The sequence below is a fragment of the Streptomyces sp. NRRL S-378 genome, from assembly GCF_000720645.1.
Classification (GTDB): Bacteria; Actinomycetota; Actinomycetes; order Streptomycetales; family Streptomycetaceae; genus Streptomyces.
In genome coordinates, this window is record NZ_JOBX01000001.1 from 55,258 (window position 1) to 110,841 (window position 55,584).

Genomic DNA, 55,584 nt, shown 5'->3' on the forward strand with positions numbered 1-55,584 from the left:
TCATCGACCACCTCGGCGAGGGCACGCCCGTCACCCTGCGGATCAGCGGAAGGGCAGCCCGTACGCGGGTCGAGCTCACCGACCCCGCACCCGGGGCCCGGCCCGTACGGCGGGAGGCGGAGCCGACCGACGAGTCCGGGCGCGGGCTCGCGCTGCTCGAAGCCCTGGCCGCACGGTGGGGGGTCACGCAGGGCCACGCCACCAAGACGGTGTGGTGCGAGCTTGACCCTGGTCACAGTCGGCGCGGAAGGGTTGCCGTTATTACCGGCGGGTAGCATCATGTTGTTACCGATTGGTATGTACGAGGAACCTGTCTCCCCGAGCCTTAACGGAGCCGTCGCCATGGGGCACTACAAGTCGAATCTCCGCGACATCGAGTTCAACCTCTTCGAGGTGCTCGGCCGCGACAAGCACTACGGCACCGGTCCGTTCGAGGAGATGGACACCGAGACCGCCAAGAGCGTCCTGTCCGAGATAGCCCGCCTCGCCGAGAACGAGCTGGCCGAGTCCTTCGCGGACGCCGACCGCAACCCGCCCGTCTTCGACCCGGAGACCAACACGGCGCCGGTCCCGGCCTCCTTCAAGAAGAGCTACAAGGCCTTCATGGACTCCGAGTACTGGCGTCTGGGCATCCCGGAGGAGATCGGCGGCACCGTCTCCCCGCGCTCCCTCGTCTGGGCCTACGCGGAGCTCCTGCTCGGCTCGAACCCGGCCGTGTGGATGTACTCCTCCGGCCCGGCCTTCGCCGGCGTCCTCCACGAGGAGGGCAACGAGGCGCAGAAGAAGATCGCCCAGATCGCCGTCGAGAAGCGCTGGGGCTCCACCATGGTCCTCACCGAGCCGGACGCCGGCTCGGACGTGGGCGCCGGCCGCACCAAGGCCATCCAGCAGGAGGACGGCTCCTGGCACATCGAGGGCGTGAAGCGCTTCATCACCTCCGGTGAGCACGACATGGAGGAGAACATCCTCCACTACGTCCTCGCCCGCCCCGAGGGCCACGGCCCGGGCACCAAGGGCCTGTCCCTCTTCCTCGTGCCGAAGTTCCACTTCGACTGGGAGACCGGCGAGCTGGGCGAGCGCAACGGCGTGTACGCCACGAACGTCGAGCACAAGATGGGGCTCAAGGCCTCCAACACCTGCGAGATGACCTTCGGCGACCAGCACCCCGCCAAGGGCTGGCTGATCGGCGACAAGCACGACGGCATCCGCCAGATGTTCATGATCATCGAGTTCGCCCGCATGATGGTCGGTACGAAGGCCATCGCCACCCTCTCCACCGGCTACCTCAACGCGCTGGAGTACGCCAAGGAGCGCGTGCAGGGTCCGGACCTGGCGAACTTCATGGACAAGACCGCGCCCAAGGTCACCATCACGCACCACCCCGACGTGCGCCGCTCGCTGATGACGCAGAAGGCGTACGCCGAGGGCATGCGCGCCCTCGTCCTCTACACCGCGACCGTCCAGGACGAGATCCAGGTCAAGCAGGCCGCGGGCGAGGACGCCTCCTCCCTCATCGGCCTGAACGACCTGCTCCTGCCGATCGTGAAGGGCTACGGCTCGGAGAAGTCCTACGAGCAGCTCGCGCAGTCCCTGCAGACCTTCGGCGGCTCCGGCTACCTGCAGGAGTACCCGATCGAGCAGTACATCCGCGACGCCAAGATCGACACCCTCTACGAGGGCACCACGGCCATCCAGGGCCAGGACTTCTTCTTCCGGAAGATCGTCCGCGACCAGGGCGCCTCGCTGAACATCGTCTCCGAGACGATCAAGAAGTTCCTGGCCGAGGCCGTCGGCGGCGAGGAGCTGGCCGGCGCCCGCGACGCGCTCGCCAAGGCCGCCGTGGACCTGGAGGCCATCGTCGGCCAGATGATCGTCGACCTCACCGCCACCGGCGAGGACGTCAAGAACATCTACAAGGTCGGCCAGAACACCACCCGCCTGCTGATGGCCTCCGGTGACGTGGTCGTCGGATACCTGCTGCTCAAGGGTGCCGCCGTGGCCGCCGAGAAGCTGGCGACGGCCTCCGCCAAGGACGTCCCCTTCTACACCGGCAAGATCGCCGCCGCGAAGTTCTTCGCCGCCGAGGTCCTCCCGGGCGTCTCGGTCCAGCGCCAGCTGGCCGAGGCCGTCGACAACTCCCTCATGGAGCTCGACGAGGCCGCCTTCTAAGGACGCGCCACCCCGCCCGCAGCACCGCTGCGCCGCACCTCACAGCGGCCGGGTCCCCCGCACAGGGACCCGGCCGCTGCCGCGTACCCGGACTCCCCACCAGGACCCTGTACTGCGGCTTTCCCCCGATGTCAGTCGTTCATGGGACGCTCGTAGGCATGAGTCCACAGGATCAGCACGGCAGCAGGGGGTACTCCGTCCCCACCGGGCGCCCGTACGCCCTCAAGGAGCTGCAGGCGAGCCTGGGCAGCCTCGGCGACCACCTGCGCGAGCTCTACGACGGCGCCCACCCCGCCGAGTACGACACCATCGCCGACGCGCTGTACGTGGCCTTCCAGACGGCCGCCGGACTGGCCCCCGCCAAGAGCTACACCGGCTGCCCCGAGCACCCCAACGGCGCCCTCGACCCCGAGGCCCCCGACGGCTGGGGCCGCTGCCTCATCTGCAACGACCGCCGACGCCTCGGACAGCGCCGCCACGGCCGCCCCGCCGCCCCCGCACCCGCCGGCGAGCAGCGGCGCCTGGGCTACCCGGTCCCGGACGGCCCGTACACCCTGCACGCCCTGCGCACCCACCTGCGCATCGTCGAGGACCAGCGGTTCCACCTGGGCCTGTCGTCCCCCGCCGAGGACTTCGTCCGCATCGCCGACGACCTCCACCGCGCCTTCATCGTGGCCCGCGAGCTGTCCCGCCCGCGCAACGCCTCGGGCTGTTCCGAGCACCCCGGCGCCCCCATCGACCCCGACGCGCCCCCCGGCGAGGCCTGCATCTTCTGCGCCGGACGCAGGCGGCGCGCGCAGCGCTCCCCCCAGACCCCCGAGATGCTCCCGCGCATCCGCCGGGGCGAGCGCAGGCAACTGCAGCGCAGGTTCGAGCGCCCCCCGGGCTGAGCCGGGACGAGCCGATCCGAGATGAACCGATCCGGGTCGAGCTGCCCGTAACGCGCCCGGTCCGGCCATGACGAACACGCACCCGCCGCTCGTTAAGGTGAACCACTCGGCTTCCGCCCCTCCCGAGCGGGAGGGATTCCCACACTCACGCGTGAGGGTCCCGTTCCGCCACGGACCACCCCCGACCGAGAGGAGGACTCCCGATGAGGTCCCGCACCCGCCCCACCCGCAGCAGCATCCGGCCCGGCGGCCGGCGGACCGGCCGCGGCGGTCCCGTCCCGGCCGTCGGCGGTCCTGCGGGCCGAGCGCACCGACCGCGGCTGTCCGAAGGTCCGCGACCGTTCCACGGCCCGCGCGTCCGTCGGATAGAAACGGTATGTGAACGACCGCTGCGCGGAAGGAACACCCACACCGCAGCCGCCACGATCGGTCACGATCCGCACACCAGCACAGGTCACAGCCTCACGCCGCGGCACACCGCCGCAGCGAGGCTCCGAGCCGGAAATGCGTTTCCTCACCCGGCTGAAGCCGGGGGCTTCCACACAAGGGAAATACGATGAGCTCTCCCGCCCGCTTCGATCGCGGCCACACCGACGATCTGATGACCTTCCTGACGGCCAGTCCGTCGCCGTACCACGCCGTGGCCAACGCGGCCGAGCGGCTGGAGAAGGCAGGCTTCCGGCAGTTGTCGGAGACGGACGCCTGGGACGCGGGCACCGGGGGCAGGTTCGTGCTCCGCGGCGGCGCGCTCATCGCCTGGTACGTCCCCGAAGGCGCCTCGGCACACACCCCGTTCCGCATCATCGGCGCCCACACCGACTCGCCGAACCTGCGGGTCAAGCCGCTCCCCGACACGGGCTCGCAGGGCTGGCGGCAGATCGCGGTCGAGATCTACGGCGGCACCCTGCTCAACACCTGGCTGGACCGGGACCTGGGCCTGGCCGGGCGGCTGACCCTGCGCGACGGCACCGAACGCCTCGTCAACATCGACCGGGCGCTGCTGCGCGTGCCCCAACTGGCCGTGCACCTGGACCGGTCGGTGAACACCGACGGCCTCAAGCTCGACAAGCAGCGCCACATGCAGCCGATCTGGGGTCTGGGCGAGGCGCACGAGGGCGACCTCATCGCGTTCCTGGAGGAGGAAGAGGGCCTGGAACACGGCTCGGTAGCCGGCTGGGACCTGATGGTCCACTCGATCGAGCCGCCCTCCTACCTGGGCCGCGACCGCGAGCTCGTGGTGGGCCCCCGGATGGACAACCTGCTGTCCGTGCACGCCGGGGTCGCGGCGCTGGCGGCCGTGTCCGGCGCCGAGAAGCTCGACCACATCCCCGTGCTGGCCGCCTTCGACCACGAGGAGAACGGCTCGCAGTCGGACACCGGCGCCGACGGCCCGCTGCTGGGGAACGTGCTGGAACGTTCAGTCTTCGCACGCGGCGGTTCCTACGAGGACCGGGCGCGGGCCTTCGCCGGCACCATCTGCCTGTCCTCCGACACCGGGCACGCCGTCCACCCCAACTACGGCGAGCGCCACGACCCCACGCACCACCCGCGGGTCAACGCCGGCCCGATCCTGAAGGTCAACGTCAACCAGCGGTACGCCACCGACGGCAGCGGCCGCGCGGTGTTCGCCGCCGCGTGCGAACGGGCGGGCGTCCCGTGGCAGACGTTCGTCTCCAACAACTCGATGCCGTGCGGCACGACGATCGGCCCGATCACGGCCGCCCGCCACGGCATCCAGACCGTGGACATCGGCGTCGCGATCCTCTCCATGCACAGCGCGCGCGAACTGTGCGGCGCGGACGACCCGTACCTCCTCGCCAACTCCCTGGTGGCCTTCCTGGAGGGCTGACCCCCCAGGAAGGCGGACCGCCTCAGTCCTGGTCGTCGTCCATCCCGGCCAGGACGAGGGGCAGCCGGGCGGCGCCGTCGGCGGTGACCCGGACCGGTACGCCCCAGTCCTGCTGGTGGACGTGGCAGGCCGGGTACTCGTTGGCCGGGTCGTCGTCGCAGGACGCGGCCATCGCCGAGACGTGCAGCACGCCCTCGGTGACGGCCGGGTTCAGCTCCAGCTCCCGGAACAGGTCGGTCCCGGCGCCCTCACCGCCCGTCAGCAGCTCCGGCGGGGTCGAGGAGACCAGCAGGCGGGTGGAGGGACCGTAGCGGGTGTCGAGCTTCTGCCCGCTCGGGGCCCGGAAGACCACGTCCAGGCGCAGCGTGCCGGGCGCCACCTCGGTGGCGGCCCGCCGGGTGCGGTGGGCGACCGCGTCCACCCGTACCGCCTCCTGCGGGAGCCGCAGCCGCGTCAGGCGGTGCCGGGCGGACTCGACGACCACGATGTCCTCGCCGACCAGCACGGCGTCGCTGGGCTCGCGCAGGTCGGTCGCCAGCGTCGAGACCTGCCCGGTGGCGGGGTCGTAGCGGCGCAGCGCGTGGTTGTACGTGTCGCACACCGCGACCGAGCCGTCGGGCAGGGCGGTCACCCCGAGCGGATGCTGGAGCAGGGCCTGGGCCGCGTCCCCGTCCCGGTGCCCGAAGTCGAACAGGCCGGTGCCGACGGCGGAGGTGACGGCGTACCCGGTGTCGGTGGGCCGGACGTACCGGAGGGCGCTGGTCTCGGAGTCGGCGATCCACAGCCGGTCCCCGGCGGCGGCGAGCCCGGACGGCTGGGCGAACCAGGCCTCGGCGGCCGGCCCGTCGTGCAGCCCCTCGTTGGTGGTGCCGGCGGCGACCTCGACGGTCCCCGCCTCCGGGTCCCAGGTCCACAGCTGGTGGACACCGGCCATGGCGATCCACACCTTGCCCTGCCACCAGGCCACGTCCCACGGCGAGGACAGGTCCACCTCGAGGGCCGGGCCGGAGGTCGGCGAGCCCTGCCACCACTGCCGCCCGGTCCCGGCGACCGTCTCGACGGCCCCGCTCTCCAGGTCGAGGACGCGCAGCGCGTGGTTGACGGTGTCGGCGACGACCACCCTTCCGTCGGGCAGCAACGCCAGCCCCTGCGGCTCGCTGAAGCTGTCACCGCCGAAACCGCGCTCGCCACTGCCGATGCGGCGTACGACGCTCTCCCCGTCGGCGGCCAGCTCCACCAGCTGGTGCCGCGTCGAGTCCGAGACGAGGAAGTTCCCGCTGGGCAGGAGCAGCGCCTTGCCGGGGAAGCGCAGGTCGCTCGCGACGGGCTCGGGCGCCACGTACGGGCCGTCGCCGCGCCGCAGGGTGCCCTTCGCCTCGTGCTCGGCCTCCAGCTCCTCGACCAGCTTCGCGATGGCGTGCGCGTGCCCCTCGCCGGCGTGCTGGGCGACGACGTACCCCTCGGGGTCGATCACGACGAGCGTGGGCCACGCACGCACGGCGTACTGCTTCCAGGTGGCGAGCTCGGGGTCGTCGAGAACGGGGTGGTGCACCTCGTAGCGCTCGACGGCGTCCACGACGGCCGCGTGCTCGGCCTCGTGCACGAACTTGGGCGAGTGCACCCCGACGATCACGACGGTGTCGCGGTGCTTCTCCTCCAGCTCGCGCAGCTCGTCGAGGACGTGCAGGCAGTTGATGCAGCAGAAGGTCCAAAAATCGAGGATCGTGATACGTCCCCGCAGGTCGGCGAGGGTAAGGTCCTTCCCACCGGTGTTGAGCCAGCCGCCCTTGCCGATCAGCTCGGGGGCACGGACACGGGCACGGCGGGGCGCGGGCGCGGGGGTGGGCGCCGGGGCGGCATCGTTCATGCTTCAAGCTTGCCATTCCTTCGCCACCACCCCCACGGGTGACCGGCCCCCGACACACGGCCGCAACGATCGCCGAGCCCGGGAGCCCGGGGTGCACGAAGGTGGACGGGCCGCATCCGTTCGGAACGGTCGTGCGGTTGCCGGATCCGTTCGCGGTCGACCTCGACACCGGTGGGCTCTAGGGCCGCAGGGGCAGGCGGGCCAGCCGGCCCGTTTCCAGGGCCACGTACAGGGCTCCGTCCGGGCCGAAGGTGAGGCCGTGGGGTTCCGCGCCGGTGGCCGGGAGCGGGTGTTCCTCGATGCGGCCGTCGGGGGTGATCGCGCCCACCCGGTTCGTGCCCCACTCGGTGAACCAGCACCGGCCGTCCGGGCCCGCCGCGATGGCGTGCGGCCGGCAGGCGGGGTCGGGCAGCGGGTACTCGGTGACCTCGCCGGCGGTGGTGATCCGGGCGATCCGCCCGACGCCGATCTCCGCGCACCACAGCGCACCGTCGCCGCCCGCCGTGATGCCGACGGGGCCGGCGTCCGGGGTGGGCAGCGGGTGGAGGGTGATCCGGCCGCCGGTGGTGATGCGGCCGACGGCGTTCGCCCGGTTGAGGGTGAACCACAGTGCCCCGTCCGGGCCGGGCGTGATGAAGGAGGCGAAGGCGTCCCGCACCGGCAGCGGGTATTCGGTGACCTCGCCGGCCGGGGTGATGCGGCCGATGAGGTCGGCGTGCATGGCGGTGTACCAGAGCGCGCCGTCGGGGCCCGCGGCGATGCCGAACGGGCCGCTGCCGGGGGTCGGCAGGTCGTACGCGCCGAGCTCCCCCGACACCGTGACGCGGCCGATGCGGTGGTCCCGGGCGCGGGTGAACCACAGTGCGCCGTCGGGGCCCGCGGTGATGACGGAGGGCCCGCAGCCGGCGGCTCCCGTGTCGTACCGGGTCACCTCCCCGGCGGTGGTGACCCGGGCGAGCGCACCCGCGTGCACGAGGGTGGTCCACAGGGCGCCGTCGGGTCCGGCGGTGATCGCGTAGGGGCCTTCGCCGGGTGCGGCCACGGGGAAGGCGGTGGGGGTGTCCGTCACAGGGCTCCTCGGAGGGGTGCGGGGGCGGTGAGGTCGAGGCGGGCGCCGCGCCAGCGGTCGAGCAGGCGCCGGTCGTGGCTGACGACGACCAGGGCCCCCGGGTAGTGGTCGAGGGCGGCTTCCAGGTCCTCCGCCAGTGCGAGGGACAGGTGGTTCGTCGGCTCGTCGAGCAGCAGGACGTCGGCCGGCCGGGCCACGAGGCGGGCCAGCGCGAGCCGTTGGCGCTGTCCGGTGGAGAGCTTCCCGACGGGGGTGTCGAGCCGGTCGGCCGCGAACAGCCCCAGGGAGAGCAGCCGTTCGGTGCCCTCGGGGCCGAAGGCCTCGCGGACGGTGCGGCCGGCCGGGCCGGGGTCGGGTTGCTGCGGCAGGTGACCGGTGCGGCCGCGGCGGGTGATCCGGCCGCTGTCGGGGGCGAGTTCACCGGCGAGGACCCGCAACAGGGTGCTCTTGCCCGCCCCGTTCGGTCCGGCGACCAGGAGCCGGTCGCCCGCCGAGAGGGCGAGGTCGAGCGGGTGCAGGCGGCCGTGGACGGAGACGTCCCGGGCGTCGAGCACCGGGCCGGCGGCTCCGGACGCGGTGCCGGTGGTGCGCGGCACCGTGGTGAAGCGCAGCGGGGCCGCGGGGGCGGGGACCGGGGCCGCCAGCAGACGGCGCAGCCGTTCCTCGGCGTTGCGGACCCGGCCGGCCAGGGACTGCTGGACGCGTCCGGCGGCCCGGTCGTACGCCATCTTGTTGCCGTCCTTCATGGCCCGGCCGGGGGCCACGCGCCGGGCGGTGGTGGCGGCGGTCTCGCGCAGCCGCTCGGTCTCGGCGCGCCAGTCGTCGTGGGCCTGGGTGCGGCGGGCGCGTTCGGCGGCCTTCTCCGCGAGGTAGCCGGTGTAGCCGCCGCCGTAGCGGGTGAGGGTGCGGGTGTCGGCGTCGGCCTCGACGAGGGTGGTGGTCACGCGGTCGAGGAAGGTCCGGTCGTGGGAGACGGCGACGGTGGTGCCGGCCCGGCCGCACAGGTGCTCCTCCAGCCAGGTCAGGGCGGTGTCGTCGAGGTGGTTGGTGGGCTCGTCGAGCAGCAGGACCTGGGGGGAGGCCGCCAGCAGGGCCGCGAGGCGCAGCCGGACGCGTTCGCCGCCGGAGAGGCCGCCGACGCGGCGGTCGCGGTCGAGCGTGACCAGGCCAAGGCCGTGCAGGGCGCGTTCCAGCCGGGCGTCGGCCTCGTAGCCGCCGCGCAGTTCGAAGGTGCTGAGGAGGTCGCCGTATTCCGGCAGGCCGCTCTCGTCGCCCTCGGTCATGGCCCGTTCCAGTGCGCGCATGCGGGCCTCGATGGTGCGCAGGTCCGTGAGGCCGCGGTCGATGACGTCCTGGACGGTGAGGTGGCCGGGGAGGTGTTCCTCCTGGGCCAGGTGGCCGAGGCCGCCGGCGGTCCGGACGGTGACGGTGCCCTGGTCGGGGGTTTCGAGGCCGGCCAGGAGGCGGAGCAGGGTGGACTTGCCCGAGCCGTTCTCGCCGATGATCCCGGTGCGCTCGCCGGGTGGGAGGGAGCAGGTGACGGCGTCGAGGACGAGGCGGCCGTCGTAGGACTTGGTGACGGTGCGGAGGCTGAGCTGGGTGAGGCGGGTAGGCCGGGTGGTTCCTGTGGTGGGGTGCGAGACAACTCCCTAAAGCGACGACTGTTGCGTTAGAATGCTGACATGCCAACCACCACCTCCGCAAGCGGCTCTCGTCCGGGAGGCCGCAGCGCCCGGGTCCGCGCCCAGGTCCTCGAAGCCACCGGGGCGCAGCTGGTCGAGCACGGGTACGACGGGCTGACCGTCGACGCCGTGGCCGAGCGGGCCGGAGTGCACCGCACCACCGTCTACCGCCGCTGGCGGGACGTCGGCGGGCTGCTGGCCGACCTCCTGGACGCGGCGGCCGACGACGGCTGGGAACCGGCGGACACCGGAACGCTGGAGGGCGATCTGACGGCGCTGAACGAGGAGATCCTGGCCGGGGTCGCCGCCGATCCCCCGCTGACCACGGCACTGATCGCCGCGTCGTTCCGCTCGGCCCAGGCGGCGCGGGCGCTGCGGGCCTTCTGGGAGGACCGGTACGACCGCTGCGCGGTGGTCGCGGTACGCGCCGAGGAGCGGGGCGAACTCCCGCCGGGCACCCGGTCCCGGGAGCTGCTCGTCGCGGCGACCGCGCCGATGTACCACGAACTGGTCCTGCTGGGCACGCCGCCCGACCCGCACCTCCCGGCCGCCGCCGCCCGCACCGCCGCCCTGGCGGCCCGGGCCGGCGCCTTCACCGCGCCCTAGAGGGTGCCCTGCCGGTCAGGGCCGGATCAGGGAGCGGTTCCGGCGCCGTGGAGCGCACGGCGGACGAGGGAGGCGACGCGGAACGTCGCCACCGAGGACGACGCGGCGAGGCGCGGAGCCAGAACCCGCGGGCCCGGCATGACCGGCAAGACACCCCCAGGGCCCGAGCGGCCGGTAGCGTGCGGGAACGTGACGGACAGCACGCCGCCGAACGGGCGGACATTCGAGGCCCTGAACGCCGACGCCATACGCAGCACCGGGCAGTTGCGCGAGCTGTACGAGGATCCGGGGGAGATGGCCCGCCGCAAGACCGTCGACCGGATCCACGACGCCGCCCGTGCGGTCATCGGGCGGTCCTCGCTGGTGTTCGTCGCGAGCGCCGGGGCCGAGGGGACGTGCGACGTGACGCCCCGGGGCGGGCCGCCCGGATTCGTCGCCGTCCTCGACGAGTTCACCCTCGCGATCCCCGACGCCACCGGCAACAAGCGGCTCGACACCGCCCACAACATCGTGGAGACGGGCCGGGCCGGGCTGATCTTCGTCATCCCGGGCCGGGCCACCACGCTGCGCGTGAACGGACGGGCCTGCATCAGCGCCGATCCGCGGCTGCTGGAGCAGCTGACCGCCGTCGGCAAACCGCCGCGCAGCGCGATCGTCGTCGGGGTCGAGGAGGCGTACCAGCACTGCCCGAAGGCGTTCCTGCGCAGCGGCGCGTGGAAGCCCGGGCAGTGGCTCGCCGAGGACGCCGCCCCGAGCTCCGCCGAGGTCACGCTCTCCCACCTGGACATGCCCGGGCTGACGATCGAGGACGTCCGCCGGCAGGAACGCGAGTCGCTGCTCTACCGGTACGAGTAGCCGGGCGGCCCGCGGCCGACGGTCCGGCTGCCGACAGCCGGACTACGACTCGCCGAACAGGGAGCTCAGGCGCGGCAGTCGGGTGGCCAGCTCGGCCTCGTCGTCGAAGTCGAAGTCCCAGGCCGGGTCCAGGGGCGGGTAGCTGATCGTGAAGGAGTCCGAGGGGAGCTCACGGCCGGTGGCGCTCTCGTACGCGGTCCATGCGATCGAGAGCGCCTCCTCGTTCTCCAGTACCAGGCCCTCCGCCGCCGCCCCGCGGACCGCGGGGTGCTCCGCCAGGGAGTCCGGGTCGGCCAGGGCGGCGTCGAAGACCGCCCGGCCCTGGGTGAGGAGCCAGCCGCGGAAGTAGTCGAAGCCGTCGTCCGAGCAGCCGCCGTTGATCATGTAGGCGGCGGCCCAGAGCGGACTGCGGTAGGACTCGGCGAGCAGGTCCCACAGCACCTGCTGGGCCGCGAGCACCTCCGCCTCGGTGCGGGACGCGAGCAGCTCCGCGGCCCGCCGCGCCACCGCGTCCCGGTCCGCTTCCCCCTCCGCCGCCGGGTCCGCCGCCGTGTCCGCGCGCGCCGTCTCGATCAACTGCCAGAACGTCTGCTTGTCCATGGGCAGAGCCTGGCACCCGGCACTGACATCAGCCGAGGAAGGAGCGGAGGGATCCCGCGAGCGAGGTGACGAAGGCGTCCTGGACCCCCGCGGGGACGAGGTCGAGGGACAGGTACGGGTTGAGGTCCTCCAGCTCGACGAGGAGCAGTTCGCCGGAGGGAGCCCGGCAGGCGTCCACCCGCTGGATGCCGTGCGAGAGGGTGTTCCACTCGACGAAGGCGCGGGCGAAGGCCAGGTCCTCGCCGGTCGGCTCGTACGGGCGCAGCTCCCAGCGGCGGGCCGGGTCCGGGGCGTGGAGCGCGTACTGGAAGGTGTCGTCGACGAAGTAGAAGGACACCTCGTACGCGAAGTCGATGCGCGGCTGGATCAGCACAGCCCCGGCCGGGCCGTCGGGCGTCGCGGTGAAGGTGAGGCCGATGGAGTCGGCGCCCTGCTTCGGCTTGACCACGTACTCGGGCACCTGCGGCAGTTCCCCGAGCCGGGCCGGGTCGTCGACGGTCGGGATGACCGGGTAGCCGGCGGCCGTCAGGTCGAGCAGGTACTGCTTGCCGGCCATGTCGGCGCGGCCGGTGAGGGGGTTGTAGACGGGCGCGCCGGCGGCCAGGGCGGCGGCGCGGAAGGCGTCGTACTCCTCCTGGTAGTGAAGGACCGGGCCGCTGTTGCGCACGATCACGGCGTCGAAGCCGGACATCAGGGCGCGTGCGTCGGCGGGGTGGCACAGGGCCAGCCCGAAGTGCTCGCGCAGGCGCGAGGTGAGGAATATGTCCTCGTCGCAGTAGCGGCGGCCGCGTGCGGGGTACGCCAGGTCGGTCACGTAGAGCAGGGGCATGAGGGCAACCTATCGCGGGCACTGATGAGCGCATGAAATACCTCGTTCGGGACAAAATGCTGGCCATCGGGGACGACTACTGGATCGAGGACGAGGACGGGCGGCACGCCTTCCTCGTCGACGGGAAGGCGCTGCGCTTCCGGGACACGCTGGAGCTGAAGGATCCGGACGGCCGGATCCTGATCACCCTGCGGGAGAAGCTCTTCGGCTTCCGCGACGCGATGACCCTGGAGCGGGACGAGCGGCGGCTCGCGGTGATCCGCAGGAAGCGCCTCTCGCTGCTGCGCAACCACTTCCGGGTGACGCTGGCCGAGGGCACCGAGCTCGACGTGAGCGGGCGGATCCTGGACCGGGAGTTCAAGGTCGAGTACGACGGGGAGCTGCTCGCGCTGGTCTCCCGGCAGTGGTACCGGGTGCGGGAGACGTACGCGGTGGACGTGGTCCGGGAGGACGCGGACGCGGCACTGCTGGTCGCGGTCGCGGTGTGCGTGATCCGCATGGCCGAGAAGGAACGGGAGGACGCCCCGGGCGACTGAGTACCGGGCCCGCGGGGAAATGAGCATCCGGGCTCATGCCGCCGCGGCGGGCCGGCGGCGAGGATCGTGGACGTCCCCAGGGACCGGCCCCACCGGACCTCGGCACCACGGCACGGCACGGCACGGCACACGACATCACGGCACGACGGAAGGAACCCACGGTGAACCCCAGCACCCACGCGGCCCTGTACGGTCCGTGGCGGCCCGCGCGGCCCGTCCGCAGGGAACGGCCCGCCGTCGTCGTGCTCGCCGGGCTGCTGTGGGCGGTCACCGCCCTCTCGGTCTCCTGGGTCGGCGGCCTCGCGTGCATCGGACTGCTCTGGACCGCCGCGGCCGGGGAGCCCGCCGCCGGCTTGGTCCTGCCGCTCCTGCTGATCCCGGCGGGCGCCGCCGGGATCACCGCCCTGGCCCGTGCACCCCGGGTCCGTGACCTGGCCGCGTCCACGCGGATGCTGCTCCTCGGCGCGGTGGCGTGCCCGGTTCCGACCGCCCTCGCGCTCTGGCTCTGGGCCCTGACCGGCTGACCGTCAGCGGCCCAGGCGGCGGTCCTTGAGGGCCGGGAACTGCGCGCGCGTGTCGGCGACCCTGGCCGGGTCCAGGTCCACCGTGAGGACCTCCTCGCCGGGACCCGCCTCCGCCAGGACCTCGCCCCACGGGTCCACGACCAGACTGTGCCCGGCCTGTTCGACGCCCGCGTGGGTGCCGGCCAGCCCGCACGCCAGGACGTACGACTGGTCCTCCACGGCGCGTGCCCGGTTCAGCAGCGTCCAGTGCGCGCGGCGGCGCGCGGGCCAGCCGGCGGCGACGATCATCGTGGTGGCCCCGGCGTCGACCAGGCCGCGGAACAGCTCCGGGAAGCGCAGGTCGTAGCAGGTGGCGATGCCGAGGGTCTGCTCCGGCAGCTCCACCGTGGTCAGCGAATCACCGGCGGACATGAGGACCGCCTCGCCCTGGTCGAAGCCGAAGCGGTGGATCTTGCGGTAGGTGGCGGCCAGCTCGCCGGCCGGGGACAGGACGAGGGCGGTGTTGTAGAGGGAGCCGTCGCCCGCGCGCTCCACGACCGAGCCCGCGTGCAGCCAGACCCCGGCATCGGCCGCCGCCTTCGACATGGCCTCGTAGGTCGGCCCGTCCAGCGGCTCCGCCTCGGTCTCGAACTGCTCGTAGGCGAAGGCGCCGACCGTCCACAGCTCGGGCAGCACGACGAGATCGGAATCGTCCTGTTCCCGTACGAGATCGGCCACGCGGGCGCGTCGGGAAGACACCGACTCGCCCTCGTTCACTGCGATTTGGATCAGCGAGGCGCGCACACTACCACCGTCCTGGCGTTCAGGTCGTCAACTCGGGCCTACGAATCGTCACACGAAAGCACTGCCGGGGTGCTCACAGGCAGCGTAGTTTTGGAAACTGAGTCCACCGCTTCCGAAACGCGCCACTGAACAGCACCGCGAGGGGTCCCGTTGACCGTCCATCCGCATCCCAGTCTTCAGCCCTATGCCGACGCGTGGACGCACTCGATCGAGGCGATATCCGAGCTGGTCCTCCCCCTGACGGAGGGCGAGTGGAACCGGGCGACGCCGTGCCCGGGCTGGTCGGTCCGTGACGTCGTCTCCCACATCATCGGCATCGAGTGCGAGCAGCTCGGGGACCCCCGGCCGATCCATACCGTGGCCCGTGACCTGCGGCACGTGGTGGACGAGTTCAGCCGGTACATGGAGGTGCAGGTCGACGTGCGACGCCACCACACCGCACCGGAGATGACCTCGGAGCTGGAGTACACCGTCATCCGCCGCGCGCGGCAGCTGCGCAACGAGAAGCGGGATCCGGACACCATGGTGCGCGGCCCGCTGGGCGACCAGGTGACCCTGGAACACGCGTTGCGGCTGCGGGCGTTCGACGTGTGGATCCACGAGCAGGACCTGCGGTGGGCGCTGGGGGCCCCGGGGAACTGGGACTCGCCGGGCGCGTACGTGGCGCGGGACGTCCTGCTGGCCGGGCTGCCGAAGGTGGTGGCCAAGCGCGCGGGAGCCCCGGCGAACTCGGCGGTGGTGATCGACGTGCACGGTCAGCTGGAGTTCATGCGGACGGTACGGGTGGACGCGGACGGCCGCGGCACGGTGGACAAGTCCCCGTCGCTGGGCCCGGCGGTGACGCTGACCCTGGACTGGGAGACGTACGTCCGGCTCGCGGCGGGCCGGGTACGGGCGCACACGGTCGCCGACCGGGTGAAGGTGGAGGGTGACGCACAGCTGGCGGAGGCGATCCTGACGCAGTTCTCCGTGACCCCGTGACCCCGACCCCGGCCCCGGTGACCCGTGTGACGCCGCGACGCCCGTGACGCCGTGCGCGGGCCCGGGCCGCCCGTCGCGGAAGAGCGGGTGCAGGCCGCGCACGGGCGGCGCGGCCTACGGCGTCTCGCGCCCCGCTGATTCCGGCAGCGGACGCGCCGTGCGGCGGGGCTGCGGTTCCGTCCCCGGGCCGGGTACCCGCGGGGCCGCCGGCGCGGTGACCGGCGCGGTGACGGGTGCGGTCGACCGGGCCGGGGCCGTGGCGCGGCCGCGGTCCGCCTCGCGGGCCAGTGCGCGTCGGCGCAGGCCGAGGATCCGGTGGACGCCGAGCGCTTCGAGCACGAAGACCGCCGAGAAGGCGATGCGGTAGTCGTCGCCGGTGGCGTCCAGCAGGAGTCCCACCGTCAGCAGGGTGGTCATGGAGGCGATGAAACCGCCCATGTTGGTGATCCCGGAGGCGGTGCCCTGGCGTTCGGGAGGGTTGGCCGGGCGGGCGAAATCGAAGCCGATCATCGACGCGGGGCCGCAGCCGCCCAGCACCAGGCACAGGGTGATCAGCAGCCACATCGGGGCGTGCCCGCCCGGGTACGCGAGGACCGCACCCCACAGCAGCGCCGTGAGACCGACCGTCCCCAGGGCGAGCGGTATCCGCGCGGCCTGGCGGCGGCCGATGATCTGGCCGTAGACCAGCCCGAGCGCCATGTTCGAGGCGACGACCAGCGTCAGCAGCCCGCCCGCGGTGCTCCGTGTCAGTCCCTGCGCCTCGATCAGGAAGGGCATCCCCCACAGCAGCAGGAACACCATCGCGGGGAACTGCGTGGTGAAGTGCACCCACAGCCCGAGCCGGGTGCCGGGTTCGCTCCAGGACTCCTTGATCTGGCGGCGCACGAATCCCGCACCCCCGGTCCGCGCCCGCGGCGCCGGCTCGTGTCCCTCCGGGTGGTCGCGCAGGAACAGCACCAGCGGCACCAGCACCACCAGCCCGGCCGCCGCGCTGCCGGCGAAGGCCGCGGTCCAGCCGACCCCGTGCAGCACGGGGGCGAGGACGAGCGTGGAGACGAGGTTGCCCGCCATGCCGACGAGCCCGGCCAGCTGCGCCATCAGCGGCCCGCGCCGGGCCGGGAACCAGCGGGTGCCGAGCCGCAGCACGGAGATGAAGGTCAGCGCGTCGCCGCAGCCCAGCAGCGCGCGGGCGGCGAGCGCCATCTCGTACGAGGGGGACAGCGCGAAGCCGAGCTGACCGGTGGTGAAGAGCACCGCGCCCAGCGTCAGCACCTTCTTGGTGCCGAGCCGGTCCACCATCAGGCCGACGGGGACCTGCATGCCCGCGTAGACGAGGAGCTGGAGCAGGGAGAAGGAGGCGAGGGCGGAGGCGCCCACGTGGAAGCGGTCCGCCGCTTCGAGACCGGCGACGCCCAGGCTGGTACGGAAGATCACCGCCACGAAGTAGACGGCGACGCCGATGCACCAGACGGCGACGGCCTTCCCGCCGCCCGGCGGATCCTCCGGCCCGGCGCCCCGGGCCCCCGCGGCCCCCGCGGCCCCCGTGGCCGCCGCGGTGCCGCCCGCCGGCCCGGCGCCCTTCGGCCCGGCGGTCACAGGCCCGGCCCCCGTACCAGCGACTCGACCCGGCCGATGTGCCCGCGGACCGCCGCGGCGGCCGCCCCGGCGTCCCCGGCCCGCAGCGCGTCCAGGATCTCGGCGTGTTCGGCCAGGGTCCGCTCCAGCCGGTCGGGGTGGGCGTGCAGCAGGGCCACGCCCATCCGCAGCTGCCGGTCCCGGAGCTGGTCGTAGAGTCGGCACAGGATCTGGTTCCCGGCGCTGCGCACGATCTCGGCGTGGAAGCCGCGGTCCGCCGCCATCATCGCGGCGAGGTCGCCCGCAGCGGCGTGCCGGCGCTGTTCGCCGAGCAGCTCTTCGAGCCGGTCCAGCAGGCCGGGTGGCGCCGGTACGGCCCTGCGTACGGTGAACTCCTCCACCAGCAGCCTGGTTTCGAGGACGTCGTTGATCTCCTGCGCGGAGACCGGCAGGACCAGGGCGCCCTTCTTCGGGTACAGCTTCAGCAGCCCCTCGGTCTCCAGGCGCAGCAGCGCCTCGCGGACCGGCGTCCGCGACACCCCTACCGCTTCGGCGAGTTCACCCTCGGTGAGGAGGGTTCCGCCCTCGTAGCGCCGGTCGAGCACCCCGTGCTTGACGTGGCTGTAGACGCGGTCGGCGGCGGTCGCGGTGCTGGTGGCGGCGGGCATGCACACAGCATAGATACAACAGAGGTGCAAGCCGGGGTCCGGTCCGGGATGTGGACCGGCGGCACCCCGGGGCAGGACGCCGCCCCGCGGCAGGGCTCCCGCCGCCCCGCGGCAGGACTTCCGCCGCACCACGTCGTCGTTCCGTGGCAGGAGGCGCGCCCGGGTCTTCTCCGACCTCGCCCGCGCCCGCCTGCACCGAAGGATGTACCGCGCCTTCGTCCGCCCGCACGAGGTACCCGGCCCGGCGCGCCGGGAGCCTGGAGTCATGGCCGACACCCTCGCCCCGGTGGTCCGCACGACCACCCGGCTCCCCCTCCTGGACGTCCTGCGCGGCGCCGCCATCCTCGGCACCCTCATGACCAACGTCTGGATCTTCGCCTCCCCCGGCTCGGAGTGGAGCGTGCTCCAGGGCGGTCTGGGGTCGCCCGATCCCATCGCGGACCCCTCCGCGGCGAACATCGCCGAAACCCTCTTCCGCTTCCTCGCCGACGGCAAGTTCCTCGCCCTGCTCACGGTGCTCTTCGGGGTCGGCCTGGCCATCCAGTACGACTCCGCAGCCCGCCGCGGCGAACGGTGGCCCGGCCGCTACCCGAAGCGCGCCGCCTTCCTCTTCGTCGAGGGCACCGTCCACTTCGTCCTCGTCTTCGCCTGGGACGTGCTGATGGGGTACGCGGTGACCGCCCTGCTCGTGGCCTGGCTGCTGGCCCGGTCGGAGAAGGTGCGCTGCGTGGCCCTGTGGACGGCCGCCGGAGTGCACCTGGCGCTGGTCGCCCTGGTGACCCTGGCAGCGGTTAGCACGGCGGACTCCGGGCCGGACGGGCCCGAACCGGCCGCCGTCGAGCTGTACGCCCAGGGCGGTTACGCGGCCCAGGTCGCCTTCCGCCTGGAGAACGCCGTCGCCCTGCGCATCGAGCCCGTCTTCTCCTTCGGACTGCTGGTCTTCCTCTTCCTCCTCGGCGTACGGCTCCACCGCTCCGGCGCCTTCACCGACACCGCCGAAGGCCGCCGCATCCGCACCCGGCTGGCCGCCTGGGGCCTGGGCCTCGGGCTGCCGCTGAACGCCGCGGCCACGCTCGGCGGCGACGACTTCTTCGTCCTGGGCCGCTACGGCGCCGCGCCGCTGCTCGCCCTGGGCTACATCGGCCTGATCGGCACCGCCCTGGACCGGCTGTGGATCCCGGCGACCGCGACGCGCGCCCTCGGCTCCGTCGGCCGCACCGCGCTGTCCTGCTACGTCGCCCAGAACCTGCTGTGCATGCTGCTCTGCTACGGGATCGGGCTGGGCCTCGCCGACCGGCTCGGCGGAAGCGGCCCCTGGTGGGTGATGGGCCTGTGGGCGGGCGTGAGCCTGGTCCTGGCCGCCGGGTCCTGGCTGTGGCTGCGCCGCTTCGACCGCGGCCCCTTGGAGGCCCTGCAGCACAAGGCCCTCAGCCCGCGCCGCCGCTCCCCGGCGTGACCCCGCTGTCCGGCGTGACCCCCCTGTCCGGCGTGACCTCGACCTCCAGCACGAACTCGTCGTACGGCGCCTCGTCCGGGTAGGGCGGCCGCACCTGCGCGAAGCGGATCCTGGCCCGGCCCCCGCCCCGGGGCCGGGCCCTGACGACGTAGCCCGTCTCCACCGCGGCCCCCGGCGGGGCGGCGCCCGGGGCGGCCGGCCCCGGCGCCACCGACACCACGTCCGCGTCCCCCGTGACCTGCCAGGTCCACACGTACCCGCGCGCGCCCCGCCCGGTGAGCCGCAACACGTACACCTCACCGGGTCTCAGCACGACCCTGCGTACCTCCACGGCCGCCGGTCCTCTCAGACGGGGCCGATCACCGGCCCTTCGTGCCAGCCCGCGCCGTCGCGCCAGTAGTGCTGGAGGCGGCGGTCGGTGCGCAGGACGACGACTTCCAGGTTGAACCCGAAGCTGCCCTGGAGCATCCCGGTGACCGCGGCGACGTCGTGGCCGAAGACCGCGCTGCGACGCCACGGGGAGCCTCCCGCGTTGCCGCGCCACCAGTGCTCCACCTGCCCTCCGGCGACCGCCACGCACAGCTCGTAGTTCCCGGCGGTGTCCTCGTCGGCGGCCCCGTACTGCCCCTCGATCAGGCAGGGCGCGGAGGTGGCGGGCGTACCGCTGCCGAAGACCTCCCCGGCGCGCCAGACGAAGCCGTTCGGGTCGTCGCGCCACCACAGCTGCATGCGGCCGTCGGTACGGGCGGCGACGAGGTCGAGGTGGCGCGCGCGGGTCTGGACGAGCGCGGGGCCGTAGTGGGCGATGCCGGAGGCGAAGCGGCCGCCGTCGTTCCAGGTCCAGGGGGCGCCGTTGATCCGCCACCAGTGGTTCAGGCGCCCGTCGGCGGTGCGGACCACCACCTCGAAGTTGCCGGGCTTGCCGTAGTCGCTCTGGATGAACGCCGGGGTGGATCCGACCGCGGCGTCCCCCGGCCCGAAGGCACCGCCGTCGCGCCACACTCCGGCGGACTGCTCGTAGTACCAGTGGCGCAGCCGGCCGCCCGTGGTCACGTGCAGGGACTCCATGTTGCGGTTGTAGGTGGTCCCGGTGAAGGCCGGCTGGCCGGAGGCGTCGTTCGCGAAGGTGCCCGCGCGGGCCCACGCGAAGGGCGCGTCGCCCTCGCGCCACCAGTGCTGGAGGCGGGCGCCCGTGGTGGTGGCGAGGAGCTCGAAGTTGCGGTGGGCCCGGCCGTTGCCGCTCTCGTAGACGTTGCCGGTGTGCAGGCGGCGCTTGGTCCACGGGTCGGGGTTGGTGCCGTGCAGTCCGCACTTGGCCCAGTAGTCGATGTTGACCTCGCCGTAGGCGATCCGGCCGTAGCCGCCCACGTGGTAGCCGGTGCCCCAGGAGTTCTTGAACAGCCAGCAGCCCGCCGCGTCGTCGTAGCCGACGACCAGGACGCAGTGGCCGCCCGCGAGGCGGTCGCTCGTACGGTGGTAGACGCCGGAGCCGAGGCCGAAGAAGTCGTCGTAGACGTCGAAGCAGGCCGTCAGCGGGCCGACCGTGTCCAGCCACACCTTCTGCTGCTCGACGTCGCCGAGGCGGACGTAGTCGGTGACCCGGACGGTCCGGCCGGAACGGTCCCAGCTGGGCGTGTACTCGGCGCGCCAGGCGTCGCGGCGGGCGGCCGGCAGCCCGGCCGGCGGGGTGCTGTACGGCCAGCAGTCCGGGTCGGCGAGACCACCGTTCGCCGTGATCCAGTCGAGGGCGGTCTCCGGGTTGCTGCCCTGGCCGCAGCTGAAGCGCAGACCGTCGTGGACGTCCCCCTCGGAGCGCTCCGCCCACACGTCGTGCTCGATGCGGGCCATGGACTCCACCAGGCCGGCGGCGCCGAAGGCCCAGCAGGAACCGCACGGGTTCTGGTCCTTCACCTTGGTGATCCACGGCCAGCCCCAGCGGTTGCGCCAGTCCACGGCGGCAGGCCGGGCCCCTGCGACCGCCGTCCGCGGCCCGCCGGGCAGCAGGCCGTGGGCGGCCCGGCGCCGGTTCAGGTGCGGGTTGCCGCTGACGTGCCCGATGAGGCCCGGCAGGTCGACCGGGCCCACGGCCCCGGCGGGCGTCAGGTTCGCCCCGGGCTCCAGACCGAGCGAGGGCCGCGGTACCGGCTCCTCGTCGGCCAGGTGCTCCAGCACCGACCAGCGCGCCCCCCGCGCGATCAGCTGCGCACGCAACTCCCCCACCGATTGGACAGACTCCTGCGGCATGGCGGCCCCCCAGCTGCAACCGTTCGGATCCGAGATCCGGGGAGCGTCCCTCCGCCACCGGAGGCCGTCAAGGGGGTCCGCACGGTCGCGCGGTGGCACGAGGGGAGCGTGCCACCACCCCCACCCGACCCCACCCCGGGCCGCCCCACGCCGTGGCCGGGACCGCGCCCGGTGGGCGGGTCAGCCGTCGGCGAGTGCCTCTCTGATCCGGGCCAGGGAGGGGTTCACCATCGGCGGGTGGCCGGTGACGACCACCGTCGGGACGGTTTCGTTCCCGTCGGCGACCCCGCGGACGAAGGCGGCAGCCTCCGGGTCCCGCCAGATGTCGACCTTCCGGCAGGGGATCCGCGCCAGCCGCAGCTGCGTGCGGAGCTTGATGCAGAAGACGCATCCGGGCCGCCAGTACACGGTGACGGCGGGGCCGTCGGATCCCCCGGTGCCGAACCGTCCCATGTCCCCGTCCCCTTGCCCGACTTCCCACCCGGCCTGCCGGGAACGACGGTACCCGTGAGGAGCCGGAACGGGCCGGTCTCCCCGCGGAGAGGGCCGTATAAGGTCCCCGTATGGGCACCTGGATCGCGCCGAGCGTCATCGAGAGAGAGCTGTACGAGGCCAAGAACGCCGGCGACTGGACCGCGTACTTCGATGTGCTCGCCCGCGCCCAGCTCTACCTGGTGCAGCCCCGGGTGCAGTCCGACGCCCACCCCGAGTCGGTCTTCTTCCACCCCACCGCGGACCGCATGCTCGTCGTCCGCACCGCCGGCATGCTGCCCGCGCCCACCCCCGAGACGGTCTTCGAGTCACGCAGCCTGGGCTGGTTCTCCACGGTGTGGACCGCCGACGATCCCGCCTTCCTCGCCGTGAACCCGGGATCCCCGGCCGAGGCCTACCTCACCACCACCCCCGCCGACCTGGCCCGCTGGCGCGCGCACGCGGACGCCGCGCCCTGCTACGGCCTGCCCGACGGCAAGGTCCACGCCCTCTTCACCGGCGGGCCCCTGCACGGGGACATCGCCCACGGCCTCGCCGTCGGGGGGCATCTCGCCGTCACGAACGGGGAGTTCTGGAACGCGCTCGCCTACCACGGCAGCGGCTACCAGCACGAGCGCCGCCGGGTCGCGAAGAGCTGGGGCATCACCGACCGGGCCGACTGGCTCGCCACGCTCGAAGAGCTCCTGAACACCACGGTCGTCAGCCCCGTCTGGGAGTTCGCGCTCCGCGTCCGCCGCGTCCTCGCCTCCGACTTCGCGGGACCCGTGGACGTCGAGCACTGGCGGCACGCCGCCGAGGCGAGCATGCGCCGCAACGCCGAACGGGCCGCCGAGCCGCAGCTCACCCCCGACGGGGTCACCGTCGCCCAGCCGCGCCCGACCGCCGAGGTCGAGGGGGAGATAGCCGGCGTCAAACGCCTCATCGGCCGGATAGCCCGCTACGAACAGCGCTTCCGGGCCGACGGGCTGCTCCCCGAGGACGGCTGGGTCCGCTCGGTCGAGGCCTGGGACCTCGGCCGCGCCTCCCAGATGGCCCGCTGGGGCATCGGCTGCCGCTACGGCACCCTGCACGAGGCGGAGAAGGCCGTGCTGCGCGCGGGGGAGGCGGCCCGCGGCACGTACCGCTCGTGGGAGGAGTTCTCCGCCGGGTACGTGCTCGGCCGGTGCCTTCACTTCGACGAGGAGGAGTTCGGCACCTGGTACACGGGCGCCCTCGCCGCCCACGTCACGCTGACCACCGACCCGGCCAGCCCGTGGCGCAACATCCCCTGGAAATGACCGGCCTCGGGACCGACCTCGGGTAGTCGGCGGCCGGGCCGAAATCCGCCCGCGTCCCACACCTCCCCGGAACTAGCCTCGTTTCCATGACTGTTGAGCTGAACGAAACCGTGCGGGGCCTGCTCGACGCGCCGCACCCCGCCGTCCTGTCGACCATCAACCCCGACGGCAGCCCGCAGAGTTCGGTGATCTGGGTGACCCGCGACGGGGACGATCTGCTGATCTCCACCGAACAGGGCCGCCGCAAGGAGCGCAACATCGTCCGCGACGGCCGGGTCGGCCTGACCGTCTTCGACCTGGCCAACCCCTTCCTCTACGCCGAGATCCGCGGCACCGCCACCGTCAGCGAGGACGTCGACCGGGCGGTGGCCGTCCGGATCGCCGAGGAGTACATGGGCCCGGGCGCCGGCAAGGAGTACCAGGACGCCCCGCCCGAGAACGTCCGCGTGATCGTCCGCATCACCCCGACCAAGGTCCTCGGCAACGCCGCCCGCCAGGACTGAGCCGCCCCCGGACGGCCCAGAGGGATTCCTTCTGGCGCCCCCGGCCCGGGCGCCTACGGCAGCAGGGGTCTGACCCGGGTCCAGGCGTCGACGGAGGTCGACAGCGGGTCGTCGTCCGCGAGGTGGGGGCGGACGGCCGTCAGCCAGGGGATCAGGGACTTGATGCGGCGCAGGTGCCGGATGCGGTGGTGCGGGAGGTCGCGCCAGACGCGGCCCTGCGCCGCCGCCTGGGCCGGGGCCAGGTCGATCAGCGCGAGCAGCCCCCGGCACAGGGCCGCCGGGTCACCGCCGCGGTCCGGGCCGAACTGCTGGATCAGATAGCCCTGTACGCAGGCCACTTCGGGCGCACTGACCAGTTCCGGCATGGCTTCGGCCGCCGCGCAGCGGTGGGTGGCCGCCAGGGCGACCCGGCCCCAGCGCAGCCGGACCTCGTCCGGCAGTCGCTCGTCGCGCATCCGCACTCCGGCCAGGACCCGCAGGGTCCGCGGGTGGGGTTCGTCGTTCAGCGGCGGGGTGGTGGCCAGCCAGGCCTCCAGATCCTCCAGCGAGTGCCCGTCGCGCGGCACCGACGTCAGCACCTGCCCGCGGGAGAGCAGCGCGACCATGGCGCCCGTGAAGTGGACCTTCGCGACGTGTCCCGCGTCGAAGGAGCCGACGGCCCGTCCGTACCGCTCGATGCGGCGCAGGCCCATCCGCGACTCGCCGACGGCGTAGACCTGCCCGGCGCGGGCCGTCCCGCCGATGCAGCGCACCACGCACACGCCACCCGTGACGTCGGCCTCCTCGACCGAGTAGACCTGCAGTTCGGCGATGGACACCCCAGCCCCCTTCCCCGGGCGGCAGGTTACCTCCCGGGGGTGGGGGCCGCGCTCACAAGGAGCCCTGGAGGCAGACGCGGGTGCGGGTGACGGCGGAGGCGGCGGCGGAGAAGCTCAGGCTGCGGCTCGGGCCGGTCACCGTGACCCGCAGGCGCCCGCCGCCGCCGGCGTCGAGGCGTACGGGGTCGCAGCCGTCCGGGGGCCCGGCGGCGAGACCCGTCATGCACAGGTGCTCCACGCCCGTGAACACGACGAAGAAGCGCAGGGTGTTGTAGGTGCCGCGCTCCCAGTCCGGCTCGGGGTGGTCGGGCAGCCGCGCGGTCTCGAAACCGAGGGTGACGGAGGTGTCCCGTTCGTCGACGTGCACGTAGTACAGGGGGCAGGAGGAGAGCTCGGGCGGGGTGTCGTAGAGCGCCGCGAGTTCGGGCCAGGGTGCGCGGCTCATCAGGCCCTTTCGTAGAAGGCGTTGACGTGGGTCGGCGGCAGCACCGGGTACAGCCGGTCGAAGAGCGGCCGGACGTGGCGGCGCGGCCCGCCGTCCCCGCCGTCGGCGTCGCGCGTGAAGACGCCGATACCGCCCAGCGACAGCGAGGCGACCGCGGTGAAGGACACCTCGGTGCCGGGCGCGGTGACGCGGACGGCCAGCCGGTTGCGGGGCAGTCCGGTGAGCCGGACGTCCGCCGTCACCGGCGGCCGCCAGCCCTCCATCACGAAGTCCTCGACGTGCGTGAAGCCGATCTGGCACTGGATCGTGTCCCCGGGACCGCCCTCCCAGCGGTCGGGGAACCTCGGCAGGTCCAGCCGCAGGACGACCCCCGGGCCCCAGCCGTCCGCGTGCACCGACCTCAGCCGGACGCCCGTCAGCGCGGGCACCTCGTCGTAGTACGGCGCGAGGGCCGGGGGGCCGGGGACGAGGTCGGCCCAGTTCACCGCTCGGCGGCTTCCAGCACGAGGCGGATCTCGGTGACCTCGTAGCCGGCCCGGTCGAAGGCCGCGGCCATCGGCAGGTTCACGGTGTCCGTGGTCGCGGTGATGCGCTCGGCGCCCGCCGCCGCGTGGAAGCGGGTGATCTCGGCGAGGACCTCGTCGATCAGGCCCCGGCCGCGCTGCTCCGGTACGACGCCCAGGTAACCGACGTTGCGGTGGTACGGGGTCGCCGAGGGCACGGCCAGACCGGCGAGGCGGCCGTCGGGCAGGTGGGCCAGGCGCCACCAGGAGCGCTGGCCGGGGCAGCCGAGGTAGAAGTCGAAGTCCTCGCGGGCCAGCTGCTCGGCGTCCATCAGCTCCAGCTCGTGCTGGGTGGCCAGGTCGAGGCTGCCGCGGGAGAGCCGGGCGAAGGCGTCCAGCATCTCCTCGTCGGTGCCCTCGCGGAAGACCAGCCGGCCGGTGGGCTCCGCCGTCCCGGCGGCCGGGGTCCATTCGTAGCGCAGCCGCTCGATCTCGCGGGTCAGCCCGGTCCGGTGCGCGGCCTCCCGGCGCCAGGCGACCGCCGCGGCCAGCTCCGGGTCGGCTCGCCAGCCGCGGGGCAGGGAGATGTTGTAGCCGGGGATCCCGCCGAAGGCGGCGTGACCGGCGTCCAGCAGCCCGGCGGCGACCCCGGCCGGGTCGGCCACCCCGGCCGCGACCTGGAGGCAGTCGAGCGCGATCGGCTGCTCGCTGTCGGCCCGGCCCCACCAGACGGCGCGGGCCAGGATCCGCCCGTCCTCGTCCTCGGCGGTCCGGATCCACTCGGGGCGGATCCGGTTCGCGGCGAGCTCCTCGCGGATCCTCCCGGCGGTCAGGGCGGGAACGGGGCCGTGTGCCGGGTGGGCTGTGACACGGTCCAGGTCTGCGGGATCCGAGGTGGCGGCGCGGAAGATCATCCGCCGATGATCACACGGTCCGACGGCTCCGGCCAGGGCTTTACCGCCGCGGGGACGGCCGATGGCCGGCCTCCTCGGGGGGAGACCGGCCATCGGTGTCGCGCTCGGGTACGTGTCCGTGTCCGGATCCGTGTCCGCTGCGTCGCTACGTCGCTGCGTCGCTACGACCAGGTGACCAGTCGGCGCGGGTGTTCCAGGACCGCCGCGATGTCGGCGAGGAACTTGGAGCCGAGTTCGCCGTCGATGAGACGGTGGTCGAACGACAGCGCCAGCGTGGTGACCTGGCGGGGCTTGACCTTGCCCTTGTGGACCCACGGCTGGAGCTTGATCGCACCGACCGCGAGGATCGCGGACTCGCCCGGGTTCAGGATGGGCGTACCGGTGTCGACGCCGAAGACGCCGACGTTGGTGATGGTGATCGTGCCGTTCTGCATGTCGGCCGGGGAGGTCTTGCCGTCGCGGGCCGTGGCGACCAGCGAGGACAGGGACTCCGACAGCTCGCCCAGGGTCTTGGCGTGGGCGTCCTTGATGTTCGGGACGATCAGCCCGCGGGGGGTGGCCGCCGCGATGCCCAGGTTGACGTAGTGCTTGAGCACGATCTCCTGGGCCGCCTCGTCCCAGGACGCGTTGACGTCCGGGTTGCGGCGGATGGCGACCAGGACGGCCTTGGCGATCAGGAGCAGCGGGTTGATCCGCAGACCGGCGAGGTCCGGGTCGTCCTTGAGCTCCTGGACCAGCTTCATCGTGCGGGTCACGTCGAGGGTGATGAACTCGGTGACGTGCGGCGCGGTGAAGGCCGAGCCGACCATGGCCTGGGCGGTGACCTTGCGGACGCCCTTGACCGGGATACGGGTCTCCCGCGCCGACGGGTCGGCCGCCGGGAGGGCCGCGGCGGCCTCGGCCACCGGGGCCTGGGCCTGCGGCGCGACGGGGGCCGCCGCCGCGGACGCGGCCTGCGGCGTGATCGCCGCGGCGGCCGCCGCGTGGACGTCCTCCCGGGTCACGACCCCGCCGTCACCGGTGGGCACCACCGAGGCCAGGTCGATGCCGAGGTCCTTGGCGAGCTTGCGCACGGGCGGCTTGGCCAGCGGACGCTCACCGGCCGGCTGCGCCGGGACCGCGGGGAGCACCGGCGCGGCGGCCGGAACAGCGGCGGGGGCCGCCGTGCCGTTCTGCGCGGCCGTGCCCGCCGGGGCCTTGCGCGGGCGGCGCTTGGTGGAGGCGGTGGAGACGCCGTAGCCGACCAGCACGGGCTGGCGGGCCTCGGCGACCGGCTCCTCGGCGGCCGGAGCCGCCGGGGCGGCCTCGGCGACGGGCGCGGCGGCCTCCTGGACCGGGGCGTCGGCGGCGGCGCCGGCGGTCTGCACCGAAATGATCACCTGGCCGACGTCGACCGTGGTGCCCTCCTCGAAGAGGAGCGCGTGCACGGTGCCGTCGAACGGGATCGGCAGCTCGACGGCGGCCTTGGCCGTCTCGACCTCGCAGACGACCTGGCCGTCGGTGACCGTGTCACCGGGCTGGACGTACCACTTGAGGATCTCGGCCTCGGTGAGGCCCTCGCCCACGTCGGGCATCTTGAATTCGCGGATGGTCATGGAACGTGGCTCCTCAGTACGCCAGCGAGCGGTCGACGGCGTCGAGCACCCGGTCCAGGCCCGGCAGGTACTCGTCCTCCAGGCGGGCCGGCGGGTACGGCGCGTGGAAACCGCCCACGCGCAGCACCGGGGCCTCCAGGTGGTAGAAGCACCGCTCCGTGATGCGGGCGGCGATCTCCGAGCCCACGCCGAGGAAGACCGGCGCCTCGTGGACGACCACGAGCCGGCGGGTCCTCTCCACCGACGCCTGGATCCCGTCGAAGTCGACCGGGGACATCGAGCGCAGGTCCAGGACCTCGACCGACTTGCCCTCCTCGGCGGCCGCGGCCGCCGCCTCCAGGCAGACCTTCACCATCGGGCCGTAGGCGGCCAGGGTGAGGTCCGAGCCCTCGCGCACCACGCGCGACTTGTGCAGCTCGCCCGGGATGGCCTCGGTGTCGACCTCGCCCTTGTCCCAGTAGCGGCGCTTCGGCTCGAAGAAGATCACCGGGTCGTCGCTGAGGATCGCCTGCTGGAGCATCCAGTAGGCGTCGGTGGCGTTCGACGGGGAGACCACCTTCAGGCCCGCGACGTGCGCGAAGAGCGCCTCCGGGGACTCCGAGTGGTGCTCGACCGCGCCGATGGCGCCGCCGTACGGGATGCGCACGACGACCGGCATCTTGATCTTGCCCAGGGCGCGCGCGTGCATCTTCGCGAGCTGCGTGACGATCTGGTCGTACGCGGGGAAGACGAAACCGTCGAACTGGATCTCCACGACCGGCCGGTAGCCGCGCAGGGCCAGGCCGATGGCGGTGCCGACGATGCCCGACTCGGCGAGCGGCGTGTCGATGACCCGCTCCTCGCCGAAGTCCTTCTGCAGACCGTCGGTGATCCGGAAGACACCGCCCAGCTTGCCGACGTCCTCACCCATGATCAGGACCTTCGGGTCCTGCTCCAGGGCCTTGCGCAGCGACTCGTTGAGCGCCTTCGCGATCGACATCTTCTCGATGGCCATGGTGGTCACTCCCCACCCTCGAAGGACGCGAGGTAGGCGGCGAACTGGGCGCGCTCCTCGTCGACGAGCGCGTGCCCGTCCGCGTAGACGTTCTCGAAGATCGCCATGGTGTCCGGGTCGGGCATGGCGCGCACGGCCTCGCGGACGCGCTTGCCCATGGCCTCGCTCTCGGCCTCCAGCTCCTCGAAGAACGCCTCGTCGGCGCCCCCGGTGGCCAGCAGGTGGGCCTTCAGGCGCTGGATGGGGTCCTTGGACTCCCAGGCCGCCCTCTCCTCGTCCCGCCGGTACTTCGTCGGGTCGTCGGAGGTGGTGTGCGCACCCATGCGGTACGTGAACGCCTCGACCAGGGTCGGGCCCTCGCCGCGGCGCGCCCGGTCCAGGGCCCAGCGGGTCACGGCCAGGCAGGCCAGCACGTCGTTGCCGTCGACGCGGACGCCGGGGAAGCCGAAGCCCTGAGCGCGCTGGTAGAGCGGCACGCGCATCTGGCGCTCGGTCGGCTCGGAGATCGCCCACTGGTTGTTCTGGCAGAAGAACACCACGGGGGAGTTGTAGACGGCGGAGAAGTTGAAGGCCTCCATCACGTCGCCCTGGCTGGACGCGCCGTCGCCGAAGTAGGCGATCACGGCCGCGTCGGCGCCGTCCTTGGCCACGCCCATCGCGTAACCGGTCGCGTGGAGCGTCTGCGAACCGATGACGATCGTGTAGAGGTGGAAGTTGTTCAGGTTCGGGTCCCAGCCGCCGTGGTTCACACCGCGGAACATGCCGAGCAGGTTGGTCGGGTCGACCCCGCGGCACCAGGCCACGCCGTGCTCGCGGTAGGTCGGGAACACGTAGTCCGCGTCGTTCAGCGCCCGGCCGGAGCCGATCTGCGCGGCCTCCTGCCCGAGGAGCGAGGCCCACAGGCCCAGCTCGCCCTGACGCTGCAGGGCGGTCGCCTCACCGTCGAAGCGGCGGGTCATGACCATGTCGCGGTACAGGCCGCGCAGGTCCTCGGTGGTGATGTCTGCGACGAAGGGGGCGAACTCCGCGTTCTCCGCGTTGTCGACGCGGTCCCCTTCAGGCGTCAGCAGCTGTACGAGCTGAGGTTCAGCGTCCTGCGTCTGCGCGGTGGCAGCGGCGGGCTTGGCGGCGCTCGCCGCACCTGCCGCCCGCTTGGTGCCGCTGCTGCGTCGCGGCTTGCGCGCGGCAGTGCTCTCCACGGTCACTTGTGCTCCTCCGTCGGTCCGGCACCCGGGTTCTCCGGGGTCCAGTGCGGCTCACCTGCATCCGTAACGAGCGCACGGGGTGGGTGCGCGTCGCGTACGGGATTCAGGCGTGACAGGCGTCCCGGCGAGTGCCCTGCGCAATGCACGTTACCCAGTGCGCCGCATAACTGCGAAACCCCGTTTGACCTGCGTTTTTGCTTGGATTTCCAAGTAAATCCGCAGCGGCGGGAACAACCACTGGTCACAGCCTTGCAGGGGCCGGGAACAACGGCACGTTATCCCGGGTAACTCCGGCAGGGAAGGGGTGAGTGTGTGAAACTGACTTCGTGCGCGAAGACGGAAAAATCAAGGTATTCCTCCTGGACGACCACGAAGTGGTCCGTCGGGGCGTCCACGAGCTGCTGTCGGTCGAAGACGACATCGAGATCGTCGGAGAGGCCGGGACGGCCGCCGATGCCCTGGTCCGCATTCCCGCCACCCGCCCGGACGTGGCCGTTCTCGACGTCAGGCTGCCGGACGGCAGCGGCGTGGAGGTGTGCCGCGAGGTGCGCTCCCAGGACGAGGACGTCAAGTGCCTGATGCTCACCTCGTTCGCCGACGACGAGGCCCTCTTCGACGCGATCATGGCCGGCGCCTCGGGCTACGTGCTCAAGGCGATCCGCGGGAACGAGCTGCTCAACGCCGTGCGTGACGTCGCCGCCGGCAAGTCGCTGCTGGACCCGGTCGCCACCGCCCGCGTACTGGAGCGGCTGCGCGACGGCACGGGCGGCAGGGGCGACGACCGGCTCGCGAACCTCACCGAGCAGGAGCGGAAGATCCTCGACCTGATCGGGGAGGGCCTGACCAACCGCGTCATCGGCGAGCGCCTGCACCTGGCGGAGAAGACCATCAAGAACTACGTCTCCAGCCTGCTCTCCAAGCTGGGCATGGAGCGCCGCTCCCAGGCCGCCGCCTACGTGGCCCGCCTGCAGGCCGAGAAGCGCTAGCAGGCCGCAACGGAAGCGTGGTCGCGTACCCGCGCATTTCAATTCCCCGGACGCTCCGCTCCGGTCGGTGCAGTTCACCGGAACGGCCCAGCTCGTGGAGCCGACCGCGACAGAACTGGAACTCTTCGGTCCGGGTCCGCATTTCGTGAACGGTGAGGTGTTCGAACCGGTCTACCTGGGCATCGAACCCCAGTTCATCACCGTTCGCACGCTCTCCGGGAGCGGGAACGGTAACGGTGACGGGAGCGGGCACGGGAGCGGGAAGGGGGAGCGGAAGGGGATTCCCGACCGGCTGTCCCAGCACGCCCGCTGACCTGCCGTCGTACGCCGACGGGCCCGGCGGAATGCAATTCCGACGGGCCCGTCCGGTCCTCACTCCGCGCTGTCGGGCCCCGGCGGCGGCTGGGACTTGGTCGGCGCGGTGGTCGCCGTCGCCGTCTTGGTCGGAGTGGCGGTCGCCGTCGCCGTCGCGCTCTTGGTCGCCGTGGCGGTCGCCGACTGCGTCGCGGTCGCCGTGGGCTGCTGCGAGGCGGTCTGCGTCCGGGTACGGGTCGGGGCCGGCAGGTTGTCGTTGTTCGTCGGCGTGTTGTCCGTGGGCTGGCGCGAGTGGGTGGGGTTGTTCGGCGAGTCCGACGCGCTCGGCTTGGCGCTGGGGGCGGTCTGGCTCGTCCCCGGGTCCTGCTTCTCGCCGCCCTTGCCACCGCCGCCGTTCCCGCCGTTGACTGCGTAGGCCACGCCGCCCGCGATCGCGACGACCGCGAGCACCGCGAACAGCCACATCTTCCAGCGGCCGCCGCTGCCGCCCCGGTCGTCGTAGACCTCGTACCCGCCGCTGTGCCCGCCCTGGCCCCCGGGGGCGCCGGGGAAGGCCGTGCCGTCGTCCGGGTTCAGCGGCGGCACCATCGGCTGCTGGAACTGCGAGGTCGAGGCGTTGGAGACGTACCGCTGCCCGCCGCTCCCGCCCACGGGCGGCATGGCCGTGGTGGCGGCGACGCCGCCGCGCCCGTGCGGCAGCGACATGGTGACCGGGCCGGTGTTCCAGGTGCCGGTGTTCGGCCCCTGGTCGTGCAGCATCTGGAGCGCGTACTGGACCAGCCCGCGCATCTCCTCGGCGCTCTGGAACCGGTCGTCCGGGTCCTTGGCGAGGGAGCGCATGACGAGGCCGTCGAGCTCCTGCGGGATGTGGTGGCCCTCCGGCAGCTGCGAGGGCGGCACCGGGGCGTCCTGGACGTGCTGGTAGACCACGGAGAGCGGGGTCTCACCGGTGAACGGGGGGCGCAGGGCGAGGAGTTCGTAGAGCAGACAGCCGGTCGCGTACAGGTCGCTGCGGTGGTCGACGGCCTTGCCGAGGGCTTGTTCGGGCGACAGGTACTGCGGGGTGCCCATGACCATGCCGGTCTGGGTCATCGTCGCCTGCCCGCCGTGCAGGGCGCGGGCGATGCCGAAGTCCATCACCTTCACGGCGCCGGCGTCGGTGATGATCACGTTCGCGGGCTTGATGTCGCGGTGGACGATGCCGTGCTGGTGCGAGTAGGCGAGGGCCTCGAGCACGCCCGAGACGATGATGAGCGCCTGCTCCGGCCCCGGGGCCTCGGCGCTGATCAGCAGATCGCGGATGGTGCGGCCCTCGACCAGCTCCATGACGATGTACGGGACGGTGTTCGGACCGACGCGGTCCTCGCCCGAGTCGTACACGGCGACGACGGCGTGGTGGTTGAGTCCGGCGACGGACTGCGCCTCGCGCGTGAAGCGGGCCTTGGACACCGGGTCCTCGGCGAGGTCGGCGCGCAGCAGCTTGACGGCGACGGTGCGGCCCAGGCGCACGTCCTCGGCGGCGAACACCTCCGCCATGCCGCCGCGGCCCAGTCGGTGCGTCAGCCGGTAACGGCCGTCGCCCACCAGGCCGCCGTCGCCCCAGTGCTCAGGACCGTCGGTCATCCCGGCGCCGTTTCCCTCGGGTTCGGGTGCCATCAGTCCTCGCCGTCGTCTCTCTCGGCCGCCGCTGCGCGGTAGTCCTCTTCTGTGGTTCTCCGGTGAACGCTACAGCCTCCGAACCGGTCACCGTTCGGACAAGGCCACCCTGTGCACGTGTGGTCACGGAACGGGCACCTGGCTTGACGTGTGCTTGCCCTGGGGCAGACTGGGCGCCAGCCGTGCCCGGCCGGAGGCGCGGGGACACGTCCCGAGGGGAAGCAACAGTCATGAGCCAGGACGGCACTCAGGGCCAGTACGCGGGCGGCTCTCTGGCCGGTGGCCGTTACCAGCTAAGGGACTTGCTGGGGGCGGGCGGCATGGCCTCCGTGTACCTGGCGTACGACTCGGCGCTCGACCGGCAGGTCGCCATCAAGACCCTGCACAGCGACCTCGGGCGGGAGCAGTCCTTCCGCGAGCGCTTCCGCCGCGAGGCCCAGGCTGTAGCGAAACTGTCGCACACGAACATCGTCTCGGTCTTCGACACCGGTGAAGGCGAAGTGACGTTCGGCGGCGGCCGCCCGGACGACGGCGCCGTGATGCCGTACATCGTCATGGAGTACGTGGAGGGCAAGCCGCTCGGCTCGGTGCTCGAAGCGGACATCCGGCAGTACGGGGCCATGCCGGCGGACAAGGCGCTGAAGGTGACGGCCGACGTGCTGGCCGCCCTGGAGACCAGCCACGAGATGGGGCTCGTCCACCGTGACATCAAGCCCGGCAACGTGATGGTCAACAAGCGCGGCGTGGTGAAGGTGATGGACTTCGGCATCGCCCGCGCCATGCAGTCGGGGGTCACCTCGATGACGCAGACCGGCATGGTCGTCGGCACCCCGCAGTACCTCTCGCCCGAACAGGCCCTGGGCCGCGGCGTCGACGCCCGGTCCGACCTGTACTCGGTCGGCATCATGCTCTTCCAGCTGCTGACGGGGCGGCTCCCGTTCGACGCAGACTCGCCGCTGGCCATCGCGTACGCCCACGTGCAGGAGGAGCCGGTCGCCCCGTCCTCCATCAACCGGTCGGTGACCCCCGCGATGGACGCGCTGGTGGCGCGCGCGCTGAAGAAGAACCCGAACGAGCGTTTCCCCACGGCCGCGGCGATGGGCGACGAGGTCGCGCGGGTGCTGGGCTCCGGGCAGACGGGCGCGCCGGTCATCGTGCAGGGCCAGGGGCCCCTGAGCAGCGGTGCGGGGGTGTCCTCGGCCGTGTTCCCCCCGGTGGAGTCCGGCCTCCAGGCCCCGCCGCAGTCGGTGCAGCAGCCCTACCAGGCGCCCCACACCCCCACGCCGGCCCCGTACGCGCCGACGCCCGCCCCGCAGCCGCACGTGGCGCAGGGCGGCGGTTACGCCTACCCGCACACGCCCCCGCCGCAGCAGCAGTACGCGTCGCAGACCCCGCCCCCGTACGTGATCTCCCCGGCGGGCACGGCGAGCCCGTCCGGCTCCGGCGGCGGCAAGCGGAACACCTCGGTGGTCGTGGGCGCGGTCGTGGTGGCGCTGCTGGCCGTCGGCGGCCTCATCGCGGCGATCTCGATGAACGGGAACGACAAGGACAAGGGCGGCACCACGGCCGATCCGGGTGCCTCGACGTCCGCGTCCGCGAAGGCCGGGTTCAAGGGGCCCGACGTCTCGCGCACGATCGACCCGAAGAAGTGCTCGGAGCCGGTGAAGCACTACAGCGAGGCCGGCAAGTACTCGGCGCCGGACCTCAAGTACAAGAACCTGCTGTCGGTGAAGGCCTGCATCCAGGCCTCGGGCGGCAAGTACACGATCGTCCCCAAGGACGAGGCCGTCTACGGCAAGGACACGGTGCTGAGCCAGTCCCCGGCCGCCGGCGAGAAGATCAACAAGGAGGGCACGGAGTACACGCTCACCGTGTCCACCGGCAATCCGGAGTAGCCGGAGCGGCCGTACGGCGCGGCCTTCACGACACACCGGCGTCCCGGGCACCCGATAGGGCGTCCGGGATGCCGGTTTTGCCCCACTATGTAAATCTGAGCGCACATCGCTGACTCCAGCGAACACGCCGGTCGCTCGGGACGGGAGGGGCTCCCCGTGATCCAAGGCTTCCGCCCGTCGCACTGGCTGGCCTGCGCCGCGCTGACCGCGGCCGCCCTCGCGCCCGCCGCCTCCGCGTACGCCGGGCCGCTCACCCCCGCCCACCGGGCCGGAGGGGGCGCGCCGCACGCCGCCCGGCCGGGCTACGCCCCGGCGGCCGCCCCGGCCCGGACCGCGGTGCGCGCCGCGGCCACCGAGGCCGACGAGGGCGAGGGCGACGGCGCCCGGGAGGAGCTGGCGGGGAGCGCCGCCGGGGTGGGCCGCGAGCGGCCCGGCCGACCGGCCGGCGAACCCGCCAATCCCGAGTTGCTCATCGCCTCCCGGCCGCTGCCGGTGCGCCCGCGCACCGAGCCCACACCGCCGCCCGCGCCGCCCTCCGCACCCCTGCCCCAGCCCCCGCCCCCGGCGTCGCATCCCGCGGCCGCGGCCGATCCCACAGCGCGTGACAGCGTCAGCGCGCTCGGTACCGAGCCGAACGACCGCGCCGCGGACCTCGCCGCGCACATACTGCCGCTGGGCACCGGATTCGCCCTGATGGGACTGGGTCTGGGCTATCTGGGCGTACGGCTGCGCCGGAGCGCATAGGCCCGCCATCCGTCCCGGGCCCGGCCCGGCGATGGTTGCCGAGCGTGAACATACTCGGTATACATACCGAGTATGTCGATCCGCCACGGGCTGCTCGCCCTCCTGGAACGGGGTCCTCGGTACGGCTCCCAGCTGCGCACCGAGTTCGAATCCCGGACCGGCTCCACCTGGCCCCTCAACGTCGGGCAGGTCTACACGACCCTCGCCCGGCTCGAACGCGACGGCCTCGTCGCGCCCGACGGCGAGGACGCCGCGGGCCACACGCTCTACGCCATCACCGACACCGGGCGCGCCGAACTGCGCGAGTGGTACGAGCGCCCCGTCGACCGGGCCAACCCGCCCCGGGACGAGCTGGCCATCAAGCTCGCCATGGCCGTGGGCTCCACGGGCGTGGACATCCGCGCCGTCATCCAGTCCCAGCGGCACGCCACGATCCGCGCGATGCAGGACTACACCCGGCTCAAGGCCACCGCGCTCGCGGCGCTCGAGAGCGGGCAGTCCCGCGAACGCGACGACGTCGCCTGGCTGCTCGTCCTGGAACAGCTGATCTTCCAGACCGAGGCCGAGGCGCGCTGGCTCGACCACTGCGAAGCCCGGCTCGTCCGGCTCTCCCAGACGGCCGACCGGAGAGCCGCCGCGCCCGAACCGCCCCCGGCCACCGAAGGCGGCACCCCGGCCCCGACCACCACTGCCCGGCCCCGCACCGCCCGTACGCGGCGCGCCTGAACCACGTTCCAGGGGGGAACCCTCATGTCCGACCAGCACCAGACCCGGCAACCCGTCCTGCAGTTGGAGCGGCTCGTCCGCACCCACGGCAGCGGCGCCACCGAAGTGCACGCCCTGCGCGGCATCGACCTCGCCGTCCACCCCGGCGAACTCGTCGCCGTCATGGGCCCTTCCGGCTCCGGCAAGTCCACGCTGCTGACCCTCGCCGGCGGCCTCGACACCCCCAGCAGCGGCCGGGTGCTGGTCGAGGGCACCGACATCACCACCGCGAGCCGCAAGCAGCTCGCCGCGCTGCGCCGCCGCAGCATCGGGTACGTCTTCCAGGACTACAACCTGATCCCGGCCCTCACCGCCGCCGAGAACGTGGCCCTGCCGCTCGAACTGGACGGCACCTCGGCCCGCAAGGCCCGCGTCGCGGCCCTCGCGGCGCTGGCGGAGATGAACCTGGGCGTCCTCGCCGACCGCTTCCCCGACGAGATGTCCGGAGGCCAGCAGCAGCGCGTCGCCATCGCCCGCGCCCTCGTCGGCGACCGGCGCCTCGTCCTCGCCGACGAACCGACGGGCGCCCTCGACTCCGAGACCGGCGAGTCCGTCCTCGGTCTGCTGCGCTCCCGCTGCGACGCGGGTGCGGCCGGGGTCCTCGTCACCCACGAGCCACGGTTCGCCGCGTGGGCCGACCGCGTGGTGTTCCTCCGCGACGGCAGCGTGGTCGACGAGACCCTGCGCAGCCACGCCGACTCCCTCCTCTCCGGGCAGGCGGGCGTCCAGTGACCTCCTCACTCCAGGGCTGGTACCACTCCTGGGTCGCCGCCGTACGCATCGCTCGCCGGGACGCCTGGCGCGCCAAGGGCCGCAGCTCCCTGGTCCTCGCGATGATCGCCCTGCCGATCGTCGGCGTGAGCGCCGCCGACCTCACCCTGCGCAGCGCCGAACTCTCCCCCGACCAGGCCGTCAGCCGCCTGGTCGGCGCCTCCGACGCCCGGATCAGCACCTCGCACGCGGGCAGGCCCGTCTACCAGGTGCCCGACGGGTCCCACTACGTGCCCGTCGGCGGCTTCGACAGCGCCGACACCCCGTCGAAGCCGCAGGAGGAGTCCCCGGACCAGGTGGCCGCCGCGCTCCCGCCCGGGACCCGGCTCCTGAAGGACTCCGGCGGCTACGGCAAGGTCCGCACCAAGCACGGCCTGCTCGACACCGATCTGCGCGAGATCGACCTGCACGACCCGCTGGCGAAGGGCCTGTTCACGCTCGACCGTGGCCGACTGCCCGAGCGGGCGGGCGAGGTCGTGGCGACCAACGCCTTCCTGGAGAACTCCGGCCTGTACGTCGGCTCGTCCGTCACCCCGCGCGGCGCCGCCTCCTCGTACAAGATCGTCGGCGCGTACGAGCTGCCGAACGACCTCAAGAGGGAGCAGATCACCGCCCCGCCCGGGAGCCTGATCGCCCCGCTCGACAAGGCGCTCCGGGCCGCCGGGGGCATCGGGGTGCATCCGGACGACTCCTACCTGGTCACGGTGGGCGGTGAAGGTTTCACGTGGAACATGGTCCAGGCGGCCAACGCCAAGTCCCTGGTCGTCGTCTCGCGTGCCGTCGCCAACCGTCCGCCCGCCGACGCCGAGGTCCCGCTCTACCGGCAGGAGCCCAAGGCGCAGTTCGAGCGCGGTGTCGGCGGCGCCACCGAAATGGCCATCCTGGCCACGATCGTGGGCCTCGCCATGCTGGAGATCTGCCTGCTCGCCGGACCGGCCTTCGCGGTCGGCGCGCGCCGCTCACGGCGCCAGCTCGGCCTGGTCGGCGCCAACGGCGGTGACCGCCGCCACATCCGTTCCATCGTGCTCTCCGGCGGCCTGGTCATCGGCGCCGCGGCCGCCGTCTCCGGCACCGCGATCGGCATCACCCTGACCGTCGCCCTCCAGCCGGTGCTGGAGGAGCAGCTCGGCAACCGCTTCGGCGGTCTCGACTTCCGCCCTCTGGAACTGGCCGGCATCGCCCTGCTCGCCGTGCTGACCGGACTGCTGTCCGCGATCGTCCCCGCCGTGACCGCGTCCCGGCAGACGGTCCTGGCCTCCCTGACCGGCCGCCGCGGGGTGCGCCGCTCCAACCGGGTGCTGCCCGTCGTCGGCCTGGTCGCCGTCGCCGTCGGCGCCGGGGTCGCCCTGTACGGCAGCGTGTCGGACATGGGCGCCGCCGTCGTCGCGGGCGGAAGCGCACTCGCCGAGCTCGGCATCGTCGCCCTCACCCCGGTCCTGGTCGGCCTCTTCGGGCGGCTGGGACGCTGGCTGCCGCTGTCCCCGCGGCTCGCGCTGCGCGACGCCGTGCGCAACCGGGGCCGTACGGCGCCCGCCGTGGCCGCGGTCCTGGCCGCGGTCGCCGGCACCGTGGCGGTGGCCACGTACCAGCACAGCAGCGACATCCAGAGCCGGCACGAGTACGTCGCCGACCTGCCGCACGGCACCGGCCGGCTGCTGACCTCCGAGAACGGCGCCTACCAGGAGGTCCCGGCCCTGCGCGAGTCCCTCACCAAGCAGCTCCCGGTGGCACAGCGCGCGGACGTGGACCGGCTGGTCGTCGGCAGGCCGGGCTGCGAGACCTTCTCCGAGGACCCCACCTGCGGCCGCGTCGAGATCATCACGCCCAAGGACCAGCGGTGCCCGCTCTACGAGAGCCCCGACGGCCCCGACGCCTTCAGCACCGAGGACGCCCGCCGGCTGCGCCAGGACTGGCGCTGCAAGGGCGCCGTGCGGGGTACGCAGTACTCCACGGTCGTCGCCGACGAGAAGCTGCTGAGCGTCCTGGCGGTCACCGACCCCGGCTCCGTGTCGGCTCTGAAGCAGGGCCGGGCCCTCGCCTTCGACAGGCGACAGGTCAAGGACGGCAAGGTCACCCTGCGGATCGTCGCCGGTTCGGACCGGGACGAGGTCTTCGCCGGTACGCCCAGGGAACCGGTCGGCGTGGACAAGGTCCTCCCCGTCCACCTGGCCCCGGAGGGCACCGAGGGCTGGGGCCTCGAACTGGTGCTGCCGCCCGCGGCCGTCCAGGCCACCGGGCTGACCACGGCACCGATCGGCTCCTACTTCGCCCTCGACGGGACGGCCACCTCCGAGCAGCGGCAGCGGATCGCCGGGGACATCGACCGGATGGGCGTGGAGGCCTCCCTGCGGATCGAGTCGGGCTACCAGGGCGACGACAGCCTGGTCCTGCTCGCCCTGACCGTCTTCGCCGGACTGGTCACCATCGGCGCGGCCGGCATCGCCACCGGGCTGTCCCAGGCCGACGCCGAGGCCGACCTGAAGACGCTGGCAGCGGTGGGTGCCCCGCCGCGGGTGCGACGGACGCTGAGCGGCTTCCAGTGCGGGGTGGTGGCCCTGATGGGCGTCGTCCTGGGCTCGGCGGCCGGACTCCTGCCCGCGATCGGTCTGCGCCTGACGGAGCGACGGGAACTGGAGGCGCTCGCCCGGCGGGCCGTCGACGAGGGCCACTCCCTGGCGGGCGAGTCCGTGCCGTTCGTCCCGGTAGCCGTGCCGTGGGAGACCCTCGCCCAGCTGCTCGTCGTGGTCCCGCTGGGCGCGGCCCTGCTGGCGGCGCTCGTCACCCGCTCCAGCGGCGCCCTGGCCCGCCGGGCCGCGGGCTAGGCACCGGGGACGGTGCCCCCGTACAGGGTGGATCACGGCTGTACGGGGGCACACCGAGTGAGAACGAAGGTGTGCGAGAGAATGACGGCATGGAGATGCCGAGGAGTGAACGGTCGCAGGACAGTCCCCCGCACGTCCTGATCGTGGGACAGGACGGGACGGCGGTCGGCGACGCCGATGACGAGTCGCGCGAGGTCCCGGTGACGGAAATGGTCGAACAGCCCGCCAAGGTCATGCGGATCGGCAGCATGATCAAGCAACTCCTGGAAGAGGTACGCGCCGCGCCCCTCGACGAGGCGAGCCGGGTCAGGCTCAAGGACATCCACGCCGCTTCCGTGAAGGAGCTGGAGGACGGCCTGGCCCCCGAGCTCGTGGAGGAACTGGAGCGCCTGTCCCTGCCGTTCACCGAGGAGGCCATCCCCTCCGAGGCCGAACTGCGGATCGCGCAGGCACAGTTGGTCGGCTGGCTGGAGGGCCTCTTCCACGGCATCCAGACCGCTCTGTTCGCCCAGCAGATGGCCGCGCGGGCCCAGTTGGAGCAGATGCGCCGCGCCCTCCCGCCCGGCGGTCCGCACGACGACGACGAGGACGGCCACGGCCCGGTCCGCTCGGGCCCCTACCTCTAGCCTCCGGCGGCCCGCAGAAAGAACGGGTCCGGCCGCGCCCCCCGGGCGCGGCCGGACCCGCACCTCTTCCCGGCCGGCGCCAACCCAGCCCGCCGGCACCACATCCAGCCCCACCAGCGCCACACCCGGGCCCGCCGGCGCTGTGAGGCGCGGGGCGGGCGCAGCCCCGGCCGTGCCGCCGGGTCCGGCGGATAAGCACCGGGTAAGTGCGGCTCCCCGCCGGGGACATGGTCCACGCATACTCATGGGCATGAGCTACGACGCGATCGTGCTGGCCGGCGGCGCCGCGCGCCGCCTCGGCGGTGCCGACAAGCCCGCGCTGAGCGTCGGCGGGCGGGCCCTCCTCGACCGCGTCCTCGACGCCTGCCCGGACGCCCTGAGCACCGTCGTGGTCGGCGGCCGACGGCCCACCGCGCGCCCCGTCCACTGGACGCGCGAGGACCCGCCCGGGGGCGGCCCCGTGGCCGCTCTGGACGCCGGACTGCGCGCGACCACCGCGGAGCTGGTCCTCGTACTCTCCGCGGACCTGCCGTTCCTGGACCGGGAGACCGTACGGGCCCTGCTGGCCGCGCCCGACGCGCACGGCACCGACGGGGCGCTGCTGCGGGACCCCGACGGCCGGGACCAGCCGCTGGTCGCCGCCTACCGGGCCGAGCCCCTGCGCCGGGAGATCGCACTGCTCGCCACCGAACACGGCGGCCTCACCGGGCTGCCGCTGCGCGCGCTCACCGCGGAGCTGGAGCTGACCGCCGTCGCGACCCGGCCCCTCGCCTCCTTCGACTGCGACACCTGGGAGGATCTCGCCGCAGCCCGCGCCCGGATCAGAGAGCATGGAACCGTGCTGGACCAATGGATCACCGCCGTCAAGAACGAGCTCGGCATCGACCTCGCCGTCGACACCAAGACCCTGCTCGACCTCGCCCGGGACGCCGCCCACGGCGTAGCCCGGCCCGCCGCACCGCTGACCACCTTCCTGGTCGGCTACGCGGCCGCCCACGCCGCCGCCACCGGCGCCGACCCCGCCGAAGCCGTCGCCGAGGCCTCCCGCAAGGCCGCCGACCTGGCGCTGCGCTGGGCCGCCGAGGCCGAGGCCGATGCGGCCGCCGAAGAGAACGGCTCGGGATGACCCCCACGAATTCCGCCGAGCAGGCCCTCGAAGAGGCCCTTGCCCTGGTCAGCCGTACCCCCGGGAGCGGCGGCGACACCGGCGGCCACCGGGCCGTCGCCTGGCCGCGCGCCCGCGACGTCGCCGCCCGGGCGGGCGCCGGCGTGCGGGCCCGTACCCATGACGTGCCCCTCGCGGACGCGCTCGGCGAGGTCCTGGCGGACTCCCTGGACGCGCTGACCGACCTGCCGTCCTTCGACACCTCCGCCATGGACGGCTGGGCCGTGGCCGGCCCCGGGCCGTGGCACGTCCGCGACGGCGGCGTCCTGGCCGGCTCCGGCCGCCCGGAGCCGATCGCCGACGGCGAGGCCGTCCGGATCGCCACCGGCGCCCGGATCCCCGCCGACACCACCGCCGTCATCCGCACCGAACACTGCCGGGAGGCCGGCGGGCAGCTCTTCGCCGACCGGCCCGTCGTCACCGGCCAGGACATCCGCCCGCGGGGCCAGGAGTGCCGCTCGGGCGACCTGCTGCTGCCCGCCGGTTCCCTGGTCACCCCCGCCGTGCTCGGGCTCGCCGCAGCCGCCGGCTACGACGAGCTGGCCACCCGGCCCCGCCCCCGCGTGGAGATCCTGGTGCTCGGTGACGAGCTGCTCACCGAGGGCCGCCCGCACGACGGACTGATCCGGGACGCCCTCGGCCCCATGCTGGCCCCCTGGCTCACGCGCCTGGGCGCCGAGGTCACCGCGACCCGGACGCTGGGCGACGACCCGGCCGGAGCGGCCGCCCTGCTGGAGGCCGTCACCACCTCCACCGCCGATGTCCTGGTCACCACCGGCGGCACCGCCTCCGGACCCGTCGACCACGTCCACCCCGTACTGGAGAAGGCCGGCGCCCGGCTCCTCGTCGACGGGGTGGCGGTGCGGCCCGGACACCCGATGCTGCTGGCGCGGATCGGCGACCGGGCGGACGGACGGCACGTGGTCGGGCTCCCCGGCAACCCCCTCGCCGCCGTCTCCGGGCTGCTGACCCTCGCCGAGCCGCTGCTGCGCGCCCTCGCGGGCCGCCGCCCGCGCCCGCGCTACACCGCGCCCGTGCAGGGCGACGTACCGGGCCACCCGTACGACACCCGGCTGGTCCCGGTCCGCCTCGACGACGAGCACGCCGTGCCGCTGCGCTACCACGGCCCCGCGATGCTGCGCGGGGTGGCGGCGGCGGACGCGCTGGCCGTCGTACCGCCCAAGGGCGCCCGGGCCGGACAGGAACTTGAGGTCCTCGATCTGCCGTGGGCCTCGGGAGGATGTTTCACGTGAAACTGCCCGGACAGGACGCCATGGCCCGCGGGGCGGACGAGAAGCTCGTCTCCCGGCGCATCAAGCTGCCCAAGCGGATCGTCGAGCACCCGCTGCGACAGGTCGCCAAGCGTCTCCTGATGGCCTTGTTCGTGCTCTTCCTCACGGTCTTCATCGTGTGGCTGGACCGCGACGGCTACCACGACAACGCCAACGAGACGGTCGATCTCCTCGACTGCTTCTACTACGCCACCGTGTCGCTCTCGACGACCGGTTACGGCGACATCGTCCCGTACAGCGACAGCGCACGGCTGATCAACATCCTGGTGATCACGCCACTGCGCGTGCTGTTCCTGATCATCCTCGTCGGTACCACCCTCGAAGTCCTGACAGAACGGACGAGGGAAGAGTGGCGGCTGAAGCGCTGGAGGAAGAACTTGCGCGAGCACACGGTCGTCGTCGGCTTCGGCACGAAGGGCCGCTCGGCCCTCCAGACGCTGCTGGCCACCGGCCTCTCCAAGGAACAGGTCGTGGTCGTCGACCCCAGCACCAAGGTCATCGACATGGCCAACGCCGAGGGGTTCACCGGCGTGGTCGGCGACGCCACCCGCTCCGATGTGCTGCTCCGTGCCGAGATCCAGAAGGCCCGTCAGGTCGTCATCGCCACGCAGCGCGACGACACGGCGGTACTGGTCACCCTGACGGCCCGGCAGCTCAACCGCGGGGCGAAGATCGTCGCCGCGGTGCGCGAGGAGGAGAACGCCCCCCTGCTGCGCCAGTCCGGCGCGGACGCGGTCATCACGAGCGCGAGCGCGGCCGGCCGCCTGCTGGGCCTGTCGGTGCTCAGCCCGAGCGCGGGCACGGTGATGGAGGACCTGATCCAGCAGGGCAGCGGCCTGGACCTCATCGAACGGCCCGTCCGCAAGGCCGAGGTGGGCAAGTCGGTGCGCGAGGCCGACGACCTGGTGGTCAACGTGCTGCGAGGGCACAGGCTGCTCCCGTACGACGACCCGCACGCGAGCCCCCTGCAGCTGACGGACCGTCTCATCTCCATCGTGCGGGCGGTACCGCCCACCGCCGCGAGGACGACGCTGGGTCCTGTCGAGTAGCCGCGTCGTGGCGTAGCCTCCGGGCCATGCATGCGATCACCATCGAGCAGCCCGGCGGCCCCGAGGCCCTCGTCTGGGCCGACGTTCCCGATCCGGTGCCGGGCGAGGGCGAGGTCCTCGTCGAGGTCGCGGCGAGCGCCGTGAACCGCGCCGACGTGCTCCAGCGGCAGGGCTTCTACGATCCGCCGCCCGGCGCCTCGCGCCATCCGGGCCTGGAGTGCTCGGGGCGGATCGCCGCCCTCGGGGCGGGGGTGTCCGGCTGGTCCGTGGGCGACGAGGTGTGCGCCCTGCTGGCCGGTGGCGGGTACGCGCAGCGGGTGGCCGTGCCGGCCGGCCAGTTGCTGCCCGTCCCGGCGGGCGTGGACCTGGTGACGGCGGCCGCGCTGCCCGAGGTCGTCACGACGGTGTGGTCCAACGTGTTCATGGTGGCCGGACTGCGCCCCGGCGACACGCTGCTGGTCCACGGAGGGTCCAGCGGGATCGGGACGATGGCGATCCAGCTCGCGAAGGCGGTGGGCGCGACGGTCGCCGTGACGGCCGGCGGCCCCGAGAAGCTGGCCCGCTGCAAGGAACTCGGTGCGGACATCCTCATCGACTACCGCGAGCAGGACTTCGTGGCCGAGCTGCGGTCGGCGACGGGCGGGGCCGGGGCCGACGTGATCCTGGACATCATGGGCGCCAAGTACCTCGCCCGGAACGTGGACGCCCTGGCCGTGAACGGCCGGCTCGCGGTGATCGGCCTCCAGGGCGGGGTGAAGGCCGAGCTGAACCTCGGTGCGCTGCTGGCGAAGCGGGCGGCGATCACCGCCACCTCGCTGCGGGCGCGGCCTCTGGAGGAGAAGGCCGCGATCGTCGCGGCCGTACGGGAGCACGTGTGGCCCCTGGTGGCCGCGGGCCGTGTCCGGCCGGTGGTGCACGCGGCGTTCCCGATGGCCCAGGCCGCCGAGGCCCACCGGGTCATGGAATCCAGCACCCACGTGGGCAAACTGCTGCTGACGGTGTGAGCACGGGGCGCGGGGCCGGGGGCCGGGGCGGAGCCCCGGTCTTCGAGCCCCGTCCCCGCGCCGCACGGCTACAGGCTGCGCAGCAGGACCGCCGGAGATTCCACGCAGTCCGCGACGTGGCGGAGGAAGCCGCCCGCCGTCCCGCCGTCGCAGACCCGGTGGTCGAAGGTCAGCGACAGCTGGACCACCTTCCGGACCGCCAACTGCCCCTGGTGCACCCACGGCTTGTCGATGATCCGGCCCACACCCAGCATCGCCGCCTCCGGGTGGTTGATGATCGGCGTGGAGCCGTCGACCCCGAACACCCCGTAGTTGTTCAGGGTGAAGGTGCCGCCCGTCAGGTCGGCCGGGGCCAGCTTGCCCGCCCGGGCGAGCTCGGTCAGCCGCGCGAACTCCGCCGACAGGGACTCCGGGTTGCGGTCCTGCGCGTCCCGGACCACCGGGACCACCAGACCCCGCTCGGTCTGCGCGGCGAAGCCCAGGTGCACCGACGGGAGCCGGACGATCTCCTTGGCCGCGAGGTCCACGGTGGAGTTCAGCTCGGGGTACTTGGCCAGCGCGGCCGTGCAGATCCGCGCCAGCAGCGCGAGCACCGAGATCTTGGGCCCGCCGACCGCGTTCATCGCGGCCCGGGCCGCCATCAGCTCGGTGGCGTCGGCGTCGACCCAGCAGGTCGCGTCCGGGATCTCCCGGCGGCTGCGCGACAGCTTCTCGGCGACCGCACCGCGCAGCCCCTTGAGCGGGATCCGCTCGCCCTGCGCCGCCACCGCCGCCGGGGCGGCGGCCGGGGCCGGGGCGGCGGCCGGGGCCGGGGCGGGCGCCGTCAGCGCGGCCAGGGCCGCCTCGACGTCGGCCCGCAGGATCAGGCCCTCCGGCCCGGAACCGTGCAGCGCGCGCAGGTCCACCCCGCCGTCCTTGGCCAGCTTGCGCACCAGCGGCGAGATGACGGGCACCGGACCGGCCGGAGCCGCAGCGGCCACGGGAGCGGCCGGGGCCACCGGGGCCGCGGCGACCGGAGCCGGGGCCGCGGCCGGAGCCGCGACGGGCGCCGCCACCGCGGCGGTGACGGGTCGCACCCGTCGCCGACGCGCCGGGCGCGAGTGGTCCGAGCCGTAACCGATCAGCGGGCGGGGCGCGGTGCCGGAGCCCTCGGCCTCGTCCTCCGGAGCCGTCCCGGCCTCCGGAGCGGACTGCACGCCCACCGCGACGGTGATCAGCGGGGCGCCGACCGGCAGCTCCTCGCCCTCCTCACCGAACCGGGCGGTGACCACGCCGCCGTACGGACAGGGCACCTCCACCATCGCCTTGGCCGTCTCGACCTCGACGACCGGCTGGTCGATGGCGACGACGTCGCCCACCGCCACCAGCCACCGCACGATCTCGGCCTCGGTCAGGCCCTCACCGAGGTCCGGCAGCTTGAATTCCATGACCTGCGGCATCAGTTCTCCCACTGCAGGCGGGCCACGGCGTCCAGGATCCGCTCGACACCGGGCAGGTGGTACTTCTCCAGCATCGGCGGCGGATACGGGATGTCGAAGCCCGTCACCCGCAGCACCGGTGCCTCCAGGTGGTGGAAGCACCGCTCCGTGACACGGGCGGCGATCTCCGCGCCCGGTCCGCCGAAGCCGCCGGCCTCGTGGACCACCACCGCGCGCCCGGTGCGGCGTACCGACTCCACGACCGTGTCCTCGTCGAAGGGGACCAGGGAGCGCAGGTCCACGACCTCCAGGTCCCAGCCCTCCTCGCGGGCCGCCTCGGCCGCCTCCAGGCACACCGGCAGCGAGGGCCCGTAGGTGATCAGGGTCGCGCTCGTGCCCGTCCGCCGGACCAGCGCCTTCCCGATGCCGGGGACGGCCGTCGGCGCCTGCGGCGACCAGTCGGCCTTCGACCAGTACAGCCGCTTCGGCTCCAGGAAGACCACCGGGTCGTCGCTCGCGATCGACGCGCGCAGCAGTCCGTAGGCGTCCTCGACGGTCGCCGGGGTGACCACGGTCAGGCCGGGCGTCGCCACGTAGTACGCCTCGGAGGAGTCGCAGTGGTGCTCCACACCGCCGATCCCGCCGCCGTACGGCACGCGGATGGTGATCGGCAGCGGCATCGCACCGCGGGTGCGGTTGCGCATCTTCGCCACGTGCGAGATCAGCTGCTCGAAGGCCGGGTAGGCGAAGGCGTCGAACTGCATCTCCACCACGGGCCGCAGCCCGTACATCGCCATGCCGACCGCGGTGCCCAGGATCCCGGCCTCCGCGAGCGGGGTGTCCGTACAGCGGTCCTCGCCGAACTCCTTCGCGAGGCCGTCCGTGATCCGGAAGACGCCGCCGAGCGTGCCGACGTCCTCGCCCATCACGTGGACCGTCGGGTCCTCGGCCATCGCGTCGCGCATCGCCCGCGTCAGGGCCTGCGCCATCGTCGCGGGCTTGGCCCCCGTCTTCGCGGACTTCGCCGCCACCGTCGTCACGCCTGGTCCTCGGCTTCCAGCTCGGCACGGAGCATGGCCGCCTGCTCGCGCAGGCGGTCGGTCTGCTCCGCGTAGACATGCGCGAACAGGTCCATCGGGTCCACCACCGGATCCGCGTTCATCCCGTCGCGCAGGGACGCCGCCATCGCCTCGGCCTCGTCGCGCGCGGCCGTGATGCCCGCCTCGTCGAGGATCCCGCGCGCGGTCAGCTCCCGCTCCAGCAGGTCGATCGGGTCGTGCGCCTTCCACGCCTCGACCTCGGCGTCACCGCGGTAGCGGGTCGCGTCGTCGGCGTTCGTGTGCGCCTCCATGCGGTACGTGACGGCCTCGATCAGCGTGGGGCCGCCACCGGCCCGGGCCCGCCGGACCGCCTCGGCCAGCACCTCGTGCATCGCCGCGATGTCGTTGCCGTCGACCAGCCGGCCCGGCATGCCGTAGCCGACGGCCTTGTGGGCCAGCGTCGGGGCGGCGGTCTGCTTGGCGAGCGGGACGGAGATCGCGAAGCCGTTGTTCTGCACGAGGAAGACCACCGGGGCCTGCCAGACGGCGGCGAAGTTCAGCGCCTCGTGGAAGTCGCCCTCGCTGGTGCCGCCGTCGCCGACCATGGCGAGGGCGACGACGTCGTCGCCCCGCAGCCGCGCCGCGTGCGCCAGGCCCACGGCGTGCGGCAGCTGGGTGGCGAGCGGGGTCGAGAGCGGGGCTATGCGGTGCTCGCGCGGGTCGTAGCCGGTGTGCCAGTCGCCGCGCAGCAGGGTCAGTGCCTGTACGGGGTCCAGTCCGCGCGCCACGGCCGCCAGGGTGTCGCGGTAGCTCGGGAAGAGCCAGTCCTGCTCCTCCAGCACCATCGCGGCGGCGATCTCGCAGGCCTCCTGGCCGACGGTCGAGGGGTACACCGCGAGCCGGCCCTGCTTGGTGAGCGCCGTGGCCTGGGCGTTGTAGCGACGGCCGCGCACCAGCTCGGCGTAGCAGCGGCGCATCAGCGCGGGGTCGAGCCGGTCGGCCGCCGCGGTGCCCAGCACCCGGTAGGGCTCGGCGTCCGGAAGCAGCGCGGCGGCGTCCGTGCGGGGCCTCCAGGCGGGCGGCGGGGTGGAACGGTGGGACGCACCGGCACCGGGCAGCTCTTGGACCGTCATGGCGGCGTACACCTCCTCGTGGGAAGCGGGCAGGGGGTGCCCCGGATGTGAGGCCCCTCACCTACCGATTGTTCGGTTGTCCGCGCAATTTGGCTACAGGCGGCTCCAGGCTGTGGACAAACGGGCGCCGGGGCCATGGGATGGACGCAGGACGTCCAGGAGAGGGAGGCATCGGGCAATGCCGGATGAACAAATGGCCGCGGCCGGTTCCGCACCGGTTCCCCCGGGGACCGCACCGGGAGCCCCTGCGGTCCCTCCCGTCGCACCGCGCCCCCTGGACCCGATCGACCGGTCGATCATGCGGCTGCTCCAGGCGGACGGCCGGGCGTCCATACGGTCGGTGGCCGAGCAGGTGCACGTCTCGCGCGCGAACGCCTACGCGCGGATCAACCGGCTCATCGACGACGGGGTGATCCGCGGGTTCACGGCCCGCGTCAACCACGAGCGTGCGGGCCAGGGGGCCTCCGCCTACATCACGCTGAAGATCGTCCAGAATTCCTGGCGCACGGTCCGCGAGCAGCTGCGCGAACTCCCGGGCGCCGCGCACATCGCCCTGGTCAGCGGCGACTTCGACGTCCTGCTCCTGGTGCACACCCCGGACAACCGGACCCTGCGCGAGCTGGTCCTGACCCGCCTCCAGTCCATCCCGGAGGTCCTCTCGACGCGCACCCTGCTGGTCTTCGAGGAGACGGACCTCCTGGACCCCGGCCCGGGCCCGGGCACCGGCCCCGCGATCACGGAGGACTAGGCCGAACGGGTGACGGGGCGACCTGAGACGCGAAAGCGCCCCGGAACGTCCCTGAGGACCCTTCCGGGACGCTGTGCGCGGCGGCCGGCGGCCAGAGGTCAGCAGCAGCGGCCGCCGGTCAGCGGACCGTGCGCAGGCCGTCGAAGGCCATGTGGACGACGGCGTCCGCGAGCTGCTCGGGGCCCGTGCCCGGGTGCGGGCGGTACCACTCGACCAGCGAGTTCACCATGCCGAAGAGGAGGCGGGTGGCGAGGCGGATGTCCACGTCCGCCCGCAGGTCGCCGTCCGCGGCGGCGGCCTTGAGCAGGTCCGCGACCTGGTGGTCGAACTCGCGGCGGCGCTCCAGCGCCCACCGCTCGGTGCGGGTGTTGCCCCGTACCCGCAGCAGCAGCGTGACGTACGGCAGCTCGCCGACCAGCACCTCGACGGTGCGGCGCGTGACGTACTCGACGCGCTCGACGGCCCGGCCGCGGACCGCGCCCGGCTCCTCGAGCACCGCGAAGAGCCCGTCGAGGGCGCGGCTGACGGCCCGCCGCAGCAGCTCCTCCTTGCCCGTGACGTGGTGGTAGATCGAGGACTTCGAGATGCCGGCGGCCTTGGAGAGGTGCTCCATCGAGGTGCCGTCGTAGCCGCGCTCGTTGAAGACCTGGACGGCCACCGACAGCAGCGTCTCGGGGGTGTAGGTGTCGCGCTTGGCCGTCGTCACTGCGCGTCCTCCCCGTCGACCGCCGCGTAACCCAGCTTGAACAGCGCCAGCGAGGGCGCGTAACGGCCGCCGGGGCAGCGCTCGTCGAGGTGGTGCAGCAGGTCGTAGGCCCAGTCGCGGCCGAGCCGGTCGTGCCATTCGGAGGGGCCCAGCGGGTAGTTGACGCCGAGCCGCATCGCGGTGTCGATGTCCTCGGCGGAGGCGACGCCGCGGGCGACGGCGTCGGCGGTGAGGTCGATCAGCATCGCGACGGTCCGGGCGACGATCATGCCGGGGACGTCACCGATGACGGAGACCTGCTTGCCGAGCTTCTGGAAGAGGCCGATCGCCTCGGACAGGGTCCGCTCGCTGGTGTCCTCGCTGGCGGAGAGCGCGATGCGGGTGGCGCCCCGGTAGTCGAGCGCGAGGTCGAAGTAGACGACGTCCGCGAACTCGACGGAGGTCTTCCCGTCCGCGAGGACCAGCTGTCCCTCGCCGGGCAGCTGGATGTACGGGCCCCCGTGCTCGGTGGCCGTGACCGCGATCCCCGCCTCCTCCAGCAGGTCGGCCAGAGCGGCGGCCGGCCCGAGGTCACCGACGACGGTCACCTTCGCCGGGGCCTCCTCGGGTCCGGCGGTGTGCGGCTGCGCGGCGGCCGCATCGGGGCCGTACGGGAACCAGCCGTGCCCCGACTTGCGGCCCAGGCGGCCCGACTGCACCAGCCGGCGCTGCGCCAGGGACGGGACGAACTTGGGGCTGCGGAAGAAGGACTCCCACACGGAGCGGGTCACGGCCTCGTTGACGTCCTGGCCGATCAGGTCGGTCAGCGCGAAGGGGCCCATCTTGAAGCCACCGCTCTCGCGGAGCACGGCGTCGATGGTGGCCGGGTCGGCGCCCTGCTCCTCGTACACCGCGAAGGCCTCGGCGTAGAAGGGGCGGGCGATCCGGTTGACGATGAAGCCGGGGGTGTCGGCGCAGCGGACCGGCGTCTTCCCCCAGCCGAGGACCGTGCGGTACGCGCGCTCGACGGCGGCCGGGTCGCTCGCGGAGCCGCTGACCACCTCGACGAGCGGGAGCAGCGGGGCCGGGTTGAAGAAGTGCAGGCCGAGGAAGCGGCCGGGGTGCGCGAGGCCGGCGGCGAGCTCGGTGACGGAGAGGGAGGAGGTGTTCGTGGCGAGCAGCGCGTCCGGCTCCACCACCTCTTCGAGGGCCGCGAAGAGCGTCTGCTTGATCCCGACGTTCTCGACGACCGCCTCGATGACGAGGGCGGCCCCGGCGAGGTCCGCGAGGGCCCGGGCGGGCGCGATCCGGCCGGCCGCCTCCTCCGCCTCGGCGCGGTCCAGACGGCCCTTGGCGGCCATCCGCTCGACACGGTCCTGCACGATGCCGACGCCGTCGGCGGCGAGGGCGGCGTCGATGTCGTAGATCAGCACGCGGTGACCTGCGAGAAGGGCGACCTGGGCGATGCCCTGGCCCATGGTGCCCGCGCCGACGACCGCCACAGTGCGGGACCGCTCGATTGCTGTCATGTCCTGATCCTCCCGCACCGACTTATCCACAGGTCCGCCGGGCCCTCTTGTCCCGACCGATCGTTCGGTTACTCTAACTCCAGTCTGCTCTTCTTCGCCCGGCTCAACGAGGAGTTGGTCCCTGATGGCCGCCGAGCTCACCGTCCCCCAGCTGTCCGCCAAGCACCGGCCCACCCTGGACCAGGCCCTGTCGGCGATCCGCAGCCGCGCCTACTGGTCCCCGCATCCCGAACACCCGAAGGCGTACGGCGAGACCGCCCCGGCCGACGGGCTCGCCGCCTTCGAGGCGCTCCGCGGCACGCGGTTCGACCTCGGCCAGCCCGGCACCGACGGCTGGGCGGGCGCCGAGGTGTCCCCGTACGGCCCGGAGCTGGGCGTCGAGTACCCGCACGTGGACCCGGACGTGCTGCTGCCCGCGATGAAGGCCGGCATGGGCGCCTGGCGCGATGCGGGACCGGAGGCGCGCGCCCTGGTCTGCATCGAGATCCTGGCCCGCATCTCGGCCCGTACGCACGAGTTCGCGCACGCGGTCATGCACACCAGCGGCCAGGCCTTCATGATGGCGTTCCAGGCCGGCGGTCCCCACGCGCAGGACCGCGGGCTGGAGGCCGTGGCCTACGCCTACGAGGAGCAGACCCGCGTCCCGGGGCAGGCCGACTGGTCCAAGCCGCAGGGCAAGAAGGACCCCCTGGAGCTCGGCAAGACCTTCACGGCGGTCCCCCGCGGCATCGCCCTCATGATCGGCTGCAACACCTTCCCGACCTGGAACGGCTACCCGGGCCTGTTCGCCTCGCTGGCCACCGGCAACCCGGTGCTGGTCAAGCCTCACCCGCGGGCCGTGCTGCCGCTCGCCCTGACGGTGCAGGTGGCGCGTGAGGTCCTCGCGGAGGCGGGCTTCGACCCGAACCTGGTGGCGCTCGCGGTCGAGCGCCCGGGCGAGGGCATCGCCAAGGACCTCGCCGTCCGCCCCGAGATCAAGCTGATCGACTACACCGGGTCCACGGAGTTCGGTGACTGGCTGGAGGCCAACGCCCGCCAGGCCCAGGTGTACACGGAGAAGGCGGGCGTCAACACCGTCGTCCTGGACTCCACCGACAACTACAAGGGGATGCTGGCCAACCTGGCCTTCTCCCTGTCGCTCTACAGCGGCCAGATGTGCACCACCCCGCAGAACCTGCTGATCCCGCGCGACGGCATCGCGACGGACGCCGGCCACAAGTCGTACGACGAGGTCGTCGCCGACCTCGCGGCGTCGGTCGGCGGCCTCCTCGGTGACGACGCCCGGGCCAACGCGCTGCTCGGCGCGCTGGTCAACCCGGACGTCAAGGCCCGCCTGGAGGCGGCCGCCGGCCTCGGCGAGGTCGCGCTGGAGTCCCGCGAGGTCGCCAACCCCGAGTTCCCGGACGCGGTGGTCCGTACGCCGGTGATGGTCAAGCTGGACGCCGCCAAGCCGGACCCGGAGGCGCCCTTCCTCTCCGAGTGCTTCGGCCCGGTCTCCTTCGCGGTGGCCGTGGACTCCACGCAGGACGCGCTGGACCTGCTGCGCCGCACCGTGCGGGAGAAGGGCGCCATGACGGTCGGCGCCTACACCACCTCCCCCGACACCGAGCGCGCCCTCGAAGAGGTCTGCCTGGAGGAGTCCGCCCAGCTCTCGCTGAACCTGACCGGCGGGGTCTACGTCAACCAGACCGCGGCGTTCTCGGACTTCCACGGCTCCGGCGGCAACCCCGCGGCCAATGCCGCGCTGTGCGACGGCGCCTTCGTCTCGAACCGCTTCCGCGTGGTGGAGGTCCGCCGCCAGGCGTAGCCGCCGGACGCGGCCGGACGCCGCCGGACTCGGCCCCGTCCGGCGCCCGTCAGGCCCTGGACGCCTCCTCCCCGAACGTGCGGCCGGAGGCGTCCACCTGGGCCATCCTGCGCAGGGCGGCGAAGACCGCGTCGCCCAGCACCGTGCCCACGACCACGGCCTCGACGAGGTCCTCACGGGCCACCCGCCGGGCGACGTAGTCCAGGTCGGTACGGCCCACCCGCTCGGCGGCCTCCGCGTAGTCGTCGAGCAGGTCCACGAATCCGCCGTGCCCCACCCGCGCGAGCGAGGCGAGGGCGGCCACCAGCGCCTCGGCGGCCTTGTTTCCGCTCTCGATGCGCCAGCCGCGCGCCTCGATCAGCCGCGCCACCCGGTCCCGCGCCAGTACCGTCTCCGCGTCCGGCGCGCCGGCGCCGTCGCTGCCGGCCCCGCGGCCGCTGCCCCCGCCGCCGTCGCCGAATTCCGGGACCAGCCGCGTCGCCGCCGCGCCCAGCAGGTCGTGCACCGGCTGCTCCTTGTCGTCGACGGCCGCGAGGACCTCACCGATGGCCGCCACCGAGAGCCCGCCGACCTCCAGGAGGGCGCGGACCAGCCGGAGCCGCCGCTCGTGGCCGTCCCCGTAGCTGGCCTGATTGGGACTCGTCAGCTCGCCGGCGGGCAGCAGGCCCTCCCGCAGGTAGTACTTGATCGTCGGTACCGGCACCCCGGTCCGGCGGCTCAGCTCTCCGATGCGCACGTGCGTTCACCCTGATTTCTCTTGCCCGGATCCACCCTCATCATAGATAGTGGCGCTATCAGATAGCGGACATCGCCGCTATCCATTCATGACGGGGGTATGGATGACGATGTCCTCCTGGCGTACCTGGCACCGCCCGCTGGTGCTGTTCGCCCTGCTGATGGCCTTGTGGGCGGTGCTCTGCGCCGTCGGACTCGCGGTCGACGACCGTGTGCTGACGGGGGCGCCGATCTGGGCCAAGCCGTTCAAGTTCTCGGTCTCGTTCGTCGCCTACTGCCTCAGCCTGGCCTGGATGATCTCCTTGCTGGGCGAGGACCGCCCGCGGCTGCGCCGGACCGCCTGGTGGGCGGGCACGACGGTGGCCGTCGCCAGCGCCGTGGAAATGGTGCTGATCACCCTGCAGGTCGTCCGCGGGGTCCGCAGCCACTTCAACAGCGCCACGCCCTTCGACGCCGGGGTCTACTCGCTCATGGGCAACACCGTGGTCGTGCTGTGGCTCGGCACGCTCGCCCTCGCCGCCCTGCTCTGGCGCGCGCGGACCGCCGACCGGGCCACGACGTGGTCGATCCGGATCTCCACGGTCCTCGCGCTGACCGGCGCCGCGCTGGCGTTCCTGATGGTCCTCCCCACCCCCGAGCAGCAGCGCCGAGAGGCCGCCGGCCGGGCGGTCGCCGAGAGCGGCGCGCACAGCGTGGGGGTGCCCGACGGCGGCCCCGGGATGTTCCTCACCGGCTGGTCCACCACCGGAGGGGACCTGCGCGTCCCGCACTTCTTCGGGATGCACGCCCTCCAGCTGCTCCCGCTGCTGGTGCTCGTCCTGGCCGCGCTCGCCCCGCGCTCCGCCCGGCTGCGCGACGAACGGGTGCGGGTGCGGCTGGTCCTCGTGGCCGGGGCGGTGTACGCGGCGGTGCTCGCCCTGCTGACCTGGCAGGCGCTGCGCGGCCAGTCACCGGTCCACCCGGACGGCGCGACCCTCACCGCGGCCGCCGCGGTCCTGGCCGGGGGAGTCCTAGGTGTTCTCGCGGCCCTGTTCCTGCCCGGCGGGCGGGGGCCCGCCCCAGTGGAAGAGGGTCATGGCCACGCTGGTGGCGAGGTTGTAGCTGGAGACCTGGGGGCGCATCGGCAGTGACACCAGGTGGTCGGCCCGCGCGCGCAGCTCGGGGGAGATCCCGTGCCGCTCCGAGCCGAAGGCCAGCAGGGCGTCGTCCGGGAGCGTGAGGCCCCGGATGTCCCCGCCTTCCGGGTCGAGCGCGTAGAGCGGCCCGGGCGGCAGTTCGTCCAGGGCGAGGCGCTCGACGGTAGTGGCGTAGTGCAGTCCGGCCCCGGCCCGGACCACGTGGGGGTGCCAGGGGTCGAGGTCGCCTCGGGTGACCACGCCGGTGGCGCCGAAGCCGGCGGCGAGGCGGACGACGGCTCCGACGTTGCCGAGGTTGCGGGGGTTGTCGAGGACGACGACGGGCGCGGGCCTC

The 55,584-nt window shown here is 73.3% G+C and carries 52 protein-coding genes and 1 pseudogene (2 of these 53 cut by a window edge); 27 read left to right on the forward strand and 26 right to left on the reverse strand.

All coding sequences use genetic code 11. The features are described from left to right. From IH80_RS0100285 to IH80_RS0100300, 4 genes are all read left to right on the forward strand, one after another. Positions 1–275: the 3' portion of an ATP-binding protein gene (locus tag IH80_RS0100285; protein ID WP_030956628.1), read on the forward strand. It extends 133 nt beyond the left edge of the window; only the last 275 of its 408 coding nucleotides appear in the window; its start codon lies beyond the left edge, outside the window; its stop codon occupies positions 273–275. A 67-nt stretch (positions 276–342) separates the two neighbouring features. Beyond that, positions 343–2,169: an acyl-CoA dehydrogenase gene (locus tag IH80_RS0100290; protein WP_030956630.1), complete on the forward strand. Its 1,827-nt coding sequence runs from the start codon at positions 343–345 to the stop codon at positions 2,167–2,169. A 158-nt stretch (positions 2,170–2,327) separates the two neighbouring features. Beyond that, complete coding sequence (locus IH80_RS0100295; protein ID WP_030956631.1) at positions 2,328–3,059, forward strand: hypothetical protein; 732 nt, start codon at positions 2,328–2,330, stop codon at positions 3,057–3,059. Positions 3,060–3,615: 556 nt separating this feature from the next. Continuing rightward, positions 3,616–4,908: a M18 family aminopeptidase gene (locus IH80_RS0100300; RefSeq protein ID WP_030956632.1), complete on the forward strand. Its 1,293-nt coding sequence runs from the start codon at positions 3,616–3,618 to the stop codon at positions 4,906–4,908. A 22-nt stretch (positions 4,909–4,930) separates the two neighbouring features. Here IH80_RS0100300 and IH80_RS0100305 read toward each other — a convergent pair whose 3' ends face one another. The 3 genes and pseudogenes from IH80_RS0100305 to IH80_RS0100315 all read right to left on the reverse strand — a co-directional run. After that, positions 4,931–6,775 (reverse strand): NHL domain-containing thioredoxin family protein, encoded by a 1,845-nt coding sequence (locus tag IH80_RS0100305; protein WP_030956633.1) that lies wholly within the window; start codon positions 6,773–6,775, stop codon positions 4,931–4,933. Between the two features lie 178 nt (positions 6,776–6,953). After that, a complete protein-coding gene (locus tag IH80_RS0100310; protein ID WP_030956636.1) occupies positions 6,954–7,844 on the reverse strand; it encodes a virginiamycin B lyase in 891 nt (296 codons plus the stop codon). Continuing rightward, positions 7,841–9,448 (reverse strand): annotated as a pseudogene (locus IH80_RS0100315) (ABC-F family ATP-binding cassette domain-containing protein); the annotation flags it as partial. The gene IH80_RS0100310 and the pseudogene IH80_RS0100315, both read right to left, overlap by 4 nt. Before the next feature lie 78 nt (positions 9,449–9,526). On the opposite strand from IH80_RS0100315, the gene IH80_RS0100325 reads away from it, so the two are divergent. Both IH80_RS0100325 and IH80_RS0100330 read left to right on the forward strand, forming a co-directional pair. Next, positions 9,527–10,132, forward strand: coding sequence for a TetR/AcrR family transcriptional regulator (locus IH80_RS0100325; protein WP_030956641.1), 606 nt, complete (start codon positions 9,527–9,529; stop codon positions 10,130–10,132). A gap of 189 nt (positions 10,133–10,321) precedes the next feature. Then, the gene (locus IH80_RS0100330) at positions 10,322–10,987 is read left to right on the forward strand and encodes an MSMEG_1061 family FMN-dependent PPOX-type flavoprotein (protein WP_030956642.1); all 666 of its coding nucleotides are present in this window, start codon (positions 10,322–10,324) and stop codon (positions 10,985–10,987) included. A 42-nt stretch (positions 10,988–11,029) separates the two neighbouring features. Here the strand turns inward: IH80_RS0100330 and IH80_RS0100335 are convergent, their stop codons facing one another. Both IH80_RS0100335 and IH80_RS0100340 read right to left on the reverse strand, forming a co-directional pair. Beyond that, a complete protein-coding gene (locus IH80_RS0100335) occupies positions 11,030–11,587 on the reverse strand; it encodes a DUF4240 domain-containing protein (protein ID WP_030956644.1) in 558 nt (185 codons plus the stop codon). Positions 11,588–11,615: 28 nt separating this feature from the next. Continuing rightward, the gene (locus tag IH80_RS0100340; RefSeq protein WP_030956646.1) at positions 11,616–12,416 is read right to left on the reverse strand and encodes a hypothetical protein; all 801 of its coding nucleotides are present in this window, start codon (positions 12,414–12,416) and stop codon (positions 11,616–11,618) included. A 32-nt stretch (positions 12,417–12,448) separates the two neighbouring features. On the opposite strand from IH80_RS0100340, the gene IH80_RS0100345 reads away from it, so the two are divergent. Next, positions 12,449–12,952, forward strand: a complete 504-nt coding sequence (locus IH80_RS0100345; protein ID WP_030956647.1) for an LURP-one-related/scramblase family protein — start codon at positions 12,449–12,451, stop codon at positions 12,950–12,952. Between the two features lie 161 nt (positions 12,953–13,113). Continuing rightward, positions 13,114–13,476, forward strand: a complete 363-nt coding sequence (locus IH80_RS0100350; protein WP_037878530.1) for a hypothetical protein — start codon at positions 13,114–13,116, stop codon at positions 13,474–13,476. A gap of 3 nt (positions 13,477–13,479) precedes the next feature. Here IH80_RS0100350 and IH80_RS0100355 read toward each other — a convergent pair whose 3' ends face one another. After that, on the reverse strand, positions 13,480–14,259 hold the full coding sequence (locus IH80_RS0100355) for a carbon-nitrogen family hydrolase (RefSeq protein WP_030956649.1): 780 nt from the start codon (positions 14,257–14,259) through the stop codon (positions 13,480–13,482). A 150-nt stretch (positions 14,260–14,409) separates the two neighbouring features. Here IH80_RS0100355 and IH80_RS0100360 point away from each other — a divergent pair, with 150 nt between their 5' ends. After that, on the forward strand, positions 14,410–15,240 hold the full coding sequence (locus IH80_RS0100360; RefSeq protein WP_030956650.1) for a maleylpyruvate isomerase family mycothiol-dependent enzyme: 831 nt from the start codon (positions 14,410–14,412) through the stop codon (positions 15,238–15,240). 114 nt (positions 15,241–15,354) lie between these two features. On the opposite strand, the gene IH80_RS0100365 is transcribed toward IH80_RS0100360, so the two are convergent. Together IH80_RS0100365 and IH80_RS0100370 are read right to left on the reverse strand one after the other, a co-directional pair. After that, positions 15,355–16,701, reverse strand: coding sequence for an MFS transporter (locus IH80_RS0100365; protein WP_234432075.1), 1,347 nt, complete (start codon positions 16,699–16,701; stop codon positions 15,355–15,357). 131 nt (positions 16,702–16,832) lie between these two features. After that, positions 16,833–17,483 carry a GntR family transcriptional regulator gene (locus tag IH80_RS0100370; protein ID WP_030956652.1) on the reverse strand — a complete coding sequence of 217 codons (651 nt, stop codon included), beginning with the start codon at positions 17,481–17,483 and terminating at the stop codon, positions 16,833–16,835. Between the two features lie 265 nt (positions 17,484–17,748). Between IH80_RS0100370 and IH80_RS0100375 the strand changes: the two genes are divergently transcribed. Continuing rightward, on the forward strand, positions 17,749–18,939 hold the full coding sequence (locus tag IH80_RS0100375; RefSeq protein WP_030956655.1) for a DUF418 domain-containing protein: 1,191 nt from the start codon (positions 17,749–17,751) through the stop codon (positions 18,937–18,939). Here the strand turns inward: IH80_RS0100375 and IH80_RS44495 are convergent. From IH80_RS44495 to IH80_RS0100390, 3 genes are all read right to left on the reverse strand, one after another. Next, a complete protein-coding gene (locus IH80_RS44495; protein WP_030956656.1) occupies positions 18,911–19,270 on the reverse strand; it encodes a hypothetical protein in 360 nt (119 codons plus the stop codon). The two genes, IH80_RS0100375 and IH80_RS44495, sit on opposite strands and share 29 nt — an antisense overlap. A 14-nt stretch (positions 19,271–19,284) precedes the next feature. After that, positions 19,285–21,159 (reverse strand): C1 family peptidase, encoded by a 1,875-nt coding sequence (locus IH80_RS0100385; RefSeq protein WP_234432068.1) that lies wholly within the window; start codon positions 21,157–21,159, stop codon positions 19,285–19,287. Positions 21,160–21,363: 204 nt separating this feature from the next. Next, positions 21,364–21,636 (reverse strand): glutaredoxin domain-containing protein, encoded by a 273-nt coding sequence (locus IH80_RS0100390; protein WP_051808579.1) that lies wholly within the window; start codon positions 21,634–21,636, stop codon positions 21,364–21,366. Between the two features lie 110 nt (positions 21,637–21,746). On the opposite strand from IH80_RS0100390, the gene IH80_RS0100395 reads away from it, so the two are divergent. Next, positions 21,747–22,952 carry a DUF1266 domain-containing protein gene (locus tag IH80_RS0100395; protein WP_030956661.1) on the forward strand — a complete coding sequence of 402 codons (1,206 nt, stop codon included), beginning with the start codon at positions 21,747–21,749 and terminating at the stop codon, positions 22,950–22,952. An 86-nt stretch (positions 22,953–23,038) separates the two neighbouring features. Beyond that, positions 23,039–23,455 carry a PPOX class F420-dependent oxidoreductase gene (locus IH80_RS0100400; protein WP_030956662.1) on the forward strand — a complete coding sequence of 139 codons (417 nt, stop codon included), beginning with the start codon at positions 23,039–23,041 and terminating at the stop codon, positions 23,453–23,455. Between the two features lie 53 nt (positions 23,456–23,508). Here IH80_RS0100400 and IH80_RS0100405 read toward each other — a convergent pair whose 3' ends face one another. From IH80_RS0100405 to pdhA (IH80_RS0100435), 7 genes are all read right to left on the reverse strand, one after another. Then, positions 23,509–24,273 carry a hypothetical protein gene (locus IH80_RS0100405; RefSeq protein WP_030956663.1) on the reverse strand — a complete coding sequence of 255 codons (765 nt, stop codon included), beginning with the start codon at positions 24,271–24,273 and terminating at the stop codon, positions 23,509–23,511. A 52-nt stretch (positions 24,274–24,325) separates the two neighbouring features. Beyond that, complete coding sequence (locus IH80_RS0100410; RefSeq protein WP_030956664.1) at positions 24,326–24,718, reverse strand: Imm50 family immunity protein; 393 nt, start codon at positions 24,716–24,718, stop codon at positions 24,326–24,328. Next, positions 24,718–25,203, reverse strand: a complete 486-nt coding sequence (locus IH80_RS0100415) for a hypothetical protein (RefSeq protein ID WP_051808581.1) — start codon at positions 25,201–25,203, stop codon at positions 24,718–24,720. The genes IH80_RS0100410 and IH80_RS0100415 overlap by 1 nt, the downstream gene beginning before the upstream one ends. Next, positions 25,200–26,135 carry a GNAT family N-acetyltransferase gene (locus IH80_RS0100420; protein WP_030956667.1) on the reverse strand — a complete coding sequence of 312 codons (936 nt, stop codon included), beginning with the start codon at positions 26,133–26,135 and terminating at the stop codon, positions 25,200–25,202. Before IH80_RS0100420 ends, IH80_RS0100415 begins: the two co-directional genes overlap by 4 nt. Before the next feature lie 161 nt (positions 26,136–26,296). Further along, a complete protein-coding gene (locus IH80_RS0100425) occupies positions 26,297–27,730 on the reverse strand; it encodes a dihydrolipoamide acetyltransferase family protein (RefSeq protein WP_030956669.1) in 1,434 nt (477 codons plus the stop codon). Between the two features lie 13 nt (positions 27,731–27,743). Beyond that, complete coding sequence (locus IH80_RS0100430) at positions 27,744–28,724, reverse strand: alpha-ketoacid dehydrogenase subunit beta (RefSeq protein ID WP_030956671.1); 981 nt, start codon at positions 28,722–28,724, stop codon at positions 27,744–27,746. Between the two features lie 5 nt (positions 28,725–28,729). Further along, positions 28,730–29,929 (reverse strand): pyruvate dehydrogenase (acetyl-transferring) E1 component subunit alpha, encoded by a 1,200-nt coding sequence (gene pdhA / locus IH80_RS0100435; protein WP_030956672.1) that lies wholly within the window; start codon positions 29,927–29,929, stop codon positions 28,730–28,732. Between the two features lie 326 nt (positions 29,930–30,255). Here pdhA (IH80_RS0100435) and IH80_RS0100440 point away from each other — a divergent pair, with 326 nt between their 5' ends. Together IH80_RS0100440 and IH80_RS45220 are read left to right on the forward strand one after the other, a co-directional pair. Beyond that, entirely contained in the window at positions 30,256–30,915 is a 660-nt protein-coding gene (locus tag IH80_RS0100440; RefSeq protein ID WP_030956673.1) for a response regulator, read from the forward strand. 67 nt (positions 30,916–30,982) lie between these two features. Beyond that, complete coding sequence (locus IH80_RS45220) at positions 30,983–31,228, forward strand: hypothetical protein (RefSeq protein ID WP_051808583.1); 246 nt, start codon at positions 30,983–30,985, stop codon at positions 31,226–31,228. A gap of 59 nt (positions 31,229–31,287) precedes the next feature. Here the strand turns inward: IH80_RS45220 and IH80_RS0100450 are convergent, their stop codons facing one another. After that, the gene (locus IH80_RS0100450) at positions 31,288–32,886 is read right to left on the reverse strand and encodes a protein kinase domain-containing protein (protein WP_030956675.1); all 1,599 of its coding nucleotides are present in this window, start codon (positions 32,884–32,886) and stop codon (positions 31,288–31,290) included. Between the two features lie 230 nt (positions 32,887–33,116). Here IH80_RS0100450 and IH80_RS0100455 point away from each other — a divergent pair, with 230 nt between their 5' ends. From IH80_RS0100455 to IH80_RS0100500, 10 genes are all read left to right on the forward strand, one after another. Continuing rightward, complete coding sequence (locus IH80_RS0100455) at positions 33,117–34,781, forward strand: protein kinase domain-containing protein (protein ID WP_030956677.1); 1,665 nt, start codon at positions 33,117–33,119, stop codon at positions 34,779–34,781. A gap of 156 nt (positions 34,782–34,937) precedes the next feature. Further along, entirely contained in the window at positions 34,938–35,525 is a 588-nt protein-coding gene (locus tag IH80_RS40520) for a hypothetical protein (protein WP_051808585.1), read from the forward strand. 72 nt (positions 35,526–35,597) lie between these two features. Continuing rightward, positions 35,598–36,251 carry a PadR family transcriptional regulator gene (locus IH80_RS0100465; RefSeq protein ID WP_051808587.1) on the forward strand — a complete coding sequence of 218 codons (654 nt, stop codon included), beginning with the start codon at positions 35,598–35,600 and terminating at the stop codon, positions 36,249–36,251. A 24-nt stretch (positions 36,252–36,275) separates the two neighbouring features. Next, positions 36,276–37,022, forward strand: coding sequence for an ABC transporter ATP-binding protein (locus IH80_RS0100470; RefSeq protein WP_030956682.1), 747 nt, complete (start codon positions 36,276–36,278; stop codon positions 37,020–37,022). A gap of 101 nt (positions 37,023–37,123) precedes the next feature. After that, positions 37,124–39,883 (forward strand): ABC transporter permease, encoded by a 2,760-nt coding sequence (locus tag IH80_RS0100475; RefSeq protein ID WP_234432076.1) that lies wholly within the window; start codon positions 37,124–37,126, stop codon positions 39,881–39,883. Between the two features lie 89 nt (positions 39,884–39,972). Next, positions 39,973–40,509 (forward strand): bacterial proteasome activator family protein, encoded by a 537-nt coding sequence (locus IH80_RS0100480; protein ID WP_030956685.1) that lies wholly within the window; start codon positions 39,973–39,975, stop codon positions 40,507–40,509. A gap of 250 nt (positions 40,510–40,759) precedes the next feature. Continuing rightward, a complete protein-coding gene (locus tag IH80_RS0100485; protein ID WP_030956686.1) occupies positions 40,760–41,635 on the forward strand; it encodes an NTP transferase domain-containing protein in 876 nt (291 codons plus the stop codon). Further along, positions 41,632–42,927, forward strand: a complete 1,296-nt coding sequence (locus IH80_RS0100490; RefSeq protein ID WP_051808589.1) for a molybdopterin molybdotransferase MoeA — start codon at positions 41,632–41,634, stop codon at positions 42,925–42,927. The genes IH80_RS0100485 and IH80_RS0100490 overlap by 4 nt, the downstream gene beginning before the upstream one ends. Continuing rightward, complete coding sequence (locus tag IH80_RS0100495; protein WP_051808641.1) at positions 42,915–44,015, forward strand: potassium channel family protein; 1,101 nt, start codon at positions 42,915–42,917, stop codon at positions 44,013–44,015. Before IH80_RS0100490 ends, IH80_RS0100495 begins: the two co-directional genes overlap by 13 nt. Before the next feature lie 26 nt (positions 44,016–44,041). Further along, the gene (locus IH80_RS0100500) at positions 44,042–45,019 is read left to right on the forward strand and encodes an NAD(P)H-quinone oxidoreductase (protein WP_030956692.1); all 978 of its coding nucleotides are present in this window, start codon (positions 44,042–44,044) and stop codon (positions 45,017–45,019) included. Between the two features lie 68 nt (positions 45,020–45,087). Here the strand turns inward: IH80_RS0100500 and IH80_RS0100505 are convergent, their stop codons facing one another. The 3 genes from IH80_RS0100505 to pdhA (IH80_RS0100515) are packed head-to-tail and all read right to left on the reverse strand — an operon-like array spanning position 45,088 to position 48,610. Then, a complete protein-coding gene (locus tag IH80_RS0100505) occupies positions 45,088–46,458 on the reverse strand; it encodes a dihydrolipoamide acetyltransferase family protein (protein WP_030956694.1) in 1,371 nt (456 codons plus the stop codon). After that, entirely contained in the window at positions 46,458–47,426 is a 969-nt protein-coding gene (locus tag IH80_RS0100510; protein WP_199819194.1) for an alpha-ketoacid dehydrogenase subunit beta, read from the reverse strand. Before IH80_RS0100510 ends, IH80_RS0100505 begins: the two co-directional genes overlap by 1 nt. A gap of 47 nt (positions 47,427–47,473) precedes the next feature. Continuing rightward, on the reverse strand, positions 47,474–48,610 hold the full coding sequence (pdhA, locus tag IH80_RS0100515) for a pyruvate dehydrogenase (acetyl-transferring) E1 component subunit alpha (protein WP_030956696.1): 1,137 nt from the start codon (positions 48,608–48,610) through the stop codon (positions 47,474–47,476). Between the two features lie 178 nt (positions 48,611–48,788). Here pdhA (IH80_RS0100515) and IH80_RS38685 point away from each other — a divergent pair, with 178 nt between their 5' ends. Continuing rightward, positions 48,789–49,358 carry an Lrp/AsnC family transcriptional regulator gene (locus tag IH80_RS38685; protein WP_078906235.1) on the forward strand — a complete coding sequence of 190 codons (570 nt, stop codon included), beginning with the start codon at positions 48,789–48,791 and terminating at the stop codon, positions 49,356–49,358. A 118-nt stretch (positions 49,359–49,476) separates the two neighbouring features. Here the strand turns inward: IH80_RS38685 and IH80_RS0100525 are convergent, their stop codons facing one another. Next, positions 49,477–50,064 (reverse strand): TetR/AcrR family transcriptional regulator, encoded by a 588-nt coding sequence (locus tag IH80_RS0100525; protein WP_030956699.1) that lies wholly within the window; start codon positions 50,062–50,064, stop codon positions 49,477–49,479. Further along, positions 50,061–51,572, reverse strand: a complete 1,512-nt coding sequence (locus tag IH80_RS0100530) for a 3-hydroxyacyl-CoA dehydrogenase (protein WP_030956701.1) — start codon at positions 51,570–51,572, stop codon at positions 50,061–50,063. The genes IH80_RS0100525 and IH80_RS0100530 overlap by 4 nt, the downstream gene beginning before the upstream one ends. A gap of 124 nt (positions 51,573–51,696) precedes the next feature. Between IH80_RS0100530 and paaN the strand changes: the two genes are divergently transcribed. Continuing rightward, positions 51,697–53,379: a phenylacetic acid degradation protein PaaN gene (gene paaN, locus IH80_RS0100535; RefSeq protein ID WP_030956704.1), complete on the forward strand. Its 1,683-nt coding sequence runs from the start codon at positions 51,697–51,699 to the stop codon at positions 53,377–53,379. Between the two features lie 49 nt (positions 53,380–53,428). Here the strand turns inward: paaN and IH80_RS0100540 are convergent, their stop codons facing one another. Next, positions 53,429–54,115 carry a MerR family transcriptional regulator gene (locus IH80_RS0100540; RefSeq protein ID WP_030956706.1) on the reverse strand — a complete coding sequence of 229 codons (687 nt, stop codon included), beginning with the start codon at positions 54,113–54,115 and terminating at the stop codon, positions 53,429–53,431. Between the two features lie 109 nt (positions 54,116–54,224). On the opposite strand from IH80_RS0100540, the gene IH80_RS41655 reads away from it, so the two are divergent. After that, a complete protein-coding gene (locus IH80_RS41655; RefSeq protein ID WP_030956707.1) occupies positions 54,225–55,244 on the forward strand; it encodes a hypothetical protein in 1,020 nt (339 codons plus the stop codon). On the opposite strand, the gene IH80_RS0100550 is transcribed toward IH80_RS41655, so the two are convergent. Beyond that, a protein-coding gene (locus IH80_RS0100550) for a TrmH family RNA methyltransferase (RefSeq protein ID WP_030956709.1) crosses the window boundary here: on the reverse strand, positions 55,125–55,584 show its 3' portion. Its footprint extends 326 nt past the window's final position; 460 of the gene's 786 nt are visible here — the last part of the coding sequence; the start codon falls outside the window, past its right edge; its stop codon occupies positions 55,125–55,127. The two genes, IH80_RS41655 and IH80_RS0100550, sit on opposite strands and share 120 nt — an antisense overlap.

What these genes read in the sequence shown, in the direction of transcription:
- IH80_RS0100290 (WP_030956630.1), top strand. Translation starts at nt 343, where the DNA reads ATGGGGCACTACAAGTCGAATCTCCGCGACATCGAGTTCAACCTCTTC.
- IH80_RS0100295 (WP_030956631.1), top strand. Translation starts at nt 2,328, where the DNA reads ATGAGTCCACAGGATCAGCACGGCAGCAGGGGGTACTCCGTCCCCACC.
- IH80_RS0100300 (WP_030956632.1), top strand. Translation starts at nt 3,616, where the DNA reads ATGAGCTCTCCCGCCCGCTTCGATCGCGGCCACACCGACGATCTGATG.
- IH80_RS0100305 (WP_030956633.1), bottom strand. Translation starts at nt 6,775, where the DNA reads ATGAACGATGCCGCCCCGGCGCCCACCCCCGCGCCCGCGCCCCGCCGT.
- IH80_RS0100325 (WP_030956641.1), top strand. Translation starts at nt 9,527, where the DNA reads ATGCCAACCACCACCTCCGCAAGCGGCTCTCGTCCGGGAGGCCGCAGC.
- IH80_RS0100335 (WP_030956644.1), bottom strand. Translation starts at nt 11,587, where the DNA reads ATGGACAAGCAGACGTTCTGGCAGTTGATCGAGACGGCGCGCGCGGAC.
- IH80_RS0100340 (WP_030956646.1), bottom strand. Translation starts at nt 12,416, where the DNA reads ATGCCCCTGCTCTACGTGACCGACCTGGCGTACCCCGCACGCGGCCGC.
- IH80_RS0100345 (WP_030956647.1), top strand. Translation starts at nt 12,449, where the DNA reads ATGAAATACCTCGTTCGGGACAAAATGCTGGCCATCGGGGACGACTAC.
- IH80_RS0100370 (WP_030956652.1), bottom strand. Translation starts at nt 17,483, where the DNA reads ATGCCCGCCGCCACCAGCACCGCGACCGCCGCCGACCGCGTCTACAGC.
- IH80_RS0100375 (WP_030956655.1), top strand. Translation starts at nt 17,749, where the DNA reads ATGGCCGACACCCTCGCCCCGGTGGTCCGCACGACCACCCGGCTCCCC.
- IH80_RS0100390 (WP_051808579.1), bottom strand. Translation starts at nt 21,636, where the DNA reads ATGGGACGGTTCGGCACCGGGGGATCCGACGGCCCCGCCGTCACCGTG.
- IH80_RS0100395 (WP_030956661.1), top strand. Translation starts at nt 21,747, where the DNA reads ATGGGCACCTGGATCGCGCCGAGCGTCATCGAGAGAGAGCTGTACGAG.
- IH80_RS0100400 (WP_030956662.1), top strand. Translation starts at nt 23,039, where the DNA reads ATGACTGTTGAGCTGAACGAAACCGTGCGGGGCCTGCTCGACGCGCCG.
- IH80_RS0100410 (WP_030956664.1), bottom strand. Translation starts at nt 24,718, where the DNA reads ATGAGCCGCGCACCCTGGCCCGAACTCGCGGCGCTCTACGACACCCCG.
- IH80_RS0100420 (WP_030956667.1), bottom strand. Translation starts at nt 26,135, where the DNA reads ATGATCTTCCGCGCCGCCACCTCGGATCCCGCAGACCTGGACCGTGTC.
- IH80_RS0100425 (WP_030956669.1), bottom strand. Translation starts at nt 27,730, where the DNA reads ATGACCATCCGCGAATTCAAGATGCCCGACGTGGGCGAGGGCCTCACC.
- IH80_RS0100430 (WP_030956671.1), bottom strand. Translation starts at nt 28,724, where the DNA reads ATGGCCATCGAGAAGATGTCGATCGCGAAGGCGCTCAACGAGTCGCTG.
- IH80_RS0100450 (WP_030956675.1), bottom strand. Translation starts at nt 32,886, where the DNA reads ATGGCACCCGAACCCGAGGGAAACGGCGCCGGGATGACCGACGGTCCT.
- IH80_RS0100455 (WP_030956677.1), top strand. Translation starts at nt 33,117, where the DNA reads ATGAGCCAGGACGGCACTCAGGGCCAGTACGCGGGCGGCTCTCTGGCC.
- IH80_RS0100465 (WP_051808587.1), top strand. Translation starts at nt 35,598, where the DNA reads ATGTCGATCCGCCACGGGCTGCTCGCCCTCCTGGAACGGGGTCCTCGG.
- IH80_RS0100470 (WP_030956682.1), top strand. Translation starts at nt 36,276, where the DNA reads ATGTCCGACCAGCACCAGACCCGGCAACCCGTCCTGCAGTTGGAGCGG.
- IH80_RS0100475 (WP_234432076.1), top strand. Translation starts at nt 37,124, where the DNA reads ATGATCGCCCTGCCGATCGTCGGCGTGAGCGCCGCCGACCTCACCCTG.
- IH80_RS0100480 (WP_030956685.1), top strand. Translation starts at nt 39,973, where the DNA reads ATGGAGATGCCGAGGAGTGAACGGTCGCAGGACAGTCCCCCGCACGTC.
- IH80_RS0100485 (WP_030956686.1), top strand. Translation starts at nt 40,760, where the DNA reads ATGAGCTACGACGCGATCGTGCTGGCCGGCGGCGCCGCGCGCCGCCTC.
- IH80_RS0100490 (WP_051808589.1), top strand. Translation starts at nt 41,632, where the DNA reads ATGACCCCCACGAATTCCGCCGAGCAGGCCCTCGAAGAGGCCCTTGCC.
- IH80_RS0100495 (WP_051808641.1), top strand. Translation starts at nt 42,915, where the DNA reads ATGTTTCACGTGAAACTGCCCGGACAGGACGCCATGGCCCGCGGGGCG.
- IH80_RS0100500 (WP_030956692.1), top strand. Translation starts at nt 44,042, where the DNA reads ATGCATGCGATCACCATCGAGCAGCCCGGCGGCCCCGAGGCCCTCGTC.
- IH80_RS0100505 (WP_030956694.1), bottom strand. Translation starts at nt 46,458, where the DNA reads ATGCCGCAGGTCATGGAATTCAAGCTGCCGGACCTCGGTGAGGGCCTG.
- IH80_RS0100510 (WP_199819194.1), bottom strand. Translation starts at nt 47,426, where the DNA reads ATGGCGCAGGCCCTGACGCGGGCGATGCGCGACGCGATGGCCGAGGAC.
- pdhA (WP_030956696.1), bottom strand. Translation starts at nt 48,610, where the DNA reads ATGACGGTCCAAGAGCTGCCCGGTGCCGGTGCGTCCCACCGTTCCACC.
- IH80_RS38685 (WP_078906235.1), top strand. Translation starts at nt 48,789, where the DNA reads ATGCCGGATGAACAAATGGCCGCGGCCGGTTCCGCACCGGTTCCCCCG.
- IH80_RS0100530 (WP_030956701.1), bottom strand. Translation starts at nt 51,572, where the DNA reads ATGACAGCAATCGAGCGGTCCCGCACTGTGGCGGTCGTCGGCGCGGGC.
- paaN (WP_030956704.1), top strand. Translation starts at nt 51,697, where the DNA reads ATGGCCGCCGAGCTCACCGTCCCCCAGCTGTCCGCCAAGCACCGGCCC.
- IH80_RS41655 (WP_030956707.1), top strand. Translation starts at nt 54,225, where the DNA reads ATGTCCTCCTGGCGTACCTGGCACCGCCCGCTGGTGCTGTTCGCCCTG.